A 57,671-nucleotide genomic window follows, 5' to 3' on the forward strand; every position below is an offset into this window, starting at 1 on the left:
TTTGGGACATTTTTACTTGTGTTTAATTGAGACATTATCACTTGTGTTTGACAAAGACTTTTTAGTCTTCCTTTTTTTGTGTTGACTTTTTCAAAATAAGAGGTATAATCAATTTATGAAGTTTACAAATGTAAATTTGAGAAAGGCGGTTTTTAAAATGATAAAAGAATTTAAAGTAGAAGGATTAAAATGTTCAGGTTGTGCGAAAGCTGTTGAAAATGCAGTAAGTGCTGTTTCAGGTGTTGAAAAAGCAAGTGTTGATTTCGAAGTTAAAAAGCTGACTGTAGAATTTCAACAAGATAAAGTAGAAGAACAAAAAATTATTGAAGCTGTATCCAAAGCAGGATATCAAGCTGAATTAGCATAATAGTAAGAAGGAGTTGTTAATCATGAAGAAAGAAGAATTTGCATTAGAAGGATTACAATGTGCGGGTTGTGTCAGTACGGTTGAAAAAGTTGTCCGAGATCTTCCAGGCGTTAAAGAAGCCAATGTGAATTTAGCGACTGAAAAAATGATGGTGCAATTTAATCCAAAGGAAGCAGATGTACAAAAAATTATGGAAACTGTTTCTCTAGCTGGATATCAGGCTATATTGATAAATGATGAAGAAGATGTGTTAGAAAAAACAGCGATTAAAAAAGAAAAACAATTACAATCACTTAAAGTAAGAGCATGGGTATCAGGTGTGTTTGCCATTGTATTACTTTATATTGCGATGGGTGAAATGATTGGACTTCCTCTTCCGCAAATTTTACAGCCGATGGAACATCCAATTGTATTTTCTGTAACGCAATTGATTTTAGTCACTCCTGTTTTATGGGTGAGTCGTAGTTATTTTGTGAATGGATTTAAGGCATTGATTAGAAAGCATCCGAATATGGATTCATTAGTTGCATTGGGAACAAGTGCTGCGATTTTATATAGTGTATGGAGTACGATTCGTATTTTTGCAGGAGAGTATCATTATGTAATGCATCTCTATGTAGAATCAGCAGCAGTCATTTTAGCTTTTATTACCTTAGGAAAATATTTTGAAACTTTAACAAAAGGAAGAACTTCTCAAGCGATTCAATCATTAGTCGCTTTATCTCCTAAAGTAGCGACAGTCATTCGTGATGGAAAAGAAGTAGAAGTTCCAGTAGAGGAATTACAAATTGGAGAAGTAGTCTTCGTACGACCAGGTGAAAAAATTCCTGTGGATGGAGTTATTCTTTCTGGAGAAAGCTTTGTTGATGAATCCATGATTACCGGGGAAAGTGTACCAGTCTTCAAAAAAGAAGGAAGCAAAGTAGTTGGAGCTACGCTGAATACAACCGGTTCATTCCAAGTTGAAGTGACCCAAGTTGGGAAAGATACAACATTATCTCAAATTATTCGTTTAGTAGAAGAAGCGCAAGGATCTAAAGCACCAATCGCTGCCATTGCAGACCGTGTAGCCGGAATTTTTGTTCCAATCGTGATGGGATTATCTCTATTAGCAGGTCTATATTGGGGATTGATTGGTGGAGAATCTTTTGAATTTGTTGTGACGGTGATGATTTCTGTATTAGTCATTGCTTGTCCATGTGCATTAGGATTAGCAACTCCAACTGCCATTATGGTAGGAACAGGTTTCGGTGCTAAAAGAGGAATTTTAATTAAAAGTAGTGCCGCTTTAGAAGAAGCTGGACATGTAGGAGTTGTATTGCTAGATAAAACAGGAACGATTACAAATGGTAAACCTAAAGTGGTTGATATTCAAGTATTTAATGATTATTCAACAGAAGAAGTTCTAAAAATAGCAGCATCAATCGAAAAACATTCGGAACATCCATTAGGAAAAGCCATCGTGGAAGAAGCTGAAAAACAAGAATTTGACGTTTTACCAATTGAACAATTCCAATCTATTTCTGGTATGGGAATTCAAGGGATCGTAGATGGAAAAGAAGTGCTATTAGGAAATTATTTATTATTACAAAATCAAGGGATTGCGGTAGATGAATTTAATGCTGTGATTGATGGAGTCGCTTCTAAAGGGCAAACAGCAATGTTTGTAGCCATTCAAAAACAAGTAGCGGGAATTATTGTAGTTGCGGATACGATTAAAGCAACTAGTAAAGAAGCAATCCAACAAATGAAAGCATTAGGACTTCAAGTTAGAATGGTCACTGGTGATCATGAAAAAACAGCCAAAGCGATTGCGAATGAAGTAGGAATTGAGACAGTATATAGCCAAGTATTACCAAATGAAAAAGCAAGTGTTGTCCAACAATTATTAGGCGAAGGCTATCAAGTAGCCATGGTTGGAGATGGGATTAATGATGCTCCTGCACTTGCCAAAGCAACAGTTGGAATTGCGATTGGATCAGGAGTAGATGTTGCCATTGAAACTGCTGATATGGTTATGATGCAAGATGATTTAAGATTAGTGGCGAAAACTATTCAATTAAGTAAAATGACAATGATGACGATTAAAGAAAACTTATTCTGGGCATTCATTTATAATGTAATTGGAATTCCGGTAGCAATGGGTGTCTTACACTTCTTTGGAGGTCCATTATTAAGTCCAATGATTGCAGGAGCAGCGATGAGTTTCAGTTCCGTATCAGTAGTGCTAAATGCATTAAGATTGAATCATAAATTGTTGAAATTAGAAAAATAAACAAGATGAAGCAACCCCCAAAAGTTAAACTTTTTGGGGTTGCTTCAATTATTCGTTTTTAAGATTTATGTTTGATCTTTTTGTACATAAATTTTAAAAAAGCATACAGTAATGCTAGATAAAAACAAATAGTCGATAGATGAGCAAATAATAATAAAAAGTCAGGTAAGAAATAATATATAAGAAGTAGTGTTGCTACACCGAAAAAAGCTCCATAAAATAAATAATTACTAAATAAAAACTTACTCATTTTTATTCATCTCCACTCTGATTAGGTATCCAGTTTTCCTATCGTATCAATATTTTAAGATATAATTTTAGAAAAAAACAGACTTATCATTCAAGGAAAAATGATGTATAATTAAATTTTGTAAGGGTTTTACAAAAAGCTGTACACCCTAAATCATCTCTAACCAATCAAAAAAGTCTGTCTCAGGAGAAACTCTCCTAGGACAGACTTTTATTCTATTCTGAAAAATCAACAAAGCTTAGTCTTCTAAGTTTACATTGTGGTAAACTTTTTGAACGTCTTCATTATCTTCTAATGCGTTAATCATACGTTCGAATAAACGTAAGTCATCGCCTGTTAATGTTACTTCTGATTGAGGAATCATTTCGATTTCAGATACTGTGAATTCAGAAATTCCTAATCCTTCTAATGCTGTACGAACTGTGTTGAAGTCGTTTGGTTCAGCATAAACGATTGCTTGGTCGTCTTCTTGTACAACGTCACGAACGTCTACTTCTGCTTCCATTAATTGTTCTAATAATTCATCTGCATCTTTGTTTGCGATACCGAAGATTGCTGTATGGTCAAATAAATAAGTTACAGAACCTGGTGCACCCATGTTTCCTCCGTTTTTGCTATAAGCAGCACGAACATCTGCAGCAGTACGGTTTACGTTATTTGTTAGTGCGTCTACGATAATCATAGAACCGTTAGGACCGAATCCTTCATAACGTAATTCTTGGTAATCGCCATCGCCGCCACCTTTAGCTTTTTCAATTGCACGTTCGATAATATGGCGAGGTACATTATAAGTTTTCGCACGGTCAATTACGAATTTTAATTTTTGGTTAGAATGTGGATCTGGTTCACCTTGTTTTGCTGCTACATAGATCTCAATTCCGAATTTCGCATAAATTTTACTGTTGTTAGCATCGAGTTTAGTTTTCTTTTCTACGATGTTAGCCCATTTACGTCCCATTTTCTCACTCACTTTCTAAAAATATCTATAAGACATTCTTCATTATACAGATGGAAGCTAGGTTTGTTAAGTATTTTCTATTCAGAAATGCATTTTACAAGAAAATTTTTCTAAAAATGTTACACTATAGGGGAGGTGAGTTTATGAAAAATATTAAAGTAATCTATTTAGGAAGTGAAACTTGTGGTGTTTGTCATGTATTACAGCCACGAGTAGAAGAAGTTACAGAGCAAGAAGGAGTAGCGTTAGAAATCATTAATGTCACTCAGCATCCTGAAGTGGCAAGTCAGTATCAAGTACTAACAGTTCCGGTTGCGATTGTGTTTGTAGGAGAAAAAGAATTTGCTCGCCAAGCGAGATTTATTGATATAGATTTGTTTGAAAAACAACTACAACAAGCGAAAGAATTTTCTAAAATGGAAGACTATTCATCGTAATTCTAGAAATGGTTTTCATCCTTTAAATTTAAGCATTTGTTAAGAATTATTCGGTTGTATTTAAAAAGAAAAGTGCTATAATGATGGCAACGAATGGGGGTGGTCTTTTGTATGTAGACTTATTATTACTGTTTGTAGCTGTCGGGGGTGTTTTCATATCTTTGTTCTCCAAATGGAACCTACTCGGTAGTTTTCTAACAGTAATAAGTTTTGCGACCTACATTTTCCTTCATCCATACTGGAATTTCTTCGTTATCATCCTATTTGTATTTGGTTTCCTATTTTTAGGATTGGAAGTATTAATTCCAGGAATTGGTGCTTTAGGAGTGTTAGGAACAGTATTAGTTCTAGGAGGGATGTACTGGGCAAACCAGGCTGTCATGGATTTAGTCGTTTTAATCTTAATGTCACTATTGTTGGCAATCGTCTTGTTAGTTTTATTGGTAAAAAGGGGAAATCATTTTTCTCATAAGAAAGGATTAGTATTACTTTCTTCTCTAAAAAAATCAAAAGGCTATTCAACCTCAAAAGTATATGACGATTTAGTCAATAAAATAGGGAAAACACTAACGGTATTACGTCCAAGTGGAAAGGCTGAACTAGACGGTGAAATCGTTGATGTGGTGAGTACAGGATTTGTCATTCCAGAAGATACAATGATACAAGTTGTCAAAGTAGAAGGAAGTAAAATTGTCGTACAAGTTTTGGAGAACAATAATGAGTAGGAGGGAGTAACATGTTAGAAAAAGGTTTATTAAATAATCCAACAGGAGTCATTGGACTCATTGTGATACTATTTCTAATTTTAACAGTGGTCATGTTATTTTTTAGATTTGTACCAATTGGATTATGGATTACAGCGTATTTTTCTGATGTAAAAATTGGAGTAGGCACATTAGTAGGGATGAGATTACGTCGAGTAGCTCCTCAATATATTGTGCGTCCAATGATTAAAGCAACAAAAGCAGGGTTGAAAATCGATATTAATGAATTAGAAGCCCATTATTTAGCAGGAGGGAATGTCAATGTAGTCATTGATGCATTAATCGCAGCACAACGTGCGAACATTGACTTAGAATTTGAACAAGCAGCTGCCATTGATTTGGCAGGTAGAAATGTATTTGAAGCCGTTCAAGTGTCTGTTAATCCAAAAGTAATTGAAACGCCTGTTATTGCAGGGGTTGCGATGGATGGGATTGAAGTTCAAGCAAAAGCAAAAGTAACGGTACGTGCCAATATTGAACGATTAGTTGGGGGTGCTGGTGAAGAAACTATTATTGCCCGTGTTGGTGAAGGGATTGTTACTACCGTTGGTTCAGCAGCTCACCATAAATTAGTTTTAGAAAATCCGGACTCTATTTCCCAAACGATTTTGAGAAAAGGATTAGATGCAGGTACAGCATATGAAATTCTATCCATTGATATCGCAGATGTTGATGTCGGTAGAAATATCGGAGCAAAATTACAAGCAGAACAAGCAGAAGCAGATAAGAAAATTGCACAAGCTAAAGCTGAAGAACGTCGTTCTCTTGCTGTAGCGCAAGAACAAGAAATGTTAGCAGAAGTACAACGCATGCGTGCAAAAGTTGTAGAAGCTGAATCGCAAATTCCATTAGCAATGGCAGAAGCTCTTCGTAATGGAAAACTTGGAGTCATGGACTACTATCAATTGAAAAATATTCAATCGGATACAGATATGAGAGAAGCGATTAGCAAATCTTCTGTTGAGAGTGAATCATGAAAATTGTAATCTTTCTCTTGTATGTAGTAATTCTTGTGATCATGTCTGCTGCTAGTTATATTCAATTAAAACTAAAGAGTGAAGAAAAGGGATTTAACCAACTGCACGATTGGTTGAGTCATTCTTTTCAAGAAACACCAGTTTTGTCTCAACATCATCATCCAACAAATCAAAAAGTGGAAGATGTTGTCGTAGAAGAAATGCCTGAAACAAAAGCGACATTATCTCATACAGAGAAAATGAGACAACAATTTTTAAAGATGGTACAAGTGTTTCAACAATTTTCACCAGAGGATTATTCTTTATCCGTATTTGATAAGGAACTCATTCAAAGAGTGTCGATTATTTCTTCAGAAGAAATTGATACGATGAGAAGAAGTGCCATTTTAATTCATACTGAAAAATTAAAACGATTATACTTAAATAATCCGAATTTGCCAGAAGAATTATTAGAATCTCTTCGAACTTTTGTAGAAGAAATGGAAGCTATCCAATTACAGGAAGAAGAAGTTCAACATATGGGCTCAAAAGGCGATTTAGTCGTTGAAACTGTAAAAAGTGCAACAAATTATACAAAGAAAAATCGAGTATTAAAACATCACTTACAATGGAAAAAAGCGATTATCGCAAGTGAAGTGTTGTCAAAAGCAAAAAGTTTGAGATAGAAAAAATCGAAAGAAGGCTAGGTAGAAATGCTTAGCCTCTTTATTTTGTGCTAAAATATTTCTAGTAGAGAGGTGAATACCATGTTAGAACAAGAAATGATTACTCAGTTAAAAATAAAACAAGGGAATAAAATAGCATTAACACAAGAAGAATTAGAATGGTTATGGGAGAATATAGGAAATCCGAATCCAGAAATTCGAGATAGCTTAGTCTTTAATTTATTTGGACAATTTATTTTTGAACAACTGATAACAAAAGAACAATTACGATGGATCATTGAAAAAGTGAATGTTATGAATCCTTTGGAGTATAGAATCGAAGAATTCGGTAGTGCAACAGCATATCGTTCATTCTCAGCACTTGTAATGGGAATGATTTTACAAGTTGATGGGGATCAAACAAGTGGGTATGATTCCTGTTTAACAAATTCAGAGAGAGTCACTTGGATGCGAAATGGAATTCGTTATTTGACAAGGGAACAAGATAGAATGGGATATGATGAGAAGTTAGGATGGGTACACGCATTTGCTCATGGAGCAGATTTATTAGGAACCATTATTGCTCATCCAAATTGTACCCAAGAAGATGTAGTAGAAGTATTAGAAGTCATTAGTGATATTTTTCAAAAGAGTAAACAACCATTTATGGATGAAGAAGAAAAACGATTAGGATTAGCAATCTTTTTTGGAATAGAGTCTGGAAATCTTTCACAAAAACTATTGTGTGAGTGGATGAAAGAGCAAAGATTTGAAGAATTAGATGGAAGCCGTGAAAGTTATCAACGTTTAGCAATGTACAAAAGTTTTTTAGCGACAATCTATTTTAGGATGGAAGCTTTAAACCTTTGGGAAAATTCTTTAAAGGATGAGATGATGATAATCCTCCAAGAATATTAAAAAACCACCGACACAGAGGTCGGTGGAAAAAAGGATTTTGAAATATTTAATTTGGGAGGATAATATTTCTTATTTGGGAATGACTAAAGTATAGAGTGAAATTTTGAAAATAATATGAAGACTCCGATAAGAAAGTGAGAAGAATTTTTGGAGAATTAAATAAAACAGAAAAAACATTTTTCCGTGGCAAAAGTACTATAATCCTTTGGCTTATAGTACAGGGAAAATTTGAGACCAAGGCTCAAATTTTAGCCATGAGCCTCGCAGTTGCGAGGCTGCTGGCGACCATGCTACGGCTAGAAATGTTTTTTCTGTTTTATGTCATATTCTACGGAATTTATTTATTTGTACAAGCAACGAAACTTTCTCTTAACGTATCTTCTGGTAAGTTCTTACCGATAAAGACTAAAGTCGACTTACGCTCCGTATCATTCCAATCACGTCCACGAGAAATATCAAAACTCATTTGAACTCCTTGGAAAATGATTTGATAATCTAAACCTTCTACGCTTAAAATCCCTTTATAACGATATAATTCAGGTCCATAAATATAAACTAATTCATTCAACCATTCGTTAATATGAGCTAAAACAAGAGGTTTCTCTGTTTCAATGACAAATGAATTAATACCGCTGTGGTGGTGATGTTTGTGATGATGATGTCCATGATGGTGATGATCATGGTCGTGATCGTGGTGATGCTCTCCATCATGATGGTGGTGATCGTGTTCACCGTGTGCATGAGCATGACCGCATTCTTCGCAGTGTTCTTCATCGTGATGATGGTGGTGATCATGTTCCCCATGAGCATGAGTGTGTCCACAAGCTTCACAATATTCTTCTTCAGAATTTTCTTGCATTTCTAAAATTTTCTTTTCAGAAGCATAGAATAATTCAAGGCCAAACATATCTTTCATTTCAACTGGACGAGCATCTAAATCTTGAATTTCTGCAAAAGGATTGATAGAACGAACTTCGTTAATGACTTTTGCATAAATTGTATCGTCTACTAAACTATGTTTAGACATAAAGATTTTGTCTGCAAAACCAACTTGTTTTGCTGGTTCAGTTTGATGAGTGGTTTGATATAAGAAATTTTTTGAATCAACAACTGTTAAAACAGCGTCTAAAATAAAGTGTTCATTTAAAAATGGTACATTGATAAATGTTTGAGCAATTGGTGCAGGATCTGCTAAACCAGTTGTTTCAAATAATACACGGTCTACTTTAATACCGTTTTGTTCTTTGACCATTAAAATAGATTTTAACATGTCTGCAATATCTGTACGAAGTGTACAACATAAGCAGCCATTATCCATTTGATAAATTTCTTCTTCTACATCTAATACAAATTGATGGTCAACACCAATTTCTCCAAATTCATTAATAACTACGGCAATATGTTCACCGTGTTTTTCTTTTAATACTTTGTTAATGAGCGTTGTTTTACCTGCTCCTAAAAATCCGCTGACAATGGTTACTGGAATTTTGCTACTCATCTTATTTTCCTCCATTCATGTAATTAAATCGGCATAATTACGATTCTATTCTATTGTATCATTGCAGGGAAAAATGTCAAAATAAAAAATCGGTTATTTTGATGGAGAAGGAAAGAAAAGCAAACAGAAAAGTAATTTTATGGTATACTGAAAACTAGGAATAAATGGAGTAGGAGTGTGAATGATGCAAAAGAAAATCGACTGGAGTCGAGAGTTTATACAAAAACATCAACAGTTATTTGCATGCCCCTATTGTCATGCAGCTATTGAAGCGTTAGATGGGTATAGTCTGGTTTGTACGAACCGTCATCGTTTTGATATTAATAAAAAAGGCACTCTCCATTTGATGAAACAAAAAGCGAATGAGGATTATGATGCTGAGCTATTTACGCATCGTTATGAATTAGCGCAAAGTGGTTTCTTTAATCCTTTATTAGATGAAGTTTTGTTACTGATTTTAAAACAGGAGAATCAACTAATTCTTGATATTGGCTGTGGAGAAGGAAGCCCGCTTGCTTATTTATCGTCATTTTTAGAAGGTATTCCTTTAGTAGGAATGGATATTGCTAAAGAAGGAATTCTGGCTGCTAGCATTCATCACTCTCAAAAAGCTTTGTGGATTGCGGCAGATTTAGCGCAACTGCCTTTCGGGGATGAATCCTGTGGTACACTTATTAATATGTTAACTCCATCGAATTATAAGGAGTTCAACCGTGTACTAGCACCAGGAGGAACATTAGTTAAAATTATTCCTGGAAGTAATTATTTAATTGAATTAAGACAACAATTATATAAAAGTAATGAAGAAAAACAACACTATTCGAATGAGGATATTGTAGAACGGTTTAAACAAGAATATCCATCTATGAAGATGAAAGAAGTTTCTTATCAAGTGACACTTACAAAAGAAATGTATGGACACTTATTACAAATGACTCCTTTATATTGGGGAGCGAGTATTGAAGATCAAGACTATAGTAAAAATCATCCTTTAGAAACTATTACGGTACATTTATGGATATTAGTTGGAGAAAAGAATTAACGACGGAGGAAAGAAAATGGGATTAAAAGATTTATTTAACAAACAACAAAAAGAAGAAACAGCAAAAGAAAAACCAACATTCAAACTAGGGGTAGAAGATGTTTATAAAATTAGTGACGACTCACTAGACCTAGTAGTAACAGGAAATCTTGAAGGAACATTAAAAGTAGGAGACTTTGTTTGGTTGACAAATCTTGGGGATGATAATGGAACTGTAAGAACTTCTGCGATTTATGCAATGGAAAATGCTCAGCGAGAAAAAGTGTTTGAAGTAACAAATGAACCAGTGGCTCTTTGGTTAGAAGATGCAATGCCTTTAGGCATTAAAAAAGGAACAGTATTACATGAAGAAGGTGCCGACAAGGAAGAAATTTATAAAACTTTTGTTAACACAATAGGAAATGTCTTTGTAGGACGTCAAGAAGGAGTTTTAACGCAACGAGATCTTGATATATTAACCTTAGCAGATTTATCAGAAATTGCACGTGTATTTTTACTATACTGTCATATGAATGCTTCACAAGAAACACCAGAAGAGCATACTGAAAATATCGGCAAAATTGAACAACTAATGATTGCTGTACGAGATAAATTATTACAGGCAGATGAATTAGTAACGGTTTATTCTAAAAAAACAAAAGAACCATATTTATTCTCTCAAACACAACAAAGAGAAGAAGGTGGATTTATTTGTAGTTCACCAATGATCTTTATTGCTCCAGTAGCGTATGAAGAAAGATTAGCGTCTCGATTTGCAGATGAAGAAATTTTTGAATTACGTCGTATTCACAAAGGAGAAGATGGAAAAGGTATTGAGAATTTCTTCTTAGAAACGTTCTACCAAAACGGAGCGACAGGTGTCCATCTTGTAACAGAACAAACATCTCTTGCAGCTGAAGGAATTATTGCAGCGCCTGATTTTACAGGAGTAGCAGAAGAAGATATTCCTGTGACCAATCCTGATGCGATGAGATGGATCTTGTTATTAGGACAATTAGGATTCCCACAAACAGAAGAGCAAAAAATTATGCACGGCTTATACTATCGTTTCTTATGTTTGGAATTACCAAAAGCAAAATTCTTAACACCAATTAAATTAGAAAATGCAGATCCAAATGTTCCAGTTGACTTAGAAGCTGGTGAAAAAATGAATATTGCGATTTTACCAGGGAAAGATGAAAAAGAAGCAATGGTCTTCTATACAGATTGGAAGAGATTGAGAGAAATATATGATGAAAGCTGGAGTGGAATGATTCAGACTTTATCTCAAGTAACAAAAGCTTTTGATGTGGTCATTAACCCATCAGAAAATCCAGCTCTTGGATGTTATGTTAACGATGAAATGTTTGAAGAAATGAAAAAAGTAGATTAATGAATCGAAGAGGAGTGTTCGAGTACGAATACTCTTCTTTTTTTAATTTTTATAAAATTTCTATATAGAAACAATTGACAAAGTGGATAAAAAGGAATATATTTCTATATAGAAGTAAAAAAGGAGTTTATGCTTATGGATTGTAAAAAGAATGGGGGATATTTAATTCACCATATTCGTTTATTAAATGGAAGACTTTATCAAAAATTGTTGAGTAAAGAACCAGATGCTCTTTTTAGAAGTGAACAAGAGAAAATATTGTCGATCTTATGGAATGATACGGAAGGGTATATTACCTGTTCAGAATTGAGCTGTAGAACTGGACTAGCGAACAACACATTAACGAGTATGCTAAAAAAATTAGAAGAACAAGGTTTAGTTTGCCTGCAAGATTGTCCGAAAGATAAACGTAGAAAATATGTGAACTTAACGGAATTAGGAAAATCTCAAAAAGAAATCGGAGAAAGAGTTAGCCGAGCGTTAGGAGAAATCTTCTATACAGGATTTAAGGAAGAAGAAATCGTTCAAGTAGAGAACTATTTAAATCGAATTCTGCAAAACTTAAAAAATGGAGAACTGGAGAAAAATTAGAGTGACTGTTGTAGAGACAATCTGATTTTGCTAAAAGGGGGAGTTAAAATGATTGAATATAAAAATGTAGCATTGCGCTACGATGAAAAAACTGTTTTAAAAGATGTTAATTTACGTATTGAAGACGGTGAATTTATGGTCTTAGTTGGACCATCTGGTTCGGGGAAAACGACAATGATGAAAATGATTAACCAATTAATCGAACCAACAGATGGAAATATTTACTTAAATGACAAGCGTATTAAAGATCATGATCAAAGAGAATTACGATTAGAAACAGGATATGTTTTGCAACAAATTGCGCTTTTTCCAAATTTAACGGTAGCTGAAAATATTGCCTTAATTCCTGAGATGAAAGGTTGGAAAAAAGAACAAATTCAAGAGCAAACGAAGGTGCTATTAGAGAAGGTTGGACTTTCTTTTGAAGATTATGCACATCGTTATCCAAAAGAATTATCCGGAGGAGAACAACAACGAGTAGGGATCGTTCGAGCAATTATTGCGACTCCGAAAATATTATTAATGGACGAACCTTTCTCAGCATTAGATGCCATTAGCCGTAAACAATTACAAGATTTAACAAAACAGTTACATCAAGAATTTAAAATGACAACACTATTTGTCACACATGACACAGATGAAGCTATAAAGTTAGCCAATCGAATTGCTGTATTAAAAGATGGAGAAATTGTACAAGTAGACACTCCTTATGAAATTCAAACAAATCCGGTTAATGCGTTCGTCAAAGAATTATTTAAAGGGGGAGAACATCATGAATGAATTGATTCGAACATTTCAAGAGAGAAATAGTGAATGGATGTTATCTCTTGGGCAACACCTTCAACTTTCTTTATTAGCGTTATTATTAGCAGTAGTAATTGCTATTCCTGTTGCAGTATTAGTGAGTCCGTCAAAAAAGATTTCTGGATTTTTATTACAAATTGCAGGAATTATTCAAACATTACCATCTTTAGCGTTAATTGGATTATTTATTCCATTAATGGGGATTGGAACATTACCAGCTTTAACGACTTTAGTGTTATATGCGCTATTCCCGATTTTGCAAAATACAATTACAGGGCTACAAGGAATTGATGAAAGTCTAGTCGAAGCCGGAATTGCTTTTGGAATGACAAAATTCGAGCGTCTTAAAAAATTTGAAATTGCACTAGCAATGCCTGTCATTATGTCAGGAATTCGTACAGCAGCTGTGTTCATTATTGGAACAGCAACTTTAGCAGCGTTAATTGGTGCTGGAGGATTAGGAAGCTTTATTTTATTAGGAATTGACCGAAATAATTCAAGTCTTATCTTGATTGGAGCGATTTCTGCTGCGATTTTAGCCATTTTATTCAACTTCTTATTAAAATGGATGGAAACTGCAAAATTAAGAACGATTTTGGCAGTATTTTTAGTCTTAATTATTGGCTTAGGAACTTCTTATGCTCCAACAATTGCTAAAATGCATACATCAGATAAGCTAGTTATCGCAGGAAAATTAGGACCAGAACCTGAAATCTTGATGAATATGTATAAATTATTAATTGAAGATCAAACGAAATTAAAAGTTGAAGTGAAGCCAAACTTCGGGAAGACGAATTTCTTATATGAAGCATTGAAAAAGGGAGATATTGATATTTACCCAGAATTTTCAGGAACCATTACAGAAAGTTTATTGAAAAATAAACCAAAAGTTAGTCATGAACCTGAAGAAGTGTATGAAGTAGCTCGTAAAGGAATTTTAGAACAAGATGGTTTTGTATTTTTAAAACCAATGGCGTATCAAAATACTTATGCAGTTGCCGTACCAAAACAATTAGCAGAAGCTGAAAAATTAACAAAAATTTCTGATTTGAAAAAAGTGAACCGTCCATTAAAAGCTGGATTTACACTAGAATTTAATGATCGTGAAGATGGGAATAAAGGATTGCAAAGTATGTATGGCTTACAATTGGATGTAGCCACAATGGAACCTGCATTACGTTATCAAGCTATTCAATCTGGTGATATTCAAGTTACAGATGCTTATTCAACAGATGCAGAAATTTCACGTTACCAGTTGAAAGTATTAGAGGATGATAAACAATTATTCCCACCGTATCAAGGGGCTCCTTTAATGAAACAAGAATTGTTGAAAAAACATCCTGAATTAGAAGGGATTTTAAATCAATTAGCTGGAAAAATTTCTGAAGAAGAAATGAGCCAAATGAACTTTGAAGTAGGGGCAAATGGAAGACCTGCTGAAGAAGTTGCTAGAGAGTATTTAGTGAAGATTAATCTTTTGAAAAAGTAATAAAAAACGCATGAATCGTGCGCTCACGATTCATGCGTTTTTTAATTTTTTAGAGAAAACTTCTCTAACTGCATTTGTTAATGGGAATAGGAATTCTGTAATTTCTTGTGGACTTTCTTTTTTACCGTTTGCAATCCATTTTTGACAAACACCAAACAATGCATTCGCTAAATAAACCCCATAATATTCTAAATCTGTTTCATTTAAAGGGTGATTCGTAGAATGATTTTGAAAATCGGATTTTAATAAAATGAGTAATTTATTTCGAAGAAAATTTTGAATTTCTTTTGTTCCATTTTCGGATAATAGGGCTGCCAAAAGTGGTTCAAATTGTAAGTATTTAAAAATTTCTAAGAGAACTTGTTGCCTGTTATTAGCATATTTCTCAAAAATATCTTCAAGGTTTCCAAATAAATTACTTTGATAGTGATCAATCATGTCGTACTTATCTTTGTAATGCGTATAAAAACTAGAACGACTAATTCCAGCTATTTCAGCCAATTTTACAGTAGTAATTTGGTCAAAAGGCTGTTCTGCTAGTAATCGTACCATAGCATCTTCAATCGCTTGTTTCGTTTTTTGTCGTTTAATGCTCTCTGTCATCATGTCTCCTATAGTTAGCTTGCTATCTAGATGTACTTTTTTGTTATTATCTTAACAAAAATTAGGCTGTGTGTATAGGAGGAGGAAGAGGAGCTTGAATATTTGAAATTCGAGAGAAAATAATATTAGATACCTTTATTTTCTTTAAAAATCTTTAAGAGAGTATTGATTACATACGGATAAAGTAGGAAAATAATAGGAAATAAATCTATATTTTAATAATTAAAATTTGTAATTTAAAAAAGGGAAATAAAACTTCCACAATGTTCTGGAAAAAAGTTGATTTAATATTATATTGCAAGCGGTTTAAAATGGAAATGTGGAAATGGTTGGAGGGTGATTTTAATGAATAATAGACAGGTGGATCTATTGAATCGGTTAATTCAAGAAAATGAGCCTGTGACAGGAAAGGTGTTAGCTCAACAGTATCTGGTTTCCACTAAAACGATTTACAATGATATTTCAGTAATTAATCAATATTTAAAAGCTTTTTCTTCAGAAATAAAGAAAAACCTAGTACGGGGATTTATATTGAAATAGATGAAAAATACAAAGAACAATTGAAGAAAACTTTTCAAACTTCACAAAAGACGAATAAGCAAAATGAAGAGTATAAACTATTATCTACATTTATGTTGAAAAATGAAATTGATATCTTAGATTGTTCAATTGAAAATTTCACGAGTGAATCAACTATAAGAAGAGAAATTCATGAACTAGAAAAAGAAATTAATAAGAATGGAATCAAATTGATTAAACATCAAGGGAAAATTTCATTGGATGGTTTGGAAGACAATATTAGAAAATTCTTTCGTAATAAGTTGTTAAGTGGATTAATTCATTTTAATTTAACAGGATTATCGAATTATGGATGTATTAATCAGAATAGAGTTCAAGAAATTATCCAAATTATGAATCAGTTGTTAGAAAAATATAAATTTTCAGTTTGTTATGAATATCGTCATTATTTATTAATGGACTTGGTAATTTTTGATATTCGTTGGAAATACGGATATTTTATAGATCAACAAAATGATTTAGATAGCAATAATCCTAAAATAATTGAAACATATTTATTGGCTAGAGATTTGTTGAATGAAGTTTCTGGAACAGAAGTTGCCGAAAAGGAGATTATTTCTCTTTGCCAAAGTTTAATTACTATTGGAAATTATGAAAATTCTTATTTAGAGTCCAATGTTCAAATTGAGAAAACGGTGGATGAATTTATAGCATTAGTTGGTGAGTTAGCGGGTATTCATTTTGAACAAGACGAGTATTTAAGAGGAATGTTAATCAATCATATTCCAGCAATGATTATGAGATTGCGAAATAAAATTCATTTGAAAAGTGATTTGATGGAAGAAATTAAGTACCAGTATGGAGTCTTGTATAACTTTGTTTGGTTATCAGGAAAAGTTTTTAAGAATAATTTCAATGTTGAATTAACAGATAACGAAGCGGCGCTTTTAACCATACATTTGGAGATATCAGTAGAAAAGATAAAAAAACCAATGAATATTTATGTAATATGCCCACATAGTTTAGCAACATCGGAATTATTATTGAATCAAGTTAGAAAAATAACAGGTCAGTACGAACATATTCATAAAGTTGAGTATTCCAAAGCAAGCTCTTTAGATATTAGCATAAACGACTTAGTGATTAGTTCTGTGGAATTAAAGAATGTGTCGTTTCCTTACATTCATGTTGGAACGATTATGAAAGAAGATGATTTATTAAAAATCCAAAGGAAATTTTTAGCTAATACAATGGAGCAAACACAATATAACTTTTTAACAAAAAATGATGAAGAATATACGAATCGACTCATAAAAAAATTACTTGGAAAATCAGTATATATCAGAGAAAAAGTAAGCAGTGTTGAAAAGTGTTTATCAAAGATTATTCAATTAGCTGATGAGAAAAATCTTGAAAATATAAAATTTGAAAAGACTATACGACATAGAGAAAATTTAGGAATTACAAGTACTTATACAGGTATAGCACTTCCTCATGCAAATCCAAAAGAGGTTAAAACTAGTGAACTAATTATGATGACATTAGAGAAACCAATCTATTGGGGACAAAATTTAGTTAAAGTTGTAATGTTAATTGCAATTGCGGAAAAGGAATTAGAATTTTATAAAGATGCTTTAAAAGTTATTTATTCTAAGATTGATAGTTCTTCTTATATACAAAAATTATGGGAGAGCGAAAATCATGAAAGTTTTATAACAGCATTATTTTCAGAAGCTAACTTTGAATCAATATTATAAGGAGTGAAAAAAATGACAATTATATCACAGTTAGTCAATAAACAATTAATTAATTTAGAAGGAGTGGGTGAAGACAAAAAAGAATTGCTTCAAAAATTGTCTAAAACTTTGTTTGATAAAGGGTTTGTAACAGATGGATTTGCATCTGCAATTGTGGAAAGAGAGGAGGAATTTCCGACAGGATTAAGATTAGAAAAAACAGCAGTAGCAATTCCGCATACGTATAGTGAATATGTAAAAAAACCTTTTATTTACATTGTTAAATTATCAAAACCTATAACTTTTATTCAGATGGGGACATCGGATGAAGAGGTTCCTGTAAATTTTGTGATTGTATTAGGAATTTCTGAACCAAAAAATCAAACAGGTTTGTTAGTTGAACTAATGAATATTTTTGGACAAGATGAATTTATTACAAAATTGCAAAATGCAAAATCGGAAGAAGAAGTTTATCAATTATTTGTAACAGTAGAAATGGAGGAAGAGTTATGAAAAAATTAATTGTTGCATGTGGATCAGGAGTGGCTACTTCTCAAACAGTAGCATCAAAAGTTGAGAGATTATTAAAAGAAGCCAATGTACCTTGCGAGATTGAAGCTGTAGATATGAAGGCATTAGAAACGCATTTGAAATCAGCAGACGGATATATTTCAATCGTTAAAGCGAAAAAAGATTATGGTGTTCCAGTATTTAACGGAATTGCATTTTTAACAGGAATGGGTCAAAAGCAAGAGTTACAAAAAATTATTGATTTTTTAAATAGTTAGGAGGAAATAATATGGAAACCTTGCAAGTCATTATTCAATATATTTTGGATTTAGGAGCGGCAGTATTTGTTCCATTTTTAATGCTAATTGTTGGATTAGCAATGAAAATGAAGTTTAGAGAAGCTTTCACAGCAGCGTTAACTCTAGGGATTGCATTTACGGGTATGGGAATTCTTGTAAACTTTATTATGACAAGTATGGGTGCAGCAGCAAATGATTTAACAACTCATACTGGGTTAAGTTTACCAGCAGTAGATATTGGTTGGCCTGGTGCGGCTGCAATTAGTTGGGCTTGGCCATATGCGTTCTTAGTGTTCCCATTACAATTAGCGATTAACTTTGTAATGTTAGTAACTAAACAAACAAAAACATTAAATGTAGACTTATGGAATGTATGGAATAAAATTTTTACAGCAGTAATTGTAACATACTTTACAAATAATATTTTCTTAGGATTTATTGCAGCAGCTATTATTATTGTATTAGAACTAAAACTTGGAGATGTATTTGCACCAGAAGTAGAACGTTTAACTGGAGTACCAGGAATTACAGTCCCTCACTTCATTTGTATGATTGCAGTAATTTTACATCCAATTGACGAATTATTGAAAAAAATTCCTGTATTAAATAAACAATTTGATGCTGATACATTGAAAGAAAGAATTGGAGTATTTGGAGAAAATGCAGTAATGGGAGCTATTATTGGATTTGCATTAGGAGCAGCATCTGGTAATGGTATTAAATATGCATTAACTCTTTCAGTTCAAGCTGCTACAGCTTTAACTTTATTCCCAATGGTGTCAAAATTATTCTCTCAAGCTTTATCGCCAATTTCAGAAGCAGTATCTGACTTTATGCGTGAAAAATTTGAAGATCGTGAAGTTTATATTGGTTTAGATTGGCCAGTTCTTGGTGGACGTAATGAATTATGGGTAGCAGTTATCTTTACAATTCCATTCTTATTAGTAGGATCTATTGTTTTACCTAATAATATTGTATTGCCTTTTGCAGGTATTATTAACTTATCATTTGTTGTAGGAGCGCTATTATTAACAAATGGTAATGTATTAAGAATGATTATTCATGGTTTAATTTCTACTCCTTTATTCTTATATGGAGCAACTTACTTCACTCCATATATGACTCGTTTAGCAGAAGAAACAAAAACGTTAAATCAAAGTGGTTTAATTTCATGGGCAACTTTTGAAGGGCCAGATATTCGTTATATTTTAGCAAATGGATTTAATGGTGATGTTATTGCTATTGTATTAGGAGTTGTATGGTTAGCTCTTTATGTATGGTTACTAAAAGATAGAAAGAAATATAATGAAATGTTAGAAGCAGGCGAATAGAATGAAGAAGTTGCTTGTTTTAGTATTAGGAATACTTTTTGTCTATTCTATTATCACTCAAATAGTTTGGTTAACAATTTTAATTTTACCTGTTGCTATTTACTTGGATAAGCAGAAGTTATTCAGTGAATTTGATGAAAGAAGATTGAATCAATTCCATAATACAAAAAAAGAATCTTAAATATGATGGAATTTTAGAGAGTTAGATTAAAAATCGATAGATTTGATAGATAAGGTTTGAAAAATAAAAGAATGAATTTCATTCAATGGGATTCGTTCTTTTTAAGAAAGCATATTTAGGAACTAATTCTCTAATGTGTTTAATTTAATATTAAATTGAAGAAAAAAATCATATTTTCTAGCAATTGAGACGGAATACGCATAATTTATTAAAAAATAATCAAATTAGGTTGACGTCAGTTAGGAAAACGGTTACTATTATGTTGGATAAACAAAATTTTTTCAAGTACGGCTGAATATTATTACAGTTAAAGAAGGGGAATAATTATGGGGTATCCTAAGTTTATTGAAGAATTATGTCAAGTAACATATGACATGTGGAATAAAGGCTGGGACGAGTACAACGGCGGAAACGTTAGTTATCGTTTAACAGTCGAAGAAGCTGAAAATCTTGAAAGCAGCTTGGCTGGTACAGAATATACGTACTATGCTGAAAATAGAAAAGAAGTGGAAGTTTTAGATGTTCCAGAACATGTAAGAGGAGAATATATCTTAATTACAGCTTCTGGAAGTCATTTTAGAACATTACATTCACAACCACATGCGGATACTGGGATTATTCAATTAACAGATAAAGGTTATCAAGTAGTTGCAGGTTTTGTTACTGGAAAACGTCCTACAAGTGAAATTTTCATGCATGTATTATCTCATGCAGCTAGATTAAAACAAAACCCAAATCATAGAGTAGTAATTCATAATCATGCAACAAATGTTGTGACATACTGCTTATTAAATGATGTAACAACTGAATCTCTATCATTAGATTTATGGTCAGTTTTAACTGAATCAATCGTAGTATTCCCTGATGGAATTGCTGTTCTACCATGGGAAGTACCAGGAACTCAAAAAATTGGTTCTGCTACAGCAAAAGAATTAGAAACTCATCGTTTAGTTGTTTGGAGTAAACATGGAGTTCTTTCAACTGGTGTAGATTATCAAGATTGCTTCGGATTAATTGAAACTGCTGATAAAGCAGCCCATATTGCATTAGATGTTCAAAGAGTTAGTGGTAAGAGCATTTATGAAAGTAATGTTCTATCAAAAGAAGACTTGAAGAAAATCTGTGCAGTTCTAAAAGTACCGGAAAGATATTTAGACTAATTTGAATAATTTTGTGACCTGTTGGTGAATCCAGCAGGTTTTTTTGTTTTTACGGAATTTTCAATAAAAATTGAATAAAAACTGTGAAAATAGTAACAAATGATAACAACCTGATTTTTTCATAGGAATAGAATGTAAACAATCAATCAAAGGAAGTGATTTTTATGAATTTTTCAGGAAAAGTTGCTATCGTGACAGGTGGAGCAAATGGGATTGGAAAAGAAGTAGTAAGAGGTATTGTTGAAGGTGGAGGTTTTGTAGTTATTGCAGATATTAATGAAGCTGCTGCTACAAAAACAGTAGCCGAGTTTGGAGTAGAACATACTGTGTTTGAATATATGGATTTAGGAAATCATGAATCCATTGTTGCAAGCATGAACAAGATTCTATCCGAACGTAAAGTAGATATTTTAGTCAATTGTGCAGGAGTTATTAGTGCGAAACCTTTTGATCAATTAACATATGAAGAATGGGAAAGAACCATTCGTATTAATCTTTCTGGATGTTTCTCAACGATTAGCACTATTTTCCCTCACTTTATTGAAAATAAAGGTGGTAGAATTGTCAATGTTTCTTCTGTTGCTGCAAAACTAGGGGGAGGTCTTCTAGGGACAGCGGCATATGCCTCTTCTAAAGCAGGTTTGAATGGTTTAACAAAAGCAGTTGCTAAAGAAGGCGGAAAATACAATATTGCTTGTAATGCAGTCTGTCCATCATTTACAAGAACAGATATGACAACTGTACTTTCTGAAGATAAAGAAAAGAGTCAAAAAGTGATTAGTATGATTCCTTTAGGACGTCGTGCTGAACCTGTTGAAATTGCTCAAATGATTTTATTCTTTGCTAGTGATTTAGCAAGCTTTATTACTGGAGAAATCGGAGACTGCGATGGCGGTATTACATTAGATGGTTGATTTTTCTGCCGTTCAGTAAAATTTTTAAAAAGGTATGTGAATGCAATGAAAAAGATTAAAATTCCTGGGGATACTATTATTGTTCCAATGTTTATTGGATGTTTTATTAATACATTTATTCCTCAAATCTTGCAAATTGGTGGTTTTACCACTCCGATTGTAAAAGGTGCAGGACCGTTAGTTGGGGCGTTCTTATTTGTCATTGGGGGAACGATTTCCCTTAAAAATACACCAAAGGCTGTTGTTCGTGGGGCGTCCATTATTATCGCAAAAATTATTGTATCAATTATTCTAGGTTTATTAGTAGCGAAAGTGTTCAATGATAATTTCTTAGGATTGAGTGCAGTAGCGGTGATTGGGGCAATTTCAGTAGCGAATAATGCCATGTATGCTGGAATTGTCGAAGTTTACGGTGATGAAATTGATGCTGGTGCGGTTGGAATTACTACTTTAAGTGTTGGCCCAATGGTAACAATGGCGGTATTAAGTACAGCAGGGCTTGCAAACATTTCTATTTGGAACTTGATTGGAACGATTTTGCCACTAGTTATTGGGATTATTTTAGGAAATGCTCTTCCTTATATGAAGAAAGTTCTTTCAAATGGGATTACAGCAATTATAATTGTTGTAGGATTTTGTTTAGGGGCAAATATGAACTTTGGACAAATTCTTGAAGGTGGATTGCCTGGTATTTTACTAGGAGTAATTACAACCTTAATTGGTGGGGTTGCAGCGATTGCTGCAGATAAATTATCTGGAGGAAATGGAGTTGCCGGTGCTGCGATTTCTAGTACAGCTGCAAGTGCCATTGCAACACCAGCGGCACTTTCTGCAGTAGATGCTTCATTCAAAGCCATTGAAGCAACTGCTACAACTCAAATTACAGCTTCTGTTATTGTAACGGCTATTTTAACACCAATCTTAACAGCGTATATCGCTAAACGAGTTCAGCAAAAAGAAAAGAATGCTTAATAGCAAAACCACTCCGTAACGTATAGCGGAGTGGTTTTTACTTTAATCTAAGAAATACGTATGTTTAGTTTTCCATTCTAGTACTTTAATACGAATCCAAAAACCGTAGATTCCAAATGTAATAATACATAAGAAAAACCATTTAATCCAATTCCCAAATAATTCAAGAGCAGTACCATCAAATCCAAGTCGGCGACCTTCAATCACGGTGTGTTCAATTTCCCATTTATACATGATGCAGATTGCCCAAGGAGTTCCTAGTCCAAAGGTAAGTGTAATAATAAAAAATGAAATGATATAACTTAGAATATAGGTTAACATTCCACCATCAAAATAACTTTTTTGCATAATAAATCCTCCCTTCATTAGTTGTGTGTAGTGTAGCATGTAGGAAGATTTTTTGTCAAAAAATTATGAAAAGGTAAAATATCAGACGAATGGATGACGTCAGTTGTAATGTTTTCAGAAAAGGTATAAACTAAAGAGGATATAGAAATGGGGGTTGAGTGATGCAATTTAATTGGAGTAGTCTAGGTGCCTGGAGCAGTATTCGTAATGTTGTAGATATTGTCATTGTTTGGTACTTATTATATAATCTATTACTCATTGTTAAAGGTACAAGAGCGGTTCAACTAATGAAAGGATTAGCAGTAATTGCTGGAGTAAAATTTATTAGTTATATGTTTGGGTTAATCACTTTGGATTGGATTATGAATTTGGTAATTCAATGGGGAGTTGTTGGGGCGATTATTGTCTTTCAACCAGAAATTCGAAGAGGTTTAGAACATATTGGACGTTCGAACTTTTTCTCTAGAAAATCTTCGGGAACGAATCAAGCTCAAAGAATGATTGAAGAGTTAAATATTTCTGTACAATATATGGCAAAACGAAGAATTGGAGCTTTAATTTGTATTGAACAATCGAATTCTTTAGAAGAGTATATTAATACAGGAATTGCGTTACAATCACGAATTTCAAATCAATTAATGACGCAAATTTTTATTCCGAATACACCTCTTCATGATGGTGCGGTGATTATTCGTGGTCATGAAGTGGAAGCAGCAGCTTGTTATTTACCATTATCTGAAAGTAAATTTATTCCAAAAGAATTAGGGACAAGACACCGTGCTGCTATCGGTTTAAGTGAAGTAACGGATGCGTTGATTATTGTAATTTCAGAAGAAACAGGGAAAGTTAGTGTGGCTTTACGTGAAAAATTATTACGGGAGTTAACTCCAGATCAGTTTGTTGAAGTTTTAAGTGAACATTTAATTGCAACAGAAACTTCTCAAAAGGATTCAACCATTTTAACAATGATTATCGATTTCTTTAGAGGAGGTCGTATGAATGATTAGTAAATGGATGACGAAGAAATCATTTTTAGTATTTCTATCTTTTATTTTAACAATGGCATTGTTTGTATATGCAAGTGATTTAAGTCCGAATCGACAATCATCTTCGGTATCTATTCAAACTACTTCTAATACGATTGGAAATGTGCCAGTATATGTAGATATGGATAGTCAATTATATACGGTGACGGGTTTACCAGAATCGGTTACTCTAAGAATTGAAGGTTCGAGTAGTTCCTTGTTAACAGTTGTAGGGAATGGTTCGTATCGTGTTAAAACTCCTAATTTAAATGAATTAGGTTCTGGAAAACATACGATATTACTACAAGTAACAGGATTACCCCCAGGAGTAAAAGGGACAGTTTCTCCGGAAACAGTGGAAATTGTAATAGAGAAGAAGGCAACGATTGAATTACCGGTTTCAGTAAATGTTAATCGTGGAAGTTTACCAGGAGCTTATAAAAATGGACAAGCTATGGTAAATCCTGCTAGAGTAACCATTTCTGGTCCAGAATCACTTGTGAATCAAGTTGAAAATGTGTTAGCAACTGTTACAGTTCCGGAAAGTACAAAGGCAGATTTTACAGCTTCAGTTGTTGCACAAGCAATAGATGCAACAGGAAAACCTTTAGCTGTTAAAGTAGAACCTGATCATGTACAAGTGAGAATTCCAATTACAACCAATAGTAAGAAAGTACCTTTAGTATTAACAACTACTGGTAGTGTAGGAACCCAATATACCTATCAGTTGAAATCCGATATCAAAGAGGTTACAATTTTAGGAGCTCAAGAAATATTAGATCGATTGACAGCCATTCCTGTAGTAATTGATGTCAGTCAAATCACAAAAACAACGACACAAGTAGTAAAATTAACGCTACCAACAGGAGTCGATAGTGTCAATCCAGAGAACATATCTGTAGAAGTTGTAGTCACACCTACGACAACACAAACAACAGAAACCACACAGACAACACAAACAACAAGACAATAAAAAATGATAGAATTTTAAAGGAGATTGAATATGGGCAAATATTTTGGAACAGATGGTGTAAGAGGAGTAGCAAATGCAGAATTAACACCAGAATTAGCATTTAAATTAGGACGTTTTGGTGGCTATGTCTTATTACAACAAGCAGGTGGAGATAAACATCCACGTGTGTTAGTCGGAAGAGATACTCGTATTTCAGGACAATTATTAGAACATGCGTTAATTGCTGGATTATTATCTGTAGGGATTGAAGTCATGCAATTAGGAGTTATTCCAACACCAGGAGTTTCTTATTTAACACGAGTGCAAGGAGCAGTGGCGGGTGTCATGATTTCTGCATCTCACAATCCAGCACAAGATAACGGAATTAAATTCTTTGGATCAGATGGTTTTAAATTATCTGATGAAACAGAAGCAGAAATTGAAGCTTTATTAGATAGTCCAGAAGATACATTACCACGTCCTTCAACAGATGAATTAGGAACAGTGGATGTTTATTTAGAAGGAACTATGAAGTATAGTCAATTTTTACAACAAACGATTGATGGTCCACTAACAGATATGAAAGTAGCATTAGATGGTGCAAACGGAGCAACTTCAGCAGTATTAAATCGTTTATTCGCAGATTTAGAAACAGAATTTTACACAATGGGGAATAAACCAAATGGTGTGAACATTAATGATGGAGTAGGTTCAACACATCCAGAAGCTTTAGCAGCATTTGCAAAAGAAAACGGCGCAGATTTAGGCTTAAGTTTCGATGGAGATGGAGACCGTTGTATTGCGGTTGATGAAAACGGAGAAATCGTGGATGGAGATAAAATTATGTTCATCTGTGGAAAATATTTACGCAGTGTAGGACAATTGAACCAAGATACTATTGTGTCAACAGTCATGAGTAACTTAGGATTCCATAAAGCAGTTGAAGAAGAAGGAATGGTTGCTCTTCAAACAGCTGTAGGAGATCGCTATGTTGTAGAAGAAATGCGTAAAAATGGCTATAACTTCGGTGGAGAACAATCAGGACATATTGTATTCTTAGATTTAAATACAACAGGTGATGGATTATTATCAGGAATTCAATTAATGAATGTTATGAAACAAACTGGTAAGAAATTAAGCGAATTAGCTAGCGAAGTGCCAACTTATCCGCAAGAATTAGTGAATATTCGAGTGAGCGATAAAAATGGTGCAATGAAAGTTCCAGCGATTAAAGAAATTATCGACACAGTGGAAGCTGAAATGGCAGGAAATGGTCGTGTGCTTGTTCGTCCAAGTGGAACAGAACCATTAGTACGTGTCATGGTAGAAGCACCAACAGATGAATTATGTCATGATTATGTAACACGTATCGCAGATGTCGTTCGTCAAGAAATTGGTTTAGACTAAGAAGTTATGTTTGATCAAGGGAGAGTAACGAGAGTTGCTCTCTTTTTTGTGTGGGGAATTAAGAAAGTAGAAAACTTTTACAAATACTCTTTAATATTATAAAATAAAAGTGCAAATGTAAAAGAAGGAGGTGTTCTATATGATGAATATTTTGGATGAATATTTTAAAGAAAACGGAGTGATTACAAATAAAGAAGCCGAAAAATTAGGGGTTAAGAGGCATAAGCTTGCTGAATTGGTCCATAAAAAGAAACTTGAACGAGTAAAAAATGGAGTATATAAGAAAAAAGATGATTTAGAGGATGAGTTTATACGAATCTCTTGTAATAATGAAAAAGTTGTATTCTCATTTCACACAGCTTTGTTTTTATTAGAACTTAGTGATAGAACTCCAAATTCATTTCATATCAGCGTCCCTCAAGGTTATAATGTTAGGCATATAAAAAAATGGATCAATCATTTGGAAGTCCATTATATTAAAAAAGAGAAGTTTGATATTGGTATTATAACTGTTAAAACAGCCTTGGGAAATGAAGTAAAATGCTATGATAGGGAAAGAACGATTTGTGATATTGTTTCAGAAAGAAAACGTATTGATAAACAAATATTCATAGATGCAATAATTCGATATTTTAGTTGTAAAGAAAAAAATATTAGAAATCTTATTAAATATAGCAGAATATTAGGTATTGAAGAGGAAATAAGAAAATATATGGAGGTGTTAGTACATGATTAGTTCTGAGAGTTTAAAAGGGAAAGTAAAACATATCGCTAAAAGCAAACAATTAAGTTCACAGGAAGTTTTGCAAATGTTTTTCTTTGAAAGATTTTTAGAAAGATTATCTAACTCTCGATATAAATGGAATTTTGTTATTAAGGGAGGATTGCTTATTTCATCAATGATTGGCATAGATAATAGGACGACTATGGATTTGGATACAACTGTGAAAGGATTTCCCTTAAAGAAAGAAGTTATCAAGAATATTATGTTAGAAATCTTAAGTATAGAAGTTAGTGATGGAATAGAGTTTAAACTTATGGATATTACTAACATTCGTGATGAGGATAAGTATGAAAACTTTAGGGTACATTTGATAGCAGTTTTTGGGAAAATAAGAAATACAATGAAAATTGATATTACAACAGGGGACGTTATTACCCCAAAAGAAATAGAATATGTATATCCGTGTATGTTTAAAGAAGTAGGAATCAACGTCCTTGCATATCCTATTGAAACAATACTTGCAGAAAAATATGAGAGTATTATAAAAAGAAATATATCGACAACAAGAATGAGAGATTTTTACGATTTGTATACTTTGTATGGTTTAAGAAAAGAGGAAATTGATAGTTTCAGTCTTAAACAGGCTATTTTATCAACAGCAGAAAAAAGAGGTAGTATATCTTTGATACAAGAGGCAGATGAAATCATAAAAGATATCGAAGAGGATCCTTATTTAGAGCAATTATGGGGAATTTATTTAAAAGATAATCCTTATATAACAGAACTGAAATTTAAGGATACGATAGAGGTTGTTAAGATAATAGATCAAATGGTAAGGGGGATTTAAAGATTTTGTTTTTTTCATGGAGAGTATCATAGAATGAATTAAATTCGGAGCGAACGGCAGTAAATAAAAATGGTGCAGTGGAAGTTCCAGCGATTAAAGAAATTATCGACACAGTAGAAGTTGAAATGGCAGGAAATGGACGTGTGCTTGTTCGTCCAAGTGGAACAGAACCATTAGTGTGTTCTTTTGCATCTTTATTAGTTGCATTGATATCGCTTGTTGTCAAACTAATAGAATTAGTGACAAAAAAATAACACCGCTCTAACTTTGGAGAGTTAGCGGTGTTATTATAACACTTTTTAACAAGCCACCGTCTTTTTAACGGGCTACATTAGAGTCGAGTTGGCGCTCGGCTCTTTTTGCATCTTCATTATACCAAAAACAAAACGAATTGCAAACTTCGCCAATCCAAGTGATTATGTCCCATGTCAAACACAAGTGATTATGTCCCAATTAAACACAAGTAAAAATGTCCGAATAATTTTTATTCTAATTTTGTAGAGTGGTGAGAAATAAAAAAAGGAACTATTATCTCAAAGCCATACTTTTTGAAAAGAAGAAAAGGAATGGTACAATAGCGTTATCGAATGTTAGAGGAGTTATTATGAACACAACAATCAAAACTTGCGCACAAACACGTGCGATTCAATCTAGAAGAATTTTTCCATTTGATGTGAATATGCATCAAACATTATTTGGAGGAAATTTAACACGAATTATTGATGACTGTGCATCGATTACCGTATCTCGTCATTGTCGTCGTTTAGCAGTGACAGCTTCCGTTGATGCGATGAATTATTTAAAACCATTACCATTAGGACATTCTGTGTGTGTGGAAACTTATATTTCTGGAGTTGGAAAGAAAAGTATGGAAGTCTTTTGTAAAGTGGTAGGGGAAGATGTTTTAACAGGTGAACGTTATTTAGCAGCAACTAGTTTTTGGACATTTGTTGCAATGCCCCGTGAAGGGGAAACGGATTTTGCAGTTCCAGCAATTGAACCGGAAACTGCAGAAGAGAAATTCATTTGTAGTGGCTATGAAGATCGACGTTTAGCTCGATTAGAACAATTGAAACGACAAGAAGAATTAATGAATCATGTTTCCATTCAAAAACCTTGGATGGAATCATTGTGACAGTAATGTAAGATTATCACCGTTTTTGTTAGAAAAAGTCAAGGATTTTTCATATTTGATTTGTTAAAGTAGTCTTATCAAATGATTCACACGGAAAAAGATTACTGGAGGAAATTATGAATAAACAAAGTGCCATTGCATTAAATCGAAAAATTATTCAATTATTAACGATAGCAGGGATTATCCTTACGATTTATTTAGGATACATCATTGCCAAACATCATTATTTTGAAGTTGGAGGAGCATTCCAGCAGTTGGTCGGCAATTGGGGAATGTATGGAGTTCTATTCTTTATCTTCATTCAAATTGTACAAGTCGTTTATCCGATTATTCCAGGTGGCTTAACTTGTGTAGTAGGGCATCTTGTATTCGGGCCTTTATATGGGTTTATTTATAATTTTATTGGCATTATGATTGGTTCAATGATTAATTTTTGGCTAGCAAGACGGTATGGAGAGGCAGTTGTTCAAGCATTTGTTTCTCAAGAAACTTATGATAAATATATTAGCTATTTAAACGATGGAAAGAAATTCGAACGTTTCTTCTTCTGGGCATTAGTGCTGCCGGGGTTCCCTGATGATTTCTTATGTATGGTAGTAGGATTAGGGAAGATGACATTTAAAAAATTCGTAGCAATTTGTTTAGTGGCAAAGCCTGTCACACTATATGTTTATACATTGATTGCAGCAGAAGGAGTACAAGTTCTCTTTAAATGGATTCAAGGGTAGAGGTGTTTTAGTGAAGAAAATAATGATTGGATTGGTTCGAGGATATCAAAAGTGGATTTCTCCATTATTTCCACCAACTTGTATTTATCGACCAACTTGTTCAACGTATATGATTCAAGCAATTGAAAAGCATGGCGTTATCAAAGGCGTAACGATGGGGATTGGAAGAATTCTAAGATGTCATCCATTTATTTTAGGAGGGCAAGATCCCGTTCCAGATGAATTTACACTAAGACGACATAAAGATTATCGGAAAAAGAGACGATGTAGTTGTTGCGAAACTGTTGAACAAGAACTATTAATGCTCGAAAAGATAAGTGATAAAAATAAATAGATTAAAAATCGAAGAACTAAAGTTTCTGTGAGTCACGGAGATTTTAGTTTTTTATATTGATAAGAAAATGAGCATATGATCAATAAATAGAAAGAGATAGAAGAATTGAAGCGTACCAACCGTAGCTTTGGTGACTTTGATTGATAAGATTTCTTCAGCGTCTACATAGAATACAATTAGCTCTTGTGATATAATGAGATTAATTAAAAATTTAATTAAAGAGGTAAGGTTATGGAAAATATTATTCCTGTATCAGATATGAGATTTTATAATCAATCGTTGAGTGATGTTGTAGAGGGCTCCCCAGTTATTTTAACAAAGAATGGTGTAGCAAAATATGCTGTGGTCGCTATTAATGAATGGCGAGAAATACAAGCGAAACTTATATTATTTGAAGAGCTTCAAAAAGGTTATCAATCTTTAAAAAATGAAAAAAATGTAACACGAGATGAGTTTAGAAGAAATCTGGGTATTTGATCATGAGTTATAAAGTGAATGTTGCTCGCCAAGTATTAAGAGATATAGATGAAGCTATTTTTTACAAAGAAAAGTTAGGAACTTATACTGAAAACATAAGAAAATTTGTAGTCGAGTTAGATCGTTTAATTTATGATGATTTAGCTGAAAGTCCAATGATTGGAGTTAGTTTATCCTATCGTTTGAATGTTGAAACAAGCATTCGTTATCAGGTGAAAGATGATTATATTTTGTTTTATGATGTGTCGAAGGAAAATCAAGAACTGGATGTCTTACGTCTACTTCCTGCGAAGTCGAATTGGATGACATCCATTATGAAATATTTCTAATGGTTTAACCATAGTATTTCTATTTAGGAATAGAAAAAGGAGATTGAACGTCATCAATCTCCTTTTTGGTTTATTGAAATTTATGTTGATACTTACGAATAATACGTGGTAATAATGGAGATAAAATAATCCAAAAGCCAATATTTCCAAAAGCATGTAACGTATCAAACGGCAATCCTTGTAAGTAATATACCCAAAATTTAGGGATATGATAAAAATATACAGAAAAGATTGAAATGACCAATCCGTATAAATATCCCGTCAAACCAGCCATTATTGTAAAAAAGGCTAATTTCAATAAGGGTTGTTTCCAAGTTTGTCTCCACAAAGGTTTCAAACAAGAAAATACAAGAATGACAATCGCAAAACTAGCAATTTGATACAAGGTCCAAGGTCCCATGCCTAAAAAGATATTCGACAGTATCATAGATAAACTGGCAGTCAAAATTCCTTCTACTAATCCCATTTCAAGGGTAATGATTAATAGAATCACCGTCACCGGTTGAACATTTGGAATCCAGGCAAATAGGAGTCTACCAATGTAGGCTAGTGTTGATAGTAATGCGATCAGTGTGATTTTTCTAATGGAAAAAATAGCTGTATTTTTCATTATTGTTTAAATGCTTCTAATTTCCAATCGATCACGTCACCTTGTTTTAAGTTAACTTGGTTCGCTCCGACTGGGCTCATTTCTCCGTTAACATCGAATAACCAATATTTTTGGTTAGCAGGTTCTTGTTCGATACCGTTAATTGCAGATACGAATCCGTCTTTTTCAACAATTTGCATTTGTTCTTTCATAACGGTTAATAATTTATCGCCATCTTTAAATGTTAAGGTAAATGGGCTACCTGAAATTGGTTCTCCATCTTTTTTAACATTTACTGTAATCGTTTGTTCTACTTTTACAGTAGTTGTTGTTTCTTGAGATGTTTGTTTTGCAGGGGCTGCTGGTTGTGCGCATGCTCCTAAAGATAATGTTAATAAGGCTAATGCTAATAATTTTTTCATAAAATCCTCCTATGGTGTTTATTTAAACCTATACCATCATAGCGAAAGCTTGTCAGAATGTAAAGTGATTTTCCATAGAAGACGGGTAAAAAATATGAAAACGTAACTGTCAAGCGCAAGTTAAAATGTACTGAAAAAATTAGTTCCTAGATTGAAACCTTAAGTGGGACATTTTCACTTGTGTTTCTTAGAAGGTAGAATAAAATATAAAATCTTATCTTCTCACATTGTGAAAAAAGTGATATACTCAGATTGTTTCATTCTAATAGGGAATAATAATTAAAAGGAGGAAATGACCTATATGGCACAAGGTTATGAATTTTCAGAGAAAGTAGAAAAGGCTTGTCAGAAAAAAGAGGCATTATTTGATGAAAGTAAAGCGCGTTATGCAGTACGTTCAATGTTTGCCGGGGCTTTTCTAACAATGAGTACAGCAGCAGGAGCGGCAGCAGCACAAGTAATTGCAGGATTAAGTCCAGCATTAAGCAGATTTTTCTTTGCATTTATTTTTACTTGGGGATTAGTTTATATTGTGTTCCTAAATTCTGAACTAGCAACATCTAATATGATGTATTTAACAGCAGGGGTTTATCAAAAAAATATTCGATTAGGAAAAGCTGTAGCCATTCTATTGTATTGTGGATTCTTCAACTTAATCGGAGCAATGCTTATCGGAGCAGCGTTTGCGTATAGCTGGTCATTCCATTCGATTGATGCACAGAACTTTATTGTTGGATTAGTTCAATTAAAGGCATTAAGAGGAAATGGTCAAATTTTATTAGAAGGTATTTTAGCGAATATCTTTGTAAATGTAGCAACTTTAGCATTCTTATTAATTAAAGATGAAGCTGCTAAAATGTGGATTATTATTTCAGCAATTTTCATGTTTGTATTCTTAGGAGAAGAACACGTGGTAGCAAACTTTGCTTCATTCTCAATTGTTAAATTTGCACCTGTATCTTCAACTTTAGACTTTATGAACTGGTTCAACTTAATTCGTCACTGGATTGTCGTTTTCGTTGGGAACACTATTGGTGGTGGAGTAATCGTTGGATTAGCGTACTCATTCTTAAATAAAACAAAAAGTATTTATCATGAATAATATTAATCAGGGTTGCCTTTAGAGGCAGCCTTTTTTATTTTCTGAAAATTTTCAAAATTTTGAGCAGAATAATTGGGAAATCGGATAAAATCTGTTACTATAACTCTATCGTGAAAACGATGAATGAAATGAAAAGGAGAATTGTTATGAAAAAAACAACCAAAATGTTAATGACCAGTTTATTAGTGGCGGTAGGTTTGGCTGCTTGTGGCAGCAATTCATCAAGTTCTACGAATGCTGCGAATCGCTTAACAATGACAACCTTTGGCGAATTAACAACATTAGATAGTGCAGATTATGATGATGTTCCAAGCTCAGATATGATGGGACAAATTTTTGAAGGATTATATCGTGTAGCAGCAAACAATAAAGTTGAATTAGGAATGGCTGCGCAAGAACCTAAAGTGAGTGAAGATGGTTTAGTCTATACTTTCACATTACGTGATGCAAAATGGTCAGATGGATCTGCTGTAAAAGCACAAGATTTTGTATTTACTTATCGTAAATTAGTGAATCCACAAGAAGGACATGTAGCGCAATCAGCGGATGTGTTTAAAAATGCGAAAAAAATTCGTAGTGGAGAATTACCAGTGGAAGAATTAGGAGTTAAGGCTCTTGATGATAAAACATTAGAAATTACACTTGAAAATCCAGCTCCATATTTACCAAAATTATTAACGGGTTCACGTTTCTTACCACAATCTGAAGCAGTGGCTCAAAAATTAGGGGACCAATATGGTTCAAATGTTTCGAATGTAGTCGTAAATGGACCATTCAAATTAGAAGGATGGACAGGTTCAGAATTAACTTGGAAATTAGTGAAAAATGCTGATTATTGGGATGCAAGTAATGTTGCTTTAAACGAAGTAACAGTGAATGTATCGAAAGAAGTAGCAACTTCTGTTCAATTATTTGATTCAAAACAAGTTCAATATACAACGATTAGTGACCAATTTGTGGATCAATATAAATCTCAACCAACATTCCATGCGCAACCAAAAGCAACAATGGGATATATGAATTTTAATACATTGAAACCAACAACAGCAAATCAACACTTCCGTCGTGCCATTGCGATGGCTTATGACAAACAAGCATTAACAAATAATGTCTTAAAAGATGGTTCAATCCCTTCAACAGGATTAATTCCAAAAAGTTTTGCAACAAATGAAGTCACTGGAAAAGATTTTGTAGATGAATCAGGCGATTTCTTGAAGTTTGATGTACAAGAAGCTCAAAAAGAATGGGAATTAGCGAAAAAAGAATTAGGTGTTAGTGAAGTAACGGTTACTTTATTAACTTCTGATACAGGAACTTCAAAACTTGTAGGGGAATATTTACAAGCGCAAATTCAAAAGAACTTACCAGGTGTAACATTTAAATTACAACCTGTTCCATTGAAAAATCGCTTAGAATTACAACGTGCAAGCGACTATGATATTTTTTACGGAACTTGGGCTCCAGATTATCAAGATCCATTGAACTTCTTAGAGCAATATATTACAGGTGGCGGTATTAACTTTGGGAAATACTCTAATCCTGAATATGATAAAGCAGTAGATACTGTGAAATCTACTTATGCCACTCAACCAGAAAACCGTTGGAATCAAATGCTTGCTGCAGAAAAAATCATTATGAATGATGCAGTTGTAGCTCCAATTTACCAAGCTTCTCAAAGTTATTTATTAGCTGAAAATGTAAAAGGCTTTGAAGTATTGCCATTTGGACGTACAGTGAACTTACGTCAAGCGAGTGTGCAATAAAAGAAATATTAAAAAAACTTGAGTGATGTGAGTCACTCAAGTTTTTTTGTCATATGATAATAAGAATGTCCGCTTAAATTCTTTGTACTAGTCGCAGTATAGCCTAGTTTTTGATAGAGCTGATATGCTTTGTCATTCATCTCTTCGCAATTGAGAGCAATGACACTAGCTCCTTGTTGCTTGGCTAAGTCTTCAACGGCTTGTAGTAATTTTATCCCAATTCCTTTTCTTCGGTGATTTTCATGCACAGAGAGAATATCAATATACCATTCTCCAGCTTGTGTTTCAGAATCTTCATAGAGACGAATGGAAGAAGGAATATTGTAGGCTTCGTATAATTGATAAAATGGATCATCAATTTGTGGTTCGAGATGTCCATGGTAGCCAAAGACGGCTCCTGCAACGCTTCCGTCTTCGATATAAACGAGTGTATTGATTAAGCTGTAGCGAAAGTTTTCTTGTAGCATAGCTTCTTTTAGCATTGCATGAAGAGTGCTAGGAGAAACTTCTTTCAAAATCGGTAATTCCATATCTTCCATAATCGTTTGGATGAGCGGAATTATTTGTGTTCTTTCTTCTGGGTTTGGTTGTCGTATCATTGGTGCGCCTTATTCTAATTGTATTTTTCGGTATGCGAGTGGTGTCATACCGAGTTTTTGTTTAAATTGTTTTGAAAAATAAGCTTGAGTTGAAAATCCAACAATGGATGCAATTTGTGACATCGAGTAGTTTGTTGTAGAAAGTAGTACTTTACTTTCTTCAATTCGGATATCGGTTAAATATTCCATTGGCGTTTGTCCCATTTCATTTTTAAAACTATGAGAAATATAAAATCGGCTTAAGTGTGTTAAATTAGCTAAATCTTGTAAAGAGATTTGTTCTCGATAATGTGTTTTTAAATAATGTTTGATGAGACTAATATCTTTGGTTGTTTTATTAATCGGGCTTACATCAATTTCAAAAGATTTATTTCGAAGAATTTTAATCAGTAATATTTCTAATAAATTATGACAAACTAATTCATAACTCATGGAATGATTAGTGGCTTCGGTAACCATGGCATTTAAATATACTAAAATATCCTTTTGTTCATCCCGTAAGTTGAAAAATGAAAAAGGTTGTTCAATATTTGTTTGAGTATTAAAAAAGTTGGAGAAGGATAATCCTGTAATTCCTAGAACGATATATTCTAGTGGAGAATCTGGAGAAGAAACTTCTGTATGTTCTACTTGAGGATTAATAATGACGAAATCTTGTGCTTTTACAGGAAAACGTCGATTTTCAATTAAAAATTCTCCCTTTCCATCTAATACATAAAATAATTCCATAAAAGGATGCGAATGTAAGGTACTATGCCAATCGCTATCATATTTTGATTTTGTAATCGATTCTAAATGAAAGGATAAGCTTCTCATATTGGATTCGATCACTAAATAACGTTCATTACTCATAGTGCACTCTCCCTTGTCTGATACTTATATTATACTTGAAAGCGTATTTTTCAGCAATTCCCTTTAGAAAAAATGATCGATTGTAGAAGTTTGAATGGAAGGAAGTATCAGTTTCGTTGACGGCAGTCATAAAAACAGGTATGCTATTTTCAGGTAGAAAGGAGTGCATGGAAAAGGTTTCGTCAATTTAAGAGATGAACCACTACAAATCAGAGTAGAATACATTGCGTTAAGTGCCAAACGGATGGGATGTTGCCGATTGGACGAAAAAGGGAACTCTTTGCGGTAGTGTATTCGCATTCGCTGCATTTAATGACAGACCATTTATTAAATGGAGCAGCTCTTTATGACAGTTAAAAGGAGATGCTAATATGAACAAACAAACACAATTAACAAAAACATTAACGGTAACCGCATTGATGATTGCCATGCGTTTAATTATTGAGATGATTCCATCGATTAAAATGGGGAATCTCGTACAAATTGGATTCGGATTTATCGGAGCGGCACTTGCTGGGGTGATTTTAGGCCCTTATCGAGCAGCTGTTGTAGGATTTTTTGTAGATATTTTAGGAAATTTCCTAAGAGGGGAAGCGAGTACCTTTTTCCCTGGATTTACTTTAACAGCCGTTTTAGGTGGATTAATTTATGGCTATTGCCTGTATCGTAAAGAATTAACACTTCCACGTATTTTTGTGACGGTATTAATCATTACAGTTGTGATTAATTTAGGATTGAATTCGCTTTGGATTTATATGATGACGCAAAAAGCTTTTTCAGCCTTTATGGGACTTCGAATTTTGAAAAATATCATCAGTTTACCGTTGAATACTGTGATTTTATATGTGCTGTTTCGTAATAAAACCATGCAACAGATCATTGAGAAATATCGAGTATAGGCGTATACTATTCTTACAATAAGGAGGGATAGCCATGCCATTTATTCATATTGAAATGTTAAAAGGACGTACACGTGAACAAAAAGAAGCACTTGTCAAAGAAGTAACAGAAGTTGTTTCGAAAAATACGGGTGCTCCTACAGAACATATTCATATTATTATTCAAGAAATCAAACATGAAAACTTAGGGCAAAACGGTCAACTACGTGGATAATGCCTAGTGAAAACTTTAGATGGGAATTTCCTGTCTAAAGTTTTTTTATTGTCAAAATCGCTATCCAATCGACGAATCTATCACAAAAAATAGCCATCAAAAGAATTTTTCGGATTTTATAAAAATATTTTCAAAAAATGATTGACGAAATGAGTGTATCAAGAGTATAATACAGTCAAGAAGCAAAGTGTATTAATGCATTAACACAACAGTACAAGGAGGGGATGAAATGTTATGATTCAGTTTGATAAACGATTGCCGGTATATGAACAGATTATTGACTATGTAAAAAGGCAAATTGTATCGGGTGAATGGGAATTAGGAAGTGAATTGCCGAGTCGAAGAGAATTTGCTAGCCAAATTCAAGTCAATCCGAATACTGTTCAAAGGGCATTTCGAGAAATGGAGGAGATGGGGTTGATTTCAACAGGAAATAATGTCATGAGTCGAGTGACAGATAATCCCGAATTAATTGGGCAATTAAAGCAAGAAATGTTACAAGAAGCAATACAAATTTTTGCGGATTCGATTTATCCATTACATGTTTCAAACGAGGAAATCATGGAACAGTTGGAACAAGCGATGAAGAGAAGAGAGGGAGAGTAGCATGTTAGAAGTAAAACATTTACATAAGAAATTTGGCAACAAATCCGTGCTAAATGGAATTTCTTTCACAGCAGAACGTGGAGAAATTACCGTATTAATCGGAGTGAATGGGATTGGGAAAACAACGATTATGAATATGATGATGGGGTTAATTCCAATCCAAAAAGGGGAAGTAAGTATTGATGGACAGGTGATCAAAGGAGATCGCTCGAAGAAGTTAGCGTACATTTGTGATCAAATTGTCGTCAATAAAGGCGAAACGATTTTTGAAGCGATGGCTTTTATGAGAACTTTTTATCCGAATTGGAATGATGAGAAAGCTAAAAAATTATTACATTTCTTCAAATTCAAAGGGAATGAAGTGATTCAACAATTATCAAAAGGAAATGTTGCAAAAGTTAACCTGTTATTAGGCTTATCCCTAGATGTTGATTTTGTATTAATGGATGAACCATTTTCCGGAATTGATATTTTTTCAAGAGAACAAATTGTACAATTATTTACTTCAGATTTATTAGAAGGAATTGGAGTTGTTTTAACGTCTCATGAAATCGAAGATATTGAATATATTGTTGATAAAGCCATTTTATTAGATGAAGGAAAAGTAATTAAAGAATTTTACGCAGAACAAGTGCGTGAAGAAGAAGGTAAATCCATTGTAGATGTGATGAGGGAGGTGTATCAATCATGAAAAAGATTTTTAATTTATGGTTGTATGAGTTGGGAAAAAGTAAATTTATGTTAGGATTTCTAACGATTGTGTTTTTTGTCATTCAAGTATTAGTTCATCTGATGCGCATTTTAAGAATAGATCCTAAAAATATAAATGTCGAAGATACAAGAAGTGTGACGGATTTAGTGCAATCAAGATTGGGAATGAATTTAGCGCTGATGGCAGCATTTATCATTATTATCATTGCCTCTGTTTATATTTGGGTCAAAGAATTTCGTAGTAAGGGGAATTTTATTAATCGATTATTCATTTTACCTGGTAATCGAATGCAAGTGTATTTTGCAAAATTCTTAACGATTTTATCTTACATTTTAGTACTTCAAATAACACAATTTATCATTCTTGGAGTGAATAAGGCGCTATTGCTTTGGAGATTTCCAGTTTTAGCAGACCATATTCATTACACGGACTTCTTGAATTCGGGTTCAATGTTACAATATTTATTACCGTTAAATGGAACTGCTTATGCATGGTGTATGGCATTTTTAATGGTTGTCATTGTTTTCTTCTTCCAATTAGCCATTTTAGAAGAAGGATTGAAAGCGTATGGTTGGGCTTTGATGGTGGTGTCTTTAGTCGTTTACTTTGTTATTTGCTGTGGTATTTTAGCAAGTTATATGCAATTGATGCTGCATTTATCTCTTACTCAAACGGAACAATATTTTATGACAATCTTGTATGCAGTCGTATTTATGGGCATTCATTGGTTAGTTGATTATTATTTATTAGAACGTAAAGTCAGTGTTTAATGGGGGTGAGCATATGAAATCAATTAAATTTGCATGGGGATTACTCGTAATTATTGTTGGATTTCTAGTTTTAGGAATTGGGAATATGGTTTGGACGTCAATGTCGGATGCTCCTTACACCATAGAATCTTCAGCAGAAGCCAATCAATATTTAAAAGGGACAGTTTTTGAAGTCGGAAAAGAAGGAGCAGGAAAAATCAGTAATAGTGTTTCGACATCATCCATTGTTGATGGGAAAGTGGAAAAACTATTCCAAACATTAGGAACTTGGAATGGGCAAGCGAGAGAACAAGCGATATTAAGTCGTATTCCTCTTTTAGAACGTTCATTGCTTGTCAGTCATAGACATGTATTACAATTAGACAATTCTTCACTATTTTATGATATTCATTGGGCTTCATATTTTAGTAATACTGGAGACTTTACATTTAATTATGCGATGTACTCGAATGAAAATAAACGAATCATTGAAAAACAAATTCCAATTCATTTAGATTCATCATTTGGCTGGGGAGAAGAACCAATCTTCCAACGTAAGGGAAAAGAATTAGGAGTCATTATTCCTTTTGTAGAAAGAAAATCGAGTGAAAGAAAATTCGTGAAGTTTGTTGTTTCCTTTGAAGAAGGTACTGTGAAAGATGTGGGAGAATTAACACTTGAAAAAGATGGTTTAATCTTCAATGCAGCATTTGGGAATCGTTCTTATAATCCAGAAACAATTGTGTTTAATGTACTTCCTACAAAAGAAGGGGGAAAATCTTCTGAAAAATCAGAAGAAGAGTATTATCAATATGATTTATTTACAAATGCATTCCGTAAGTTGGATATTAGTTCACTAAATAATGCAGCAAACTTCTACATTTCAGGTTCTCAAATTTATGCAGTAGAAACAACTCATCCAAGAGTAAGTGGTAGAAAATCAGGAAGAGACCATGCGGTTGAACGTCCGGAATATGTTGCAACGAAAGACCGTCAAGCAGAGTTAGAAACCGTGTATCGTGCTACAGCGGACTTATCTTTAGAAAAAATTGGAACACTACAACGTGATCCATATTCTTCAGAAGAAGTTTTAAATAAGGATACATTAGTTTATGTAGGACTCGATCAAGGTCAAAATGCACTTCGAGTATTTGATTTGAATAAGAAAGAAGAAGTTTTCTCAGCAAAAATCACACCAAAAGCAGATGCGAAGTTATATTTCCAAAGAAAACGTGAATATGTGATTTACTAAGGCATTATTGTTTAAGATAAATAGGGCGGTTGTCCAAGAAGGATGACGGTGCGACTCCGTTCGACTATTTATTGACGGCACTCCGTATGGGGTGCCTTTTTTGTTTTACGGGTTCAATTAACAAACAATGAATGTGGGGAAGGAATATTTAAATTTTAGGACTTAAAGTTTGATAGTTAACTAACAGCGTTTTTCAAACTTGAAATATTTTAAGAATCATGTTCTATAAAAAGTGTTTCAGTTGAATGCGATTGATTTGTTATAATTTTATCGAACTTATTGCTATTTAAAGTAAATATTGTATAATTAGCTTGCTTATAGTTTTAAGGAGGAAATCTTAAGCAGTAATTATTCGTAATATCGTATTTAATCTTTTTATGTAAAGGCTTTATTTGATTGATATTTATAATAAAAATGGAAAAGAGGATTTTTTATGACGGAATCAGAGAACAATATTGTGAATGAAGAAGTAGTAATGGAAGAAAAAGAAAAGGATACAGATACAACTTTTGAATCTACTGCTTCATTTGATGGGAATCAATTGTTACAAAAAGTACAAAAGATATTTCAAAAAAAGAAAAAAGAAGTAATTGGAGCTTTAGTAATTCTTGCAGTGGCCCTTGTAGCATATTTCGGATACAGTTATTATAATTCACTTCCAAAAAGTATCATAAATGAAGTTAAAGTTGATTTCACCGGATATGATGAATCTGGTAATTTATCGTATAATAGTGAAGATATTGCATCTTTAGTAGAAGAAGCAGTTTATAAAAAAGTGGGACTTGATAAAGATCAAGCTAAGGCATTAACGAAAGATGATCCTGTAGCTTATTCTATGCTTGCACAAGATAGAAAATTATCATTAAAATTAATGAAAGCTGAATCTATGCTTAAAACTATCCATTATGAATTTAATAAAACGAATAATCTAAAAAATGGAGAAGAAGTTACATTTACAATTACAACTAGTTCAAAAAATTCTCCAATTAAAGCAGAAAAGAAAGCTTTTAAAGTTCAAAATTTAAAAGAATATGAAAAAGTTTCTGCAGAAAACTTGTTAAAAGAAGTGACTGTCACTTTCTCTGGATTTAATGGATATGGTACAGTTTCATTTGGGAATAGTATTAAAAATTATTTCCAATTAAATACAAGCAATAGTTATTCTAATTTAAAAAATGGGGATAAAATCACTTTAACCGTAAATGACAGTTATATTAAAACTTTAAAAGAAAGTGGAAAAATTATTGATAACAAAAATGTAGATATTACAGTTTCTGGATTAAAAGAATTAAAAGACATCAAGAATTTTGAAGATTTAATCAAGAAAAATGACGATTATGTTAAATCAGAACATAAAAATGATTCTTATGATACTTATACAATAGAATCTCAAGGAAGTTATATGAGAATCAATGTCAATAATTACGACAAAGGAAGTATTTCTTTAGTTACTATTTATAAAGTAACAAAAACTGATAGTAAGGATAATAAATCTGTGAAATATAAATACTACGGTTACTCAGCATATCTATTAAAAGATGGTAATTTAGATATAGACACAGCTTCTAAAATTTCAGATCATTGGGGAACTAAAGATTTAGAAGGATTAAGAGCTCAACTATCTTCGGATGGATATAAAGTATATGAAGGTAAAAAAGAGTAGCTATTTAATCATTACAATTTTACCCTGATTCTAGTTGTTTCTTCTATGTTTTGTGAAAGATGTATAAAGGGAAAACTTTATAAAATATCGATAATAACCTTGAGGATAGAAAAAGGAGGAATTCAATATGGCAAAAGTAAATTATGAAGGCCCAGAACAATTTAGACCATTAGGTGCGTGGGAATATTTTGGATATTCCATTCTTTACAGTATTCCATTAATTGGATTTATTATGATGATTGTTTTTAGTTTTAACGATTCAAATATCAATCGTAGAAACTTTTCAAGATCATTCTTTTGTGGATTTGTTGTGTTTATCGCTGTAATTGCGTTATTTGGTGCTACAGGATTTTTTACACACTTGTCGAATCAATAATTTAGAAATTATCGTTAACAAAAAAGAGCATTCCGTTTGGGATGCTCTATTTTTCTTGTAAATGTGGACTTGGCAATAGTCGGTTAACAATCATGGCAATGACTGCTCCAATTAAAGTGTCCAAGACACGTTGAATCGCATATTCTACATTCACAGCTGCTTCAATCGTATAAAAAATCACTAAGAAAGTCGCTGACGAATTAATGACAGCAGTTTTATTGAATCGATTGCAAAATAAAATTAATAAAATAATTCCAATAGGAACTAATAGTAAGTCTGTGTAATCTGGAAGAGTAAAATGTTGATATGCTTGAAGAAGGATAATGGCTAATACCCCGCCAGACATGTTTCCGAAGAAACGAGCAATTCCGAACTTCCAAGTTTGTTTATGGTCTGTTCTTAAACTAAATACTGCCGATAACACAGCTAACATTGGAGAACCACGATGGAGTACCTTAAAAAGTACAATACAAATAAAAGCTGATACAGCTGTTTTGAAAGTTCTTAGTCCAATGTGAAAAGGATTTTGTTGTTGATTAGGCACACTTTCACCTCGTTGTTTAAAATTCTTGAATATCATATCATAAATTGTATAAAGCGACAACGAGTAAGAATGTCGATTAAAGTCAGATTGAAAATGTAATTAATTTTATAAAAAACATGGAAAATTCAAGCGTAAAATTAAGGTTTATGATAGAATTAGAGGTATGTATAGAAAGTGGTGTTGCTGTGGGAAGACGAAAATCAATCAAATGGAAATCGCATATGAAATTAGGGGTTAAGAGATTGACGTTAGGAATCGTTTTAGTATTCGTAGCGATTTGTAGTGTGATTATTATGGGGACATTACAGTTTCAAGAAACAAGACAAGATCCTACAGAAATCGCACACCAACAATTTATTCAAACGCTTGTCCCGTCTTCTCAAAAAGCATATCAATTATATAAAGTTTTACCGAGTATTAGTTTAGCTCAGGCTATATTAGAGTCTGATTGGGGAGAAAGTGGACTGTCAAAAGATTATTATAATTTATATGGCATGAAGGCTGGTGCTGCAGAACCCAGTGTCCAATTAGAAACGAGTGAATATGTCAATGGAAAATGGATTACGATTATGGCACCGTTTCGAGTTTATAATAGTTGGGCAGAATCCGTGGAAGCTCACGCTAAGTTATTAACGTATGGAGTGGACTGGAATCCTAAACTATATGAGCCTGTTTTAAAAGCAAAAAATTATAAAGAAGCAGCACATGCCCTTCAAAAAGCAGGATATGCTACAGATCCAACTTATGCACAAAAAATTATTACGGTTATTGAAACATATCATTTATCACAATATGATCAACTTCATGAAAAATCTGTAAAGGAGTAGAAAACACATGAGTCAATTATTACCAGGAAGTATTATTGGAATTATTGGTGGAGATTCTCAAATTTCATCCGTTATTTTAATGGCGAAACGTTTAGGGTATTGTGTTCACCATTTCCGCGAAGAAGATGAACCAAGTGTTTTATTAGCAGATAAAGAAGTGATTGCTCGTTATTCTAATAAACATGCATTATCAGATTTTGCCATGCAAGTGGATACGATTTATGTTTTAACAAATCAAATTGAAATAGATATGATTATCGCCTTAAGTGGAAAAACTCGTTATTATCAATCGTTTGAATTAGCAGAAATTTCTCAAAATCGTATGGTTGAAAAGTTATTTTTAGAAGAACATGCAATTAATGTAGCACCTTATGGAATGATTACAAGTATTGGTGAATTACCAAGTTTACTATCAAGTATTGGTTTTCCTGCTGTATTAGAGACAAATCGTTTCGATAAAAAACAAAAGGAAATGATAATTTATGACCATGATATGGATGATCATGTATTTCAATTAGTAGAGGAACAATCTTGTATGGTGACAGCTTTTGTTCCTGCGCAACGTCATTTTAGCCTAACCATTCTTCGTGATTATGAAGATCATATTACAATATTGCCGATTACAGAAGATGTTTATGTAGATGGAACATTAAAATATTCGATTGCATCAAAACGGATGAATCCTGAATGGGTCGGAGAATTAAGAACGATTGCTTCAAAAATGATGCGTTCTATTTCGGGATCGACTTTAGTATCAATTCAAGTTGTCATGGCAAAAAATGGTATTTTTTATGTTACAAAGGTAGATCAAATTCCATTGATTCAACATCAATTTAGTAGTAAACAGATGGCACATTCGTTTAGTGAAGTGTTATTACGGTTATCAACTGGATTAGGGGTGTTGGAATGCAGTTTAGTAGAAGAAGCATTAATTGTTCCGATTTATCGAGAAATGCTAGAAAAGGCGCATGTTTTAACAATTTTAAAACCACACTGGGAATTTGAATATTTCCAAGTTAAAGGTGGAAACCTCCAAGAAGCAGTCGGAGTGATTCGATTAACAGGTGCTTCAAGTGTGGATTTAGTCAATGAATTAGAATTAAGTGGATTACACGATTAGAATGTAACAATAGAAAGGATGACTTTGTGAGTATTTCAGCGAAATTACTAGAAGGAATGAATGAACGTCAAAAAGAGGCGGTTCAACATACTCAAGGCCCATTGTTGATTATGGCAGGTGCTGGTAGTGGGAAAACGAGAGTATTAACGCACCGTATGGCGTATATTTTAGCAGAAGAAGAGGTTCATCCTTGGAATATTTTAGCGATTACCTTTACAAATAAAGCAGCACGTGAAATGAAAGAGCGGGTGAGTCAATTAGTTGGCCCGCAAGCAGAAGATATGTGGGTATCTACTTTCCACTCGATGTGTGTGCGTATTTTAAGAAGGGATATCGAATTACTAGGCTATCAACGATCTTTTACAATTTGTGACCCGAGTGAACAACAAACGGCAATGAAACGAATTTTAAAGAAATTAGATATTGATAGTGAAAAATATGATTGTCGCATGATTTTAAATCGAATTAGCCAAGCTAAAAATGATTTAGAAGATGTGGAAGAATTTAATAAGAAATATACGGGATATGTGGAACAAATTATTGCAAAATGCTACCGTGAATATCAAAAAGAATTAGCCAAAAGTATGACGCTAGATTTTGATGATTTAATTATGTTGACGGTGCAATTATTCCAAAAACATCCGGAAACATTGCAGTATTATCAACAAAAATTCCAATATATCCATGTGGATGAGTATCAAGATACAAACCATGCTCAATATCGATTAGTAACGATGTTAGCGAAGAAGTTCAAAAATATTTGTGTCGTTGGGGATGCAGACCAAAGTATTTATGGTTGGCGTGGTGCTGACATGAGCAATATTTTAGAGTTTGAAAAAGATTATCAAAACGCAAAAGTTGTTTTATTAGAACAAAATTATCGTTCAACAAAAACGATTTTACAAGCAGCTAATCATGTCATTGAGAATAATGTTAATCGTAAAGTGAAGAAATTATGGACTGAAAATGAAGAGGGACAAGCTATTACGTATTACCGTGCTCAATCGGAGCAAGATGAAGGACGGTATGTATTGTCACAAATTCAAAGTCTATTAAGAGATGGCTATCATTATGATGATTTTGCTATTTTATATCGTACAAATGCGCAATCTCGTGTCATGGAAGAAAATTTACTAAAATCAAATATCCCATTCCGATTAGTAGGTGGGCAACGATTCTTTGAAAGACTGGAAATTAAAGATTTACTAGCGTATTTACGTTTAATTGTCAATTCTCAAGATGATTTAAGTTTTAGAAGAATTGTTAATAGTCCAAAACGAGGAATAGGGGCTACTTCTTTAGCGAAGTTGTCAGATTTTGCTGAGGTATATCAATTCTCATTATTAGAAGCAAGTTTGCAAACAACATTATCGCCTTTATCTGGGAAAGCAGCAAAGGCTTTAGAAAAATTTGCAACAACGATTGAAGAATTAAGAAAAATGCAAGAGTTTCTATCCATTAGTGAATTTGTAGAACAAGTGATTGAAAAAACAGGGTATCTTACTTCTCTAGAACAACAACATACAATGGAAGCTGATGCGAGAATTGAAAATATTCAAGAGTTTATCTCGGTGGCAAAACAATTCGAACAAGATCGTTTAGAAGAAGAGTCTGAAGAATCTCCATTATTACAATTTTTAACAGATTTATCTTTAGTTTCTGATGTGGATAGCGATGATGGGGATGGTCGTATGGTGACATTGATGACCCTTCATGCTGCTAAAGGGCTAGAGTTTCCAGTTGTATTTATTATCGGATTAGAAGAAGGGATTTTCCCAAGTTTAAGAAGTATAATGGAGAGTGACGACGATGTGGAAGAAGAACGTCGTCTAGCGTATGTAGGAATTACTCGTGCAGAACAAAAGTTATATTTAACAAATGCATACTCCAGATTGTTATATGGACGTACACAATCCAATCGTCCATCAAGATTCATTTTAGAAATTGGAGAAGAATTATTTGATTCTAAACAACAGCAATCCTATGGACATACAACTAGAGAGTCTTCCTCATTTGTTTCGAAAACTTCGTCTTCGGGTTCATTATTTGACAAATATAGAGTGAAATCTCAGGCAACTGCTTATCAACCAAAAGCAGTTCAGCCTTCTAGTATTCAACCGGTACGTAAACAGACAGTTACTGTTAGTGATGGAGCTGCCTGGAAAGTGGGCGACAAAGTCATGCATAAGAAATGGAATGTTGGAACAGTCGTTAAAGTAACAGGTGAAGGTACGAATCAAGAAATTGATGTTGCTTTTGCAGGAATGGGTATTAAACGCTTATTAGCAAGTTTTGCCCCAATTGAAAGAATAGAGGAGTCGTAAATGGATACTTCAGTAGAACAAAAAATCCAACAATTAAGAGAACAATTGAATCGTTGGAGTCATGAATATTATGTTCAAGATTGTCCAACCGTTACGGATCATGAGTATGATGAAGCGTATCATGAACTAGTACGATTAGAATCGGAGTATCCACAATTGATTACTCCAGATTCTCCAACGCAACGTGTTGGTGGAGTTGTGCTAGACAGTTTTGAAAAAGTAACCCATCAAAATCCTATGTTGAGTTTGTCAAATGCATTTTCAAAAGAAGATTTACAAGCATTTGATGATCGAATTAAAAAATTAACAAACCGCACGATTGACTATGTGTGCGAATTGAAAATTGATGGTTTATCTGTAGCACTAACATACCAAGAAGGGCAATTAGTTCTAGGAGCAACACGTGGAGATGGTGTAATAGGGGAAGATATTACGCATAATATTAGAACGGTTAAATCTGTTCCTCTTTCACTAGAACAACCATGGTCGATTGAAGTTCGTGGGGAATGTTATATGCCGAAAAAATCATTCCAACAATTGAATCAATCAAGGGAAGAAGAAGGTTTAGAAGTATTTGCCAATCCTAGAAATGCAGCTGCAGGAAGTTTAAGACAATTAGATTCTAAAGTGGCAGCTAGTCGAAATTTAGCCGTATTTCTCTATCAAAGTCCTAGTGTAGAAGCTTTAGAAGTGGCTTCTCAAATGGAATTACTAGAAAAAATGCAAGCATTAGGCTTTGTCACGAATCAAGAAAGAGCGTTGTGCCATTCGATTGATGAAGTATGGGCATTTATTGAAAAAATGACAGTGGAAAGAAATAACCTTCCATATGAAATTGATGGAATTGTGATAAAGGTCAATGACTTTAAAGCGCAAGAAGAAATAGGATTTACCGTAAAAGCTCCAAAATGGGCAATTGCTTATAAATTTCCTGCAGAAGAAGCACAAACCATTGTTAGAGATATTGAATGGACAGTAGGACGTACGGGAGTAGTGACACCAACTGCCGTAATGGATGCGGTATTTCTTGCTGGAACTACGGTAAAACGTGCTAGCTTACATAATGTGGATTTAATTCGAGAAAGAGATATTCGAATTGGAGATACCGTCGTTGTTCATAAAGCGGGCGATATTATTCCAGAAGTGACTCGAGTGCTGTTAGACAAACGTCCAGAAGGGTTAGCACCGTATGAATTTCCTAAAGACTGTCCTTCTTGCTCGAATCCTCTCGTGCATTTAGAAGAAGAGGTGGCATTAAGATGTATGAATCCAAAATGTCCTGCTCTTTTAAAAGAAGGATTAACTCATTTTGTATCTCGAGATGCGATGAATATGTCTGGAGTAGGAACAAGAATCATTCATCAATTATTTGAAAGTGGATTAGTCCATGATGTAGCAGATTTATATCATTTAACAATGGAACAATTATTAACACTCGATAAAATTCAAGAAAAATCTGCACAGAAAATCTTACATGCGATTGAAACGAGTAAACAAAACTCGTTAGAGCGGTTATTAACAGGTCTAGGTATTCGAAATGTCGGTTCAAAGGCAGCAAAAGATTTAGCAATGCATTTTGAAACAATGGAGAACCTTCAAAAATCGACTGCGGAAGAATTGGTTGCCATTGAAGGGCTAGGAGAAGTCATTGCACATAGCGTTCTTGCTTATTTTAACCAAGAAACTGTTCAAGAAATGTTAGAAGAACTAAAAACAGCAGGAGTTAATATGACTTATTTAGGTAAAGCTAAATCAGCTCATTCAGAAGACTCACTTTTAGCTGGAAAGACAGTTGTATTAACAGGAACGTTAGAGCAAATGACAAGACAAGAAGCCAAAGAAGCGATTGAATCTTTAGGTGGAAAAGTGACAGGTTCCGTTTCTAAAAAAACAGACCTTGTCATTGCAGGTGCTCAAGCAGGAAGTAAATTAACCAAAGCAGAATCTCTAGGAATTTTAGTATGGGATGAAGAACAATTTAGAACAATGATTGAAGGAAAGGAAGACCTATGAAGAAGAAAATCATCACTTTTGCTAGTGTAACAGCGATGTTATTAGCAGGGTGTGCGAATATTAATCAAGCAACGCAGAAAAATGTTGAATCAGAATCTTCACGTGCAAAAGTGGCTCAACCAACAACGAACCAACTTTCAAATCAATATTATAGAGCGTTGATCACAAATGGAAAATATCAAGTAAGTAAAACTCGTGGAGCAACATTAAGTTTAAATACGGGCTTTAACTTAAGAAATTTTGAATCAGGATTAATTGAATTATCACGTGCAGTTTTTCCAACGAATCAATATTTCTTTAGAGAAGGACAAGTTATTGATTCTACGACTACGAATCAATGGGTCGCTCGTAAATCTGAGAAAAATCCAGATGGATTAAATCCAGAAGATAATGGTGAAACAGATGCTAGTAAGAGAAATCCGTATTATTTGGCACAAATTTTAGAACAAGATTTCATGATTCAAACGGAAAACAATTATGAATTAGGTGGTATTAGTATCGGTCTTGCGATGAATACAGTCGATTATTATACGGCTGGAGATAAAGATGCTGAACAACAGATTTCTAATGATGCCATGTTGAAACAAGCAAAATCGATAGCCAATACAGTTTTAACTCGTTTACGACAAAATGATGCTTTGAAGACCGTTCCGATTGTTTTTGGAATTTTTAAACAAGCTCCAAAGGATGATATTGGTGGAGGAGTTTATATTTTAGAAGCAACTTCAGTAGAAGGAACTGAAATTACAAACTGGACTAATATGAATCAAAAAGTAGTAGTATTACCATTAGTGGATGGAAATCCAACGGAAGAATCATCAGCTTTTGAAAACTTTAGAACGGAAGTTCAAAATTTTTTCCCGAATTTATCAGGAGTTACGGCAAAAGTTTATTATCAAGAAAATGCTGCTAAAAAAATGGTGGTCAATATTATGACTCAATTTTATGGAGAATCAGAAATTATTGCTTTAGCACAACATGTCACAGATGTTGCGAATAAATTTTTACCAAAAACAACACCGGTAGAAGTTCGTATCTCATCGATTAATGGAATGGAAGCATTCTTACTACAAGATACTACTCAAGGTATATTTACGTATCACGTTTTTGATTAAAGATTGACATAAAAGGTATGTGGCTTTTACAATAGAATAGAAAGAAAAGTAGAAAGTGAGGAACAGTCATGGCAATTGAAGAATCAGAAGTACGTCACGTTGCAAAATTGGCGAAATTATCATTTGCAGATCATGAAATTTTACATTTCACAGAGCAAATGAGTGATATCATCGATATGGTAGAACAATTAAAAGAAGTGGATACAACAGGAGTAGAAGTTACAACTCATGGTTATTCATTAGTGAATGTTTTACGTGAAGATGTGCCAGTAAAAGGAACTGATCGTGATTTATTAATGAGAAATGTAAAAACAAGCGAAGATGGATTTATCCAAGTACCTGCAATTATGGGTGAAGGAGAGGAGTAAGACGCATGAGTTTATTAGAAAATCAAACATTAGTAAGCTTGCATGAAGGTTTAGTTCAAAAGAAATTTACTTCTCAAGAATTAACAAGTGCAACATTTGAAAAAATTCAAGCAGTAGATGATAAAGTTGGAGCTTTCTTAGCGTTAAATGAAGAAGAAGCAATGGCTCAAGCGAAAGCTGCTGATGAAAAAGGTTATGATTCAGCTCTTTCTCTTCAAGGTTTACCAATCGGAATTAAAGATAATATTGTAACTCGTGATTTAATCACAACAGCTGCAAGTCGTATGTTGGAAGATTTCAATCCAATTTATGATGCGCATGTAATGGACTTATTGAAAAAAACAGGAGCTGTTAATGTCGGAAAATTAAACATGGATGAATTTGCCATGGGTGGTTCGACAGAAAATTCTTATTTCAAGAAAACTAGAAACCCTTGGGATTTAACAAAAGTTCCTGGAGGATCTTCAGGGGGTTCTGCAGCAGCTGTTGCAGCTGGGGAAGTATTAGCAACTTTAGGTTCTGATACAGGTGGTTCGATTCGTCAACCTGCAAGTTTTACAGGGATTGTTGGAATGAAACCAACTTATGGTCGTGTATCTCGTTATGGACTAATTGCCTTTGCATCAAGCTTAGACCAAATTGGACCATTAACTCGTACGGTTAAAGATAATGCATTAGTATTAGAAGCAATTAGTGGATATGATCACCGTGATTCTACAAGTGTAAATGTACCTGTTCCAAATTATTACCAACAAATTAATGGAAATATTAAAGGATTAAAAATTGCTTTACCAGTAGAATATTTAGGAGATGGAATTGATCCTGAAATTCGTAAAGCAGTCTTAAAAGCCGCTGAACAATATCGTGCGTTAGGAGCAACTGTAGAAGAAGTGAGCTTACCTCATTCTAAATACGGTATTCCTGCCTATTATATTATTGCTTCTTCAGAAGCATCTTCTAACTTACAACGTTTTGACGGTATTCGTTATGGACACCGTTCAGCTGAAGCGAAAACATTAGAAGATTTATACATCATGAGCCGTACAGAAGGATTCGGTATGGAAGTAAAACGTCGTATTATGTTAGGAACATTCTCATTAAGTTCTGGTTACTATGATGCTTACTTCAAGAAAGCAGGACAAGTTCGTACATTAATTAAACAAGATTTTGCCAATGTCTTTGCAAACTATGATTTAATTTTAGGACCTGTAACGACTTCTACTGCATATGGAATTGGAGAAAGAAATGATGATCCAATTGAAATGTATATGGCGGACTTATTAACCGTTCCTGTAAACTTAGCAGGACTTCCAGCAATTTCTGTACCTGCTGGATTCTCTAGCGAAGGGTTACCAATTGGTATTCAATTAATCGGAAATTACTTCCAAGAACAAACCATTTATCAAGCAGCATTTGCATTTGAACAAGCAAATGACTATTACTTAAAACAAGCAAACGTATAAGGAGGAACATAAGATGAATTTTGAAACAATTATTGGGCTAGAAGTTCACGTAGAGTTAAAAACAGATTCAAAAATCTTCTCTCCTTCACCAGCTCATTTTGGAGCAGAGCCAAATACAAATACAACAGTGATTGACTGGGGTTATCCAGGGGTACTTCCAGTTATTAATAAACGTGCGATTGAATTTGGAATGCGTGCTGCATTAGCCTTAAACTGTGAAATTTCACAACATACAAAATTTGACCGTAAAAACTATTTCTACCCTGATAATCCAAAAGCGTATCAAATTTCTCAATTTGATTATCCAATCGGTCATGATGGATGGATTGATATTGAAGTAGAAGGAAAAACAAAACGTATCCGTATCGAGCGTGTTCACTTAGAAGAAGATGCTGGTAAAAATACTCACGGAACGGATGGATTCTCATATGTAGATTTAAATCGTCAAGGAACACCATTAATTGAGATTGTATCTGAAGCGGATATGCGTTCTCCTGAAGAAGCATATGCTTATTTAGAAGCATTACGTCAAATTATTATGTTTACAGGCGTATCGGATGTGAAAATGGAAGAAGGCTCAATGCGTTGTGATGCGAATATTTCTTTACGTCCTTATGGTCAAGAAAAATTCGGTACAAAAACAGAGTTGAAGAACTTAAACTCATTCAATAATGTACGTAAAGGTTTAGCATATGAAGAAGTACGTCAAGCTCAAGTATTACGTAGTGGTGGCGTTATCGGTCAAGAAACAAGACGTTTTGATGAATCAAATGGTCAAACAATTTTAATGCGTGTGAAAGAAGGGTCAAGTGACTACCGTTACTTCCCAGAACCAGACTTACCAAACTTAGAAATTTCAGATGAATGGGTAGAAGAAGTTCGTCAATCGATTCCTGAAATGCCAACTATTCGTCGTGAACGTTATGTTCGTGAGTTTGGATTACCAGAATATGATGCAATGGTCTTAACTTTATCAAAAGAAATGTCTGATTTCTTTGATGAAACAGTTGCAGCAGGTAGTGATCCAAAATTAGCTTCTAACTGGTTAATGGGAGATATTTCTGCTCACTTAAATAGTAAAAAATTAGAATTACGAGATCTATTATTAACACCACAAAGTTTAGCAGAAATGATTCAACTAATTGGAGACGGAACAATCAGCTCTAAATTAGCGAAGAAAGTATTCTTATTATTAGCTGAAGAAGGCGGAACTGCTCGTCAAGTTGTTGAAAAACATGGTATGATTCAATTAAGTGATCCATCACAATTATTACCAATTATTCAAGATGTGTTAGCTAATAACGCACAGTCTATTGAAGACTTCAAAAATGGTAAAGATCGTGCAGTTGGCTTCTTAGTAGGTCAAATTATGAAACAAACAAAAGGAAAAGCAAATCCTGGAATTGTAAACCAATTATTACAAGAAGAATTAGCAAAATATTAATAACTGAGAGAACTGAAGCGCAGTAGAAGGGGAGTTCCTATGATGCGTTCAGTTAAATAACCACTGGGGGTGAATAGAAAACGGAATTTCCGACTTTTATTCACTCCTTCTCTCTTTTTCATAAAGAATGAATGGAGGTGTCAAAATGATTCGAGTTCATACAAAAATTATTCAAGCTGGAGAAACCTTACAAACGGAATTAGAAGCACCGATTGAATCCATTGAATGGAAAGTTGAAAACGAACAATTAGCATTGTCGTATCAAGAAAAAGAAACACAGACAAAAGTGGATTTACTTGTATCTGGTGAAGAAATTCAATTATTCCGAAAAGGCGAAGTAGCTAGTCAATTAATATTTCAACATCAAAAGAAAACAAAGGGTCGTTATCAATTGGCTCAAGGACAAGAAATTTTATTTGAGATTAAAACGAAGAATGTAGAGGTTTCATTGGACTGGAAACAAATTTCTTTTGAATACCAATTATCTCAACAAGGAGAAAATTTAGGAGAATTTACAGTAAATATGGAAATTCTTAAAGAAAACATTGTGCAATAGTAGCGTATTATAGCTTTTGTATGCTATACTGTTAAGGAATATGTGGAAAGGAAGTGTATCCTTTGGAATTAAAAGCACTGGATGGAATCAACAAAAACGAATTATCAATGGTTGAAGTAGCACATGCTATCTTGGAAGTAAAACAAGAAGTAATGGACTTTAATCAATTATTAGTAGAAGTTCAATCATATATGGAGTTAAGCGATGAGCAATTAGAAGCACGTATGGCTCGTTTTTATACAGATTTAAATATTGATGGTAGCTTCATTTCACTTGGAGAAAATCGTTGGGGCTTACGTTCATGGTATCCAATCGATTCAATCGATGAAGAAATTGTTTCATCAATGGATGATGAAGACTTGAAAAAACGTCGTAAAAAACGTAAAAAAGTTAATGCCTTTGGAACTGAAGAAGATCTTATCGATTACAATGATGATGATCCAGAAGATGAAGATGGCTTGTTAGAAGATGAAGAAGATGATGATGTTATCGACTTAGACGATGATGTAGATGATGAAGAAGAAACAGAATTAGATGCATATCGTTCTGATTTAAGTGAATTAGGTGCTGACGAAGACTTAGATGAAGAAGTTAGTGCGGATGAAGATTTATCTATTATTAGTGATGACGAGTTAGATAGCGATTATGAAGAAGAGGACGAATTATAATCCTTTGTAATTTGTAAAAAGTTAGAAAGTGGGAGTGCGTTGCGCTCCTCTTTTTTATAGGGAGGAAAAGTTATGAGAAGAATTATATCATCATTTTTTGATGCAACTTTTCTAAAATTTATGTTAGTAGGAGTTGTTAATACACTTGTCGGAACAGCGATTATGTTTTTTTGCTTTAATATATTAGCGTGGAGTTATTGGATTTCAAGTGCGTTGAATTACATGGTGGGAAGCATCGTGAGTTATTTGTTGAATAAGCGATATACTTTCCAGCAAAAAGGGCATGATTGGCATACTGTATGGAAATTTATCGTGAATGTTTCCGTTTGTTATGTTCTTGCCTATGGATTAGCGAAACCATTTGTTGCATGGCTGCTTTCTGGTGTTACTACAAATATACAAGGAAATGCTGCGTTATTCGTTGGAATGGTTTTATTTGTTGGGTTTAATTATATCGGACAAAGATTTTGGGCATTTTCTACACGATAAGTATTTGATGAAAGCATTGTTGTAGGAAAGTTAGTAGTTTAATTCTGATAATCGTTATGGTAAAATAACACTATCTTTTAGATTCAAGGAGGATACTGCCAAATGGCGGAAGATAAGAAAACTTTTTATTTAACAACACCGATTTATTATCCAAGTGGACAATTACATATCGGGCATGCATATACAACCGTAGCTAGTGATGCGATGATTCGCTATAAAAAATTACAAGGCTACGATGCATACTTTTTAACAGGAACAGATGAACATGGACAAAAAATTCAACAAAAAGCCCAAGAAGCAGGGGTAAGTGAGATTGAATTTGTCGATAATATTATTTTCGGTATTCAAGATTTATGGAAAAAACTAGATGTTTCGTACAATGATTTTATTCGTACGACTCAACCTCGTCATAAAAAATCTGTACAGAAAATTTTCCAAAAATTAATGGATAATGGCGATATTTATTTAGGTGAATATGAAGGTTGGTATTCTGTTAGTGATGAAGAATACTTTACAGAATCTCAATTAGTCGAAGTCTATCGTGATGCAGATGGAAAAATGATTGGGGGAGTGGCTCCAAGTGGTCATGAAGTCCAATTAGTGAAGGAAGAATCTTATTTCTTCAGAATGAGTAAATATGCAGATCGCCTATTACAATACTATGAAGAACATCCAGAATTCATTCAACCAGAATCTCGTAAAAATGAAATGATTAATAACTTCATTAAACCAGGTTTGGAAGATTTAGCCGTTTCTCGTACATCATTTGACTGGGGAATTCCAGTACCAAATGATCCAAAACATGTCATTTATGTATGGATTGATGCTCTATCAAACTATATTACAGCTTTAGGCTATGGAAGTGATGACGAGACGTTATTCAATCGTTATTGGCCAGCAGATGTACATTTTATCGGAAAAGAAATCGTTCGTTTCCATACAATTTATTGGCCAATTATGTTAATGGCATTAGATTTACCATTACCGAAGAAAATTTTTGCCCATGGTTGGTTATTAATGAAAGACGGTAAAATGTCTAAATCTAAAGGGAATGTTGTCGACCCTAATACATTAATTGAACGTTATGGTTTAGATGCTTTACGTTACTATTTATTACGTGAAGTTCCATTTGGTTCAGATGGTATTTTCACTCCAGAATCATTTGTAGAACGCATTAATTATGACTTAGCAAATGACTTAGGAAACTTATTAAACCGTACAGTAGCGATGATTAATAAGTATTTCGATGGAACAATTCCAGCTTATTCAGCACCAGTTTCAAGCTTTGATTATGAATTAGTAGAAGCTTCAAAAGTGATGATTGAAGAAGTAGAAGCAGCGATGGAAGAAATGCAATTCTCAGTTGCATTATCAGCGATTTGGAAATTTGTTTCTCGTACAAATAAATATATTGATGAAACAACTCCATGGGCAGCTGTAAAAGATGATGCTCGTCAAGAAGAATTAGCTCGTACGATGAGTTATTTAGCAGAAAGCTTACGTATTATTGCGGTGGCTTTACAACCATTCTTAACACAAACGCCAGGAGAAATCTTAGCACAATTAGGAATTCAAGACGAAGCTTTACGTGACTATCCTTCGCTTCATACATTTGGAGTAATTCCAGCAGGTACAACAGTTGTTGAGAAAGGACAACCAATTTTCCCACGTTTAGATATGGACGAAGAAGTTGCTTATATTCAAGGTAAAATGGGTGGAACGGTTAAAGAAGAAGTAGCGACCGAATGGAACCCAGAAGAAGTGGAATTAACAACTGAAAAAGAAGCCATCAAATATGATGATTTTGATAAATTGGAATTAAAAGTCGCAGAAGTCATTGACTGTAAACCAGTGGAAGGTGCAGATAAATTATTACAATTCCGTTTAGATGCAGGAGATGTTGGCGGACATCGTCAAATTCTATCAGGTATCGCTCAATGGTATCCAAATCCAGAAGAGTTTATTGGTAAAAAAGTAGTGATTGTCGCAAACTTAAAACCACGTAAGATGAGAGGTCAAATTAGT

60 protein-coding genes, 2 pseudogenes and 1 riboswitch (1 of these 63 running past the window's edge) are annotated in these 57,671 nt (G+C 33.7%); of the genes and pseudogenes, 53 read left to right on the forward strand and 9 right to left on the reverse strand.

Features of this window, described 5'->3' with window-relative positions; genetic code table 11:
• Positions 1 to 157: 157 nt before the first annotated feature.
• A pseudogene (locus tag RWM24_RS05065) lies at positions 158 to 2,642 on the forward strand (heavy metal translocating P-type ATPase).
• A 488-nt stretch (positions 2,643 to 3,130) separates the two neighbouring features.
• Here RWM24_RS05065 and RWM24_RS05070 read toward each other — a convergent pair.
• Positions 3,131 to 3,850 (reverse strand): YebC/PmpR family DNA-binding transcriptional regulator, encoded by a 720-nt coding sequence (locus tag RWM24_RS05070; protein ID WP_006703679.1) that lies wholly within the window; start codon positions 3,848 to 3,850, stop codon positions 3,131 to 3,133.
• Positions 3,851 to 3,993: 143 nt separating this feature from the next.
• Here RWM24_RS05070 and RWM24_RS05075 point away from each other — a divergent pair, with 143 nt between their 5' ends.
• From RWM24_RS05075 to RWM24_RS05095, 5 genes are all read left to right on the forward strand, one after another.
• Positions 3,994 to 4,287 carry a thioredoxin family protein gene (locus tag RWM24_RS05075; protein WP_314112192.1) on the forward strand — a complete coding sequence of 98 codons (294 nt, stop codon included), beginning with the start codon at positions 3,994 to 3,996 and terminating at the stop codon, positions 4,285 to 4,287.
• 83 nt (positions 4,288 to 4,370) lie between these two features.
• Positions 4,371 to 5,012, forward strand: a complete 642-nt coding sequence (locus tag RWM24_RS05080) for an NfeD family protein (protein WP_314112194.1) — start codon at positions 4,371 to 4,373, stop codon at positions 5,010 to 5,012.
• 11 nt (positions 5,013 to 5,023) lie between these two features.
• On the forward strand, positions 5,024 to 6,028 hold the full coding sequence (floA, locus tag RWM24_RS05085) for a flotillin-like protein FloA (RefSeq protein ID WP_314076631.1): 1,005 nt from the start codon (positions 5,024 to 5,026) through the stop codon (positions 6,026 to 6,028).
• A complete protein-coding gene (locus RWM24_RS05090) occupies positions 6,025 to 6,693 on the forward strand; it encodes a hypothetical protein (RefSeq protein ID WP_314112196.1) in 669 nt (222 codons plus the stop codon). The genes floA and RWM24_RS05090 overlap by 4 nt, the downstream gene beginning before the upstream one ends.
• 81 nt (positions 6,694 to 6,774) lie before the next feature.
• Complete coding sequence (locus RWM24_RS05095; RefSeq protein WP_314112198.1) at positions 6,775 to 7,590, forward strand: DUF2785 domain-containing protein; 816 nt, start codon at positions 6,775 to 6,777, stop codon at positions 7,588 to 7,590.
• A gap of 337 nt (positions 7,591 to 7,927) precedes the next feature.
• Here RWM24_RS05095 and RWM24_RS05100 read toward each other — a convergent pair whose 3' ends face one another.
• Positions 7,928 to 9,088, reverse strand: a complete 1,161-nt coding sequence (locus RWM24_RS05100; RefSeq protein WP_314112200.1) for a GTP-binding protein — start codon at positions 9,086 to 9,088, stop codon at positions 7,928 to 7,930.
• Between the two features lie 184 nt (positions 9,089 to 9,272).
• On the opposite strand from RWM24_RS05100, the gene RWM24_RS05105 reads away from it, so the two are divergent.
• The 5 genes from RWM24_RS05105 to RWM24_RS05125 all read left to right on the forward strand — a co-directional run bounded on the left by RWM24_RS05105 (position 9,273) and on the right by RWM24_RS05125 (position 14,386).
• On the forward strand, positions 9,273 to 10,130 hold the full coding sequence (locus RWM24_RS05105) for a methyltransferase domain-containing protein (protein ID WP_314112202.1): 858 nt from the start codon (positions 9,273 to 9,275) through the stop codon (positions 10,128 to 10,130).
• Positions 10,131 to 10,146: 16 nt separating this feature from the next.
• A complete protein-coding gene (locus RWM24_RS05110) occupies positions 10,147 to 11,502 on the forward strand; it encodes a hypothetical protein (RefSeq protein ID WP_314112204.1) in 1,356 nt (451 codons plus the stop codon).
• A gap of 135 nt (positions 11,503 to 11,637) precedes the next feature.
• Positions 11,638 to 12,093: a MarR family transcriptional regulator gene (locus RWM24_RS05115; protein WP_314112206.1), complete on the forward strand. Its 456-nt coding sequence runs from the start codon at positions 11,638 to 11,640 to the stop codon at positions 12,091 to 12,093.
• A gap of 48 nt (positions 12,094 to 12,141) precedes the next feature.
• The gene (locus RWM24_RS05120; protein WP_314112208.1) at positions 12,142 to 12,873 is read left to right on the forward strand and encodes an ABC transporter ATP-binding protein; all 732 of its coding nucleotides are present in this window, start codon (positions 12,142 to 12,144) and stop codon (positions 12,871 to 12,873) included.
• Positions 12,866 to 14,386, forward strand: a complete 1,521-nt coding sequence (locus RWM24_RS05125; protein ID WP_314112210.1) for an ABC transporter permease/substrate-binding protein — start codon at positions 12,866 to 12,868, stop codon at positions 14,384 to 14,386. Before RWM24_RS05120 ends, RWM24_RS05125 begins: the two co-directional genes overlap by 8 nt.
• Before the next feature lie 30 nt (positions 14,387 to 14,416).
• Here the strand turns inward: RWM24_RS05125 and RWM24_RS05130 are convergent, their stop codons facing one another.
• Positions 14,417 to 14,989, reverse strand: a complete 573-nt coding sequence (locus RWM24_RS05130) for a TetR/AcrR family transcriptional regulator (protein WP_314112212.1) — start codon at positions 14,987 to 14,989, stop codon at positions 14,417 to 14,419.
• A gap of 345 nt (positions 14,990 to 15,334) precedes the next feature.
• On the opposite strand from RWM24_RS05130, the gene RWM24_RS05135 reads away from it, so the two are divergent.
• The 9 genes from RWM24_RS05135 (at position 15,335) to RWM24_RS05175 (ending at position 22,611) form a co-directional block, all read left to right on the forward strand.
• Positions 15,335 to 15,529: an HTH domain-containing protein gene (locus tag RWM24_RS05135; protein WP_314112214.1), complete on the forward strand. Its 195-nt coding sequence runs from the start codon at positions 15,335 to 15,337 to the stop codon at positions 15,527 to 15,529.
• A gap of 20 nt (positions 15,530 to 15,549) precedes the next feature.
• Entirely contained in the window at positions 15,550 to 17,265 is a 1,716-nt protein-coding gene (locus tag RWM24_RS05140; protein ID WP_314112216.1) for a PTS sugar transporter subunit IIA, read from the forward strand.
• 12 nt (positions 17,266 to 17,277) lie between these two features.
• On the forward strand, positions 17,278 to 17,757 hold the full coding sequence (locus RWM24_RS05145) for a PTS sugar transporter subunit IIA (RefSeq protein ID WP_314112218.1): 480 nt from the start codon (positions 17,278 to 17,280) through the stop codon (positions 17,755 to 17,757).
• Positions 17,754 to 18,032, forward strand: a complete 279-nt coding sequence (locus tag RWM24_RS05150) for a PTS sugar transporter subunit IIB (RefSeq protein WP_314112220.1) — start codon at positions 17,754 to 17,756, stop codon at positions 18,030 to 18,032. Before RWM24_RS05145 ends, RWM24_RS05150 begins: the two co-directional genes overlap by 4 nt.
• 11 nt (positions 18,033 to 18,043) lie before the next feature.
• Positions 18,044 to 19,384 carry a PTS transporter subunit IIC gene (locus RWM24_RS05155; protein WP_314112222.1) on the forward strand — a complete coding sequence of 447 codons (1,341 nt, stop codon included), beginning with the start codon at positions 18,044 to 18,046 and terminating at the stop codon, positions 19,382 to 19,384.
• Position 19,385: 1 nt separating this feature from the next.
• Positions 19,386 to 19,565 (forward strand): hypothetical protein, encoded by a 180-nt coding sequence (locus RWM24_RS05160; protein ID WP_314112224.1) that lies wholly within the window; start codon positions 19,386 to 19,388, stop codon positions 19,563 to 19,565.
• A gap of 326 nt (positions 19,566 to 19,891) precedes the next feature.
• Positions 19,892 to 20,725 (forward strand): rhamnulose-1-phosphate aldolase, encoded by an 834-nt coding sequence (gene rhaD, locus RWM24_RS05165; RefSeq protein ID WP_314112226.1) that lies wholly within the window; start codon positions 19,892 to 19,894, stop codon positions 20,723 to 20,725.
• A 164-nt stretch (positions 20,726 to 20,889) separates the two neighbouring features.
• Entirely contained in the window at positions 20,890 to 21,639 is a 750-nt protein-coding gene (locus RWM24_RS05170; protein WP_314112228.1) for an SDR family oxidoreductase, read from the forward strand.
• A 45-nt stretch (positions 21,640 to 21,684) separates the two neighbouring features.
• Complete coding sequence (locus RWM24_RS05175) at positions 21,685 to 22,611, forward strand: 2-keto-3-deoxygluconate permease (protein ID WP_314112230.1); 927 nt, start codon at positions 21,685 to 21,687, stop codon at positions 22,609 to 22,611.
• 42 nt (positions 22,612 to 22,653) lie between these two features.
• On the opposite strand, the gene RWM24_RS05180 is transcribed toward RWM24_RS05175, so the two are convergent.
• The gene (locus tag RWM24_RS05180) at positions 22,654 to 22,959 is read right to left on the reverse strand and encodes a hypothetical protein (RefSeq protein ID WP_314112232.1); all 306 of its coding nucleotides are present in this window, start codon (positions 22,957 to 22,959) and stop codon (positions 22,654 to 22,656) included.
• A 161-nt stretch (positions 22,960 to 23,120) separates the two neighbouring features.
• Here RWM24_RS05180 and cdaA point away from each other — a divergent pair, with 161 nt between their 5' ends.
• The 11 genes and pseudogenes from cdaA to RWM24_RS05235 all read left to right on the forward strand — a co-directional run bounded on the left by cdaA (position 23,121) and on the right by RWM24_RS05235 (position 30,917).
• A complete protein-coding gene (gene cdaA / locus RWM24_RS05185) occupies positions 23,121 to 23,966 on the forward strand; it encodes a diadenylate cyclase CdaA (RefSeq protein WP_314112234.1) in 846 nt (281 codons plus the stop codon).
• Entirely contained in the window at positions 23,959 to 24,957 is a 999-nt protein-coding gene (locus tag RWM24_RS05190; protein ID WP_314112236.1) for a CdaR family protein, read from the forward strand. Before cdaA ends, RWM24_RS05190 begins: the two co-directional genes overlap by 8 nt.
• Positions 24,958 to 24,987: 30 nt before the next feature.
• A complete protein-coding gene (gene glmM, locus RWM24_RS05195) occupies positions 24,988 to 26,343 on the forward strand; it encodes a phosphoglucosamine mutase (RefSeq protein ID WP_314112238.1) in 1,356 nt (451 codons plus the stop codon).
• 139 nt (positions 26,344 to 26,482) lie between these two features.
• Positions 26,483 to 27,079 carry a type IV toxin-antitoxin system AbiEi family antitoxin domain-containing protein gene (locus tag RWM24_RS05200; RefSeq protein ID WP_314112240.1) on the forward strand — a complete coding sequence of 199 codons (597 nt, stop codon included), beginning with the start codon at positions 26,483 to 26,485 and terminating at the stop codon, positions 27,077 to 27,079.
• Positions 27,072 to 27,914: a nucleotidyl transferase AbiEii/AbiGii toxin family protein gene (locus tag RWM24_RS05205; protein ID WP_314112242.1), complete on the forward strand. Its 843-nt coding sequence runs from the start codon at positions 27,072 to 27,074 to the stop codon at positions 27,912 to 27,914. Before RWM24_RS05200 ends, RWM24_RS05205 begins: the two co-directional genes overlap by 8 nt.
• Positions 27,915 to 27,961: 47 nt before the next feature.
• Positions 27,962 to 28,093: pseudogene (locus tag RWM24_RS05210) on the forward strand (hypothetical protein); the annotation flags it as partial.
• Between the two features lie 425 nt (positions 28,094 to 28,518).
• The gene (locus RWM24_RS05215; protein ID WP_314112244.1) at positions 28,519 to 29,049 is read left to right on the forward strand and encodes an acyl-CoA thioesterase; all 531 of its coding nucleotides are present in this window, start codon (positions 28,519 to 28,521) and stop codon (positions 29,047 to 29,049) included.
• Positions 29,050 to 29,165: 116 nt separating this feature from the next.
• Complete coding sequence (locus tag RWM24_RS05220; RefSeq protein WP_314112246.1) at positions 29,166 to 29,777, forward strand: VTT domain-containing protein; 612 nt, start codon at positions 29,166 to 29,168, stop codon at positions 29,775 to 29,777.
• Positions 29,778 to 29,787: 10 nt separating this feature from the next.
• Positions 29,788 to 30,111 carry a membrane protein insertion efficiency factor YidD gene (gene yidD, locus RWM24_RS05225; protein WP_314112248.1) on the forward strand — a complete coding sequence of 108 codons (324 nt, stop codon included), beginning with the start codon at positions 29,788 to 29,790 and terminating at the stop codon, positions 30,109 to 30,111.
• A gap of 231 nt (positions 30,112 to 30,342) precedes the next feature.
• Entirely contained in the window at positions 30,343 to 30,588 is a 246-nt protein-coding gene (locus tag RWM24_RS05230) for a prevent-host-death protein (protein WP_314112250.1), read from the forward strand.
• 2 nt (positions 30,589 to 30,590) lie between these two features.
• Positions 30,591 to 30,917 carry a type II toxin-antitoxin system RelE/ParE family toxin gene (locus RWM24_RS05235; protein WP_314112252.1) on the forward strand — a complete coding sequence of 109 codons (327 nt, stop codon included), beginning with the start codon at positions 30,591 to 30,593 and terminating at the stop codon, positions 30,915 to 30,917.
• A gap of 70 nt (positions 30,918 to 30,987) precedes the next feature.
• Here RWM24_RS05235 and RWM24_RS05240 read toward each other — a convergent pair whose 3' ends face one another.
• Together RWM24_RS05240 and RWM24_RS05245 are read right to left on the reverse strand one after the other, a co-directional pair.
• On the reverse strand, positions 30,988 to 31,527 hold the full coding sequence (locus RWM24_RS05240; RefSeq protein WP_314112253.1) for an ECF transporter S component: 540 nt from the start codon (positions 31,525 to 31,527) through the stop codon (positions 30,988 to 30,990).
• On the reverse strand, positions 31,527 to 31,928 hold the full coding sequence (locus RWM24_RS05245) for a DUF4430 domain-containing protein (protein WP_314112255.1): 402 nt from the start codon (positions 31,926 to 31,928) through the stop codon (positions 31,527 to 31,529). The genes RWM24_RS05240 and RWM24_RS05245 overlap by 1 nt, the downstream gene beginning before the upstream one ends.
• Positions 31,929 to 32,229: 301 nt before the next feature.
• Between RWM24_RS05245 and RWM24_RS05250 the strand changes: the two genes are divergently transcribed.
• Together RWM24_RS05250 and RWM24_RS05255 are read left to right on the forward strand one after the other, a co-directional pair.
• Complete coding sequence (locus RWM24_RS05250; RefSeq protein WP_314112257.1) at positions 32,230 to 33,030, forward strand: formate/nitrite transporter family protein; 801 nt, start codon at positions 32,230 to 32,232, stop codon at positions 33,028 to 33,030.
• 146 nt (positions 33,031 to 33,176) lie between these two features.
• Positions 33,177 to 34,793 carry a peptide ABC transporter substrate-binding protein gene (locus RWM24_RS05255; RefSeq protein WP_314112259.1) on the forward strand — a complete coding sequence of 539 codons (1,617 nt, stop codon included), beginning with the start codon at positions 33,177 to 33,179 and terminating at the stop codon, positions 34,791 to 34,793.
• Positions 34,794 to 34,825: 32 nt separating this feature from the next.
• On the opposite strand, the gene RWM24_RS05260 is transcribed toward RWM24_RS05255, so the two are convergent.
• Both RWM24_RS05260 and RWM24_RS05265 read right to left on the reverse strand, forming a co-directional pair.
• Positions 34,826 to 35,392: a GNAT family N-acetyltransferase gene (locus RWM24_RS05260; protein WP_314112261.1), complete on the reverse strand. Its 567-nt coding sequence runs from the start codon at positions 35,390 to 35,392 to the stop codon at positions 34,826 to 34,828.
• Between the two features lie 9 nt (positions 35,393 to 35,401).
• The gene (locus RWM24_RS05265; protein WP_314112263.1) at positions 35,402 to 36,244 is read right to left on the reverse strand and encodes an AraC family transcriptional regulator; all 843 of its coding nucleotides are present in this window, start codon (positions 36,242 to 36,244) and stop codon (positions 35,402 to 35,404) included.
• Between the two features lie 208 nt (positions 36,245 to 36,452).
• Positions 36,453 to 36,552: riboswitch (THF riboswitch) on the forward strand.
• A 63-nt stretch (positions 36,553 to 36,615) separates the two neighbouring features.
• Between RWM24_RS05265 and RWM24_RS05270 the strand changes: the two genes are divergently transcribed.
• The 8 genes from RWM24_RS05270 (at position 36,616) to RWM24_RS05305 (ending at position 42,715) form a co-directional block, all read left to right on the forward strand.
• Entirely contained in the window at positions 36,616 to 37,143 is a 528-nt protein-coding gene (locus RWM24_RS05270; protein WP_314112265.1) for a folate family ECF transporter S component, read from the forward strand.
• A 34-nt stretch (positions 37,144 to 37,177) separates the two neighbouring features.
• Positions 37,178 to 37,357, forward strand: coding sequence for a 2-hydroxymuconate tautomerase (locus tag RWM24_RS05275; protein WP_314112267.1), 180 nt, complete (start codon positions 37,178 to 37,180; stop codon positions 37,355 to 37,357).
• A 234-nt stretch (positions 37,358 to 37,591) separates the two neighbouring features.
• A complete protein-coding gene (locus RWM24_RS05280) occupies positions 37,592 to 37,963 on the forward strand; it encodes a GntR family transcriptional regulator (protein ID WP_314112269.1) in 372 nt (123 codons plus the stop codon).
• 1 nt (position 37,964) lies between these two features.
• Positions 37,965 to 38,654, forward strand: coding sequence for an ABC transporter ATP-binding protein (locus RWM24_RS05285; protein WP_314112271.1), 690 nt, complete (start codon positions 37,965 to 37,967; stop codon positions 38,652 to 38,654).
• Positions 38,651 to 39,445 (forward strand): ABC transporter permease, encoded by a 795-nt coding sequence (locus RWM24_RS05290; RefSeq protein WP_314112273.1) that lies wholly within the window; start codon positions 38,651 to 38,653, stop codon positions 39,443 to 39,445. Before RWM24_RS05285 ends, RWM24_RS05290 begins: the two co-directional genes overlap by 4 nt.
• Positions 39,446 to 39,458: 13 nt before the next feature.
• Positions 39,459 to 40,676, forward strand: coding sequence for a hypothetical protein (locus RWM24_RS05295; protein ID WP_314112275.1), 1,218 nt, complete (start codon positions 39,459 to 39,461; stop codon positions 40,674 to 40,676).
• A 433-nt stretch (positions 40,677 to 41,109) separates the two neighbouring features.
• Positions 41,110 to 42,339 carry a hypothetical protein gene (locus RWM24_RS05300; RefSeq protein ID WP_314112277.1) on the forward strand — a complete coding sequence of 410 codons (1,230 nt, stop codon included), beginning with the start codon at positions 41,110 to 41,112 and terminating at the stop codon, positions 42,337 to 42,339.
• A gap of 127 nt (positions 42,340 to 42,466) precedes the next feature.
• Positions 42,467 to 42,715 carry a hypothetical protein gene (locus RWM24_RS05305; protein WP_314112279.1) on the forward strand — a complete coding sequence of 83 codons (249 nt, stop codon included), beginning with the start codon at positions 42,467 to 42,469 and terminating at the stop codon, positions 42,713 to 42,715.
• 46 nt (positions 42,716 to 42,761) lie between these two features.
• Here the strand turns inward: RWM24_RS05305 and RWM24_RS05310 are convergent, their stop codons facing one another.
• Complete coding sequence (locus tag RWM24_RS05310) at positions 42,762 to 43,259, reverse strand: aromatic acid exporter family protein (RefSeq protein WP_314112280.1); 498 nt, start codon at positions 43,257 to 43,259, stop codon at positions 42,762 to 42,764.
• A 221-nt stretch (positions 43,260 to 43,480) separates the two neighbouring features.
• Between RWM24_RS05310 and RWM24_RS05315 the strand changes: the two genes are divergently transcribed.
• From RWM24_RS05315 to metG, 12 genes are all read left to right on the forward strand, one after another.
• A complete protein-coding gene (locus RWM24_RS05315) occupies positions 43,481 to 44,086 on the forward strand; it encodes a glycoside hydrolase family 73 protein (protein ID WP_314112282.1) in 606 nt (201 codons plus the stop codon).
• 7 nt (positions 44,087 to 44,093) lie between these two features.
• Positions 44,094 to 45,206: an ATP-grasp domain-containing protein gene (locus tag RWM24_RS05320; protein ID WP_314112283.1), complete on the forward strand. Its 1,113-nt coding sequence runs from the start codon at positions 44,094 to 44,096 to the stop codon at positions 45,204 to 45,206.
• Between the two features lie 26 nt (positions 45,207 to 45,232).
• The gene (pcrA, locus tag RWM24_RS05325; RefSeq protein ID WP_314112285.1) at positions 45,233 to 47,530 is read left to right on the forward strand and encodes a DNA helicase PcrA; all 2,298 of its coding nucleotides are present in this window, start codon (positions 45,233 to 45,235) and stop codon (positions 47,528 to 47,530) included.
• A complete protein-coding gene (ligA, locus tag RWM24_RS05330; RefSeq protein ID WP_314112287.1) occupies positions 47,531 to 49,543 on the forward strand; it encodes an NAD-dependent DNA ligase LigA in 2,013 nt (670 codons plus the stop codon).
• Complete coding sequence (locus RWM24_RS05335; protein ID WP_314112289.1) at positions 49,540 to 50,658, forward strand: CamS family sex pheromone protein; 1,119 nt, start codon at positions 49,540 to 49,542, stop codon at positions 50,656 to 50,658. Before ligA ends, RWM24_RS05335 begins: the two co-directional genes overlap by 4 nt.
• A 68-nt stretch (positions 50,659 to 50,726) precedes the next feature.
• Positions 50,727 to 51,026: an Asp-tRNA(Asn)/Glu-tRNA(Gln) amidotransferase subunit GatC gene (gene gatC, locus RWM24_RS05340; protein ID WP_227931903.1), complete on the forward strand. Its 300-nt coding sequence runs from the start codon at positions 50,727 to 50,729 to the stop codon at positions 51,024 to 51,026.
• A 5-nt stretch (positions 51,027 to 51,031) separates the two neighbouring features.
• On the forward strand, positions 51,032 to 52,489 hold the full coding sequence (gene gatA / locus RWM24_RS05345; RefSeq protein WP_006703630.1) for an Asp-tRNA(Asn)/Glu-tRNA(Gln) amidotransferase subunit GatA: 1,458 nt from the start codon (positions 51,032 to 51,034) through the stop codon (positions 52,487 to 52,489).
• 13 nt (positions 52,490 to 52,502) lie between these two features.
• Positions 52,503 to 53,933, forward strand: coding sequence for an Asp-tRNA(Asn)/Glu-tRNA(Gln) amidotransferase subunit GatB (gene gatB / locus RWM24_RS05350; protein WP_314112291.1), 1,431 nt, complete (start codon positions 52,503 to 52,505; stop codon positions 53,931 to 53,933).
• A gap of 145 nt (positions 53,934 to 54,078) precedes the next feature.
• Positions 54,079 to 54,489 (forward strand): DUF1934 domain-containing protein, encoded by a 411-nt coding sequence (locus RWM24_RS05355; RefSeq protein WP_314112292.1) that lies wholly within the window; start codon positions 54,079 to 54,081, stop codon positions 54,487 to 54,489.
• A gap of 62 nt (positions 54,490 to 54,551) precedes the next feature.
• Positions 54,552 to 55,157 (forward strand): DNA-directed RNA polymerase subunit delta, encoded by a 606-nt coding sequence (gene rpoE, locus RWM24_RS05360; protein ID WP_314112293.1) that lies wholly within the window; start codon positions 54,552 to 54,554, stop codon positions 55,155 to 55,157.
• 72 nt (positions 55,158 to 55,229) lie between these two features.
• Positions 55,230 to 55,646, forward strand: coding sequence for a GtrA family protein (locus tag RWM24_RS05365; protein ID WP_314112294.1), 417 nt, complete (start codon positions 55,230 to 55,232; stop codon positions 55,644 to 55,646).
• Between the two features lie 102 nt (positions 55,647 to 55,748).
• Positions 55,749 to 57,671, forward strand: partial view of a methionine--tRNA ligase gene (gene metG, locus RWM24_RS05370; RefSeq protein ID WP_314112296.1) — the 5' portion only. It continues 90 nt past the right edge of the window; the window shows 1,923 of its 2,013 coding nt (coding positions 1-1,923); the start codon lies at positions 55,749 to 55,751; the stop codon falls past the right edge of the window.

Origin of the sequence: uncultured Granulicatella sp., assembly GCF_963516875.1 — a bacterium.
Lineage (GTDB): Bacteria > Bacillota > Bacilli > Lactobacillales > Aerococcaceae > Granulicatella.

Excerpts from the sequence above, each read along its gene's own strand:
- RWM24_RS05070 (WP_006703679.1), bottom strand. The coding sequence starts at position 3,850 with ATGGGACGTAAATGGGCTAACATCGTAGAAAAGAAAACTAAACTCGAT.
- RWM24_RS05075 (WP_314112192.1), top strand. The coding sequence starts at position 3,994 with ATGAAAAATATTAAAGTAATCTATTTAGGAAGTGAAACTTGTGGTGTT.
- RWM24_RS05080 (WP_314112194.1), top strand. The coding sequence starts at position 4,371 with ATGGCAACGAATGGGGGTGGTCTTTTGTATGTAGACTTATTATTACTG.
- floA (WP_314076631.1), top strand. The coding sequence starts at position 5,024 with ATGTTAGAAAAAGGTTTATTAAATAATCCAACAGGAGTCATTGGACTC.
- RWM24_RS05090 (WP_314112196.1), top strand. The coding sequence starts at position 6,025 with ATGAAAATTGTAATCTTTCTCTTGTATGTAGTAATTCTTGTGATCATG.
- RWM24_RS05095 (WP_314112198.1), top strand. The coding sequence starts at position 6,775 with ATGTTAGAACAAGAAATGATTACTCAGTTAAAAATAAAACAAGGGAAT.
- RWM24_RS05100 (WP_314112200.1), bottom strand. The coding sequence starts at position 9,088 with ATGAGTAGCAAAATTCCAGTAACCATTGTCAGCGGATTTTTAGGAGCA.
- RWM24_RS05105 (WP_314112202.1), top strand. The coding sequence starts at position 9,273 with ATGCAAAAGAAAATCGACTGGAGTCGAGAGTTTATACAAAAACATCAA.
- RWM24_RS05110 (WP_314112204.1), top strand. The coding sequence starts at position 10,147 with ATGGGATTAAAAGATTTATTTAACAAACAACAAAAAGAAGAAACAGCA.
- RWM24_RS05115 (WP_314112206.1), top strand. The coding sequence starts at position 11,638 with ATGGATTGTAAAAAGAATGGGGGATATTTAATTCACCATATTCGTTTA.
- RWM24_RS05120 (WP_314112208.1), top strand. The coding sequence starts at position 12,142 with ATGATTGAATATAAAAATGTAGCATTGCGCTACGATGAAAAAACTGTT.
- RWM24_RS05125 (WP_314112210.1), top strand. The coding sequence starts at position 12,866 with ATGAATGAATTGATTCGAACATTTCAAGAGAGAAATAGTGAATGGATG.
- RWM24_RS05130 (WP_314112212.1), bottom strand. The coding sequence starts at position 14,989 with ATGACAGAGAGCATTAAACGACAAAAAACGAAACAAGCGATTGAAGAT.
- RWM24_RS05135 (WP_314112214.1), top strand. The coding sequence starts at position 15,335 with ATGAATAATAGACAGGTGGATCTATTGAATCGGTTAATTCAAGAAAAT.
- RWM24_RS05145 (WP_314112218.1), top strand. The coding sequence starts at position 17,278 with ATGACAATTATATCACAGTTAGTCAATAAACAATTAATTAATTTAGAA.
- RWM24_RS05150 (WP_314112220.1), top strand. The coding sequence starts at position 17,754 with ATGAAAAAATTAATTGTTGCATGTGGATCAGGAGTGGCTACTTCTCAA.
- RWM24_RS05155 (WP_314112222.1), top strand. The coding sequence starts at position 18,044 with ATGGAAACCTTGCAAGTCATTATTCAATATATTTTGGATTTAGGAGCG.
- RWM24_RS05160 (WP_314112224.1), top strand. The coding sequence starts at position 19,386 with ATGAAGAAGTTGCTTGTTTTAGTATTAGGAATACTTTTTGTCTATTCT.
- rhaD (WP_314112226.1), top strand. The coding sequence starts at position 19,892 with ATGGGGTATCCTAAGTTTATTGAAGAATTATGTCAAGTAACATATGAC.
- RWM24_RS05170 (WP_314112228.1), top strand. The coding sequence starts at position 20,890 with ATGAATTTTTCAGGAAAAGTTGCTATCGTGACAGGTGGAGCAAATGGG.
- RWM24_RS05175 (WP_314112230.1), top strand. The coding sequence starts at position 21,685 with ATGAAAAAGATTAAAATTCCTGGGGATACTATTATTGTTCCAATGTTT.
- RWM24_RS05180 (WP_314112232.1), bottom strand. The coding sequence starts at position 22,959 with ATGCAAAAAAGTTATTTTGATGGTGGAATGTTAACCTATATTCTAAGT.
- cdaA (WP_314112234.1), top strand. The coding sequence starts at position 23,121 with ATGCAATTTAATTGGAGTAGTCTAGGTGCCTGGAGCAGTATTCGTAAT.
- RWM24_RS05190 (WP_314112236.1), top strand. The coding sequence starts at position 23,959 with ATGATTAGTAAATGGATGACGAAGAAATCATTTTTAGTATTTCTATCT.
- glmM (WP_314112238.1), top strand. The coding sequence starts at position 24,988 with ATGGGCAAATATTTTGGAACAGATGGTGTAAGAGGAGTAGCAAATGCA.
- RWM24_RS05200 (WP_314112240.1), top strand. The coding sequence starts at position 26,483 with ATGATGAATATTTTGGATGAATATTTTAAAGAAAACGGAGTGATTACA.
- RWM24_RS05205 (WP_314112242.1), top strand. The coding sequence starts at position 27,072 with ATGATTAGTTCTGAGAGTTTAAAAGGGAAAGTAAAACATATCGCTAAA.
- RWM24_RS05215 (WP_314112244.1), top strand. The coding sequence starts at position 28,519 with ATGAACACAACAATCAAAACTTGCGCACAAACACGTGCGATTCAATCT.
- RWM24_RS05220 (WP_314112246.1), top strand. The coding sequence starts at position 29,166 with ATGAATAAACAAAGTGCCATTGCATTAAATCGAAAAATTATTCAATTA.
- RWM24_RS05230 (WP_314112250.1), top strand. The coding sequence starts at position 30,343 with ATGGAAAATATTATTCCTGTATCAGATATGAGATTTTATAATCAATCG.
- RWM24_RS05235 (WP_314112252.1), top strand. The coding sequence starts at position 30,591 with ATGAGTTATAAAGTGAATGTTGCTCGCCAAGTATTAAGAGATATAGAT.
- RWM24_RS05240 (WP_314112253.1), bottom strand. The coding sequence starts at position 31,527 with ATGAAAAATACAGCTATTTTTTCCATTAGAAAAATCACACTGATCGCA.
- RWM24_RS05245 (WP_314112255.1), bottom strand. The coding sequence starts at position 31,928 with ATGAAAAAATTATTAGCATTAGCCTTATTAACATTATCTTTAGGAGCA.
- RWM24_RS05250 (WP_314112257.1), top strand. The coding sequence starts at position 32,230 with ATGGCACAAGGTTATGAATTTTCAGAGAAAGTAGAAAAGGCTTGTCAG.
- RWM24_RS05255 (WP_314112259.1), top strand. The coding sequence starts at position 33,177 with ATGAAAAAAACAACCAAAATGTTAATGACCAGTTTATTAGTGGCGGTA.
- RWM24_RS05260 (WP_314112261.1), bottom strand. The coding sequence starts at position 35,392 with ATGATACGACAACCAAACCCAGAAGAAAGAACACAAATAATTCCGCTC.
- RWM24_RS05265 (WP_314112263.1), bottom strand. The coding sequence starts at position 36,244 with ATGAGTAATGAACGTTATTTAGTGATCGAATCCAATATGAGAAGCTTA.
- RWM24_RS05270 (WP_314112265.1), top strand. The coding sequence starts at position 36,616 with ATGAACAAACAAACACAATTAACAAAAACATTAACGGTAACCGCATTG.
- RWM24_RS05275 (WP_314112267.1), top strand. The coding sequence starts at position 37,178 with ATGCCATTTATTCATATTGAAATGTTAAAAGGACGTACACGTGAACAA.
- RWM24_RS05280 (WP_314112269.1), top strand. The coding sequence starts at position 37,592 with ATGATTCAGTTTGATAAACGATTGCCGGTATATGAACAGATTATTGAC.
- RWM24_RS05285 (WP_314112271.1), top strand. The coding sequence starts at position 37,965 with ATGTTAGAAGTAAAACATTTACATAAGAAATTTGGCAACAAATCCGTG.
- RWM24_RS05290 (WP_314112273.1), top strand. The coding sequence starts at position 38,651 with ATGAAAAAGATTTTTAATTTATGGTTGTATGAGTTGGGAAAAAGTAAA.
- RWM24_RS05295 (WP_314112275.1), top strand. The coding sequence starts at position 39,459 with ATGAAATCAATTAAATTTGCATGGGGATTACTCGTAATTATTGTTGGA.
- RWM24_RS05300 (WP_314112277.1), top strand. The coding sequence starts at position 41,110 with ATGACGGAATCAGAGAACAATATTGTGAATGAAGAAGTAGTAATGGAA.
- RWM24_RS05305 (WP_314112279.1), top strand. The coding sequence starts at position 42,467 with ATGGCAAAAGTAAATTATGAAGGCCCAGAACAATTTAGACCATTAGGT.
- RWM24_RS05315 (WP_314112282.1), top strand. The coding sequence starts at position 43,481 with ATGAAATTAGGGGTTAAGAGATTGACGTTAGGAATCGTTTTAGTATTC.
- RWM24_RS05320 (WP_314112283.1), top strand. The coding sequence starts at position 44,094 with ATGAGTCAATTATTACCAGGAAGTATTATTGGAATTATTGGTGGAGAT.
- ligA (WP_314112287.1), top strand. The coding sequence starts at position 47,531 with ATGGATACTTCAGTAGAACAAAAAATCCAACAATTAAGAGAACAATTG.
- RWM24_RS05335 (WP_314112289.1), top strand. The coding sequence starts at position 49,540 with ATGAAGAAGAAAATCATCACTTTTGCTAGTGTAACAGCGATGTTATTA.
- gatC (WP_227931903.1), top strand. The coding sequence starts at position 50,727 with ATGGCAATTGAAGAATCAGAAGTACGTCACGTTGCAAAATTGGCGAAA.
- gatA (WP_006703630.1), top strand. The coding sequence starts at position 51,032 with ATGAGTTTATTAGAAAATCAAACATTAGTAAGCTTGCATGAAGGTTTA.
- gatB (WP_314112291.1), top strand. The coding sequence starts at position 52,503 with ATGAATTTTGAAACAATTATTGGGCTAGAAGTTCACGTAGAGTTAAAA.
- RWM24_RS05355 (WP_314112292.1), top strand. The coding sequence starts at position 54,079 with ATGATTCGAGTTCATACAAAAATTATTCAAGCTGGAGAAACCTTACAA.
- RWM24_RS05365 (WP_314112294.1), top strand. The coding sequence starts at position 55,230 with ATGAGAAGAATTATATCATCATTTTTTGATGCAACTTTTCTAAAATTT.